Annotated in this window: 54 protein-coding genes, 3 tRNA genes and 1 pseudogene (1 of these 58 running past the window's edge); 31 read left to right on the forward strand and 27 right to left on the reverse strand. The window is 50.4% G+C overall.

What is annotated here, in order from left to right:
- The 5 genes and pseudogenes from tnpA to N512_RS0107110 form a co-directional block, all read right to left on the reverse strand.
- Positions 1–190 (reverse strand): annotated as a pseudogene (tnpA, locus tag N512_RS24020) (IS200/IS605 family transposase); the annotation flags it as partial.
- A 189-nt stretch (positions 191–379) separates the two neighbouring features.
- Positions 380–3082 carry a bifunctional acetate--CoA ligase family protein/GNAT family N-acetyltransferase gene (locus N512_RS0107095; RefSeq protein ID WP_028779864.1) on the reverse strand — a complete coding sequence of 901 codons (2703 nt, stop codon included), beginning with the start codon at positions 3080–3082 and terminating at the stop codon, positions 380–382.
- Between the two features lie 222 nt (positions 3083–3304).
- Positions 3305–3381, reverse strand: a tRNA-Val gene (locus N512_RS0107100).
- Between the two features lie 36 nt (positions 3382–3417).
- Positions 3418–3494: transfer RNA gene (locus N512_RS0107105), tRNA-Val, on the reverse strand.
- Positions 3495–3632: 138 nt separating this feature from the next.
- Positions 3633–5009, reverse strand: a complete 1377-nt coding sequence (locus tag N512_RS0107110; protein WP_028779865.1) for an MATE family efflux transporter — start codon at positions 5007–5009, stop codon at positions 3633–3635.
- Between the two features lie 33 nt (positions 5010–5042).
- Here N512_RS0107110 and N512_RS0107115 point away from each other — a divergent pair, with 33 nt between their 5' ends.
- Positions 5043–5657: a riboflavin synthase gene (locus tag N512_RS0107115; RefSeq protein ID WP_028779866.1), complete on the forward strand. Its 615-nt coding sequence runs from the start codon at positions 5043–5045 to the stop codon at positions 5655–5657.
- 64 nt (positions 5658–5721) lie between these two features.
- Here the strand turns inward: N512_RS0107115 and N512_RS0107120 are convergent, their stop codons facing one another.
- A complete protein-coding gene (locus N512_RS0107120; protein WP_025009725.1) occupies positions 5722–5922 on the reverse strand; it encodes a CPXCG motif-containing cysteine-rich protein in 201 nt (66 codons plus the stop codon).
- A gap of 271 nt (positions 5923–6193) precedes the next feature.
- Between N512_RS0107120 and thrS the strand changes: the two genes are divergently transcribed.
- From thrS to rplT, 4 genes are all read left to right on the forward strand, one after another.
- A complete protein-coding gene (thrS, locus tag N512_RS0107125) occupies positions 6194–8122 on the forward strand; it encodes a threonine--tRNA ligase (protein WP_028779867.1) in 1929 nt (642 codons plus the stop codon).
- Between the two features lie 3 nt (positions 8123–8125).
- On the forward strand, positions 8126–8668 hold the full coding sequence (gene infC / locus N512_RS22450; RefSeq protein ID WP_037436578.1) for a translation initiation factor IF-3: 543 nt from the start codon (positions 8126–8128) through the stop codon (positions 8666–8668).
- Positions 8669–8752: 84 nt separating this feature from the next.
- The gene (gene rpmI / locus N512_RS0107135; RefSeq protein WP_025009728.1) at positions 8753–8947 is read left to right on the forward strand and encodes a 50S ribosomal protein L35; all 195 of its coding nucleotides are present in this window, start codon (positions 8753–8755) and stop codon (positions 8945–8947) included.
- 17 nt (positions 8948–8964) lie between these two features.
- Entirely contained in the window at positions 8965–9324 is a 360-nt protein-coding gene (rplT, locus tag N512_RS0107140) for a 50S ribosomal protein L20 (RefSeq protein ID WP_025009729.1), read from the forward strand.
- A 141-nt stretch (positions 9325–9465) separates the two neighbouring features.
- Here the strand turns inward: rplT and trxB are convergent, their stop codons facing one another.
- Entirely contained in the window at positions 9466–10419 is a 954-nt protein-coding gene (gene trxB, locus N512_RS0107145; RefSeq protein WP_028779868.1) for a thioredoxin-disulfide reductase, read from the reverse strand.
- Positions 10420–10561: 142 nt separating this feature from the next.
- A complete protein-coding gene (gene ald / locus N512_RS0107150) occupies positions 10562–11677 on the reverse strand; it encodes an alanine dehydrogenase (protein WP_025009730.1) in 1116 nt (371 codons plus the stop codon).
- A 180-nt stretch (positions 11678–11857) separates the two neighbouring features.
- Between ald and lrp the strand changes: the two genes are divergently transcribed.
- The 7 genes from lrp (at position 11858) to N512_RS24765 (ending at position 18953) form a co-directional block, all read left to right on the forward strand.
- Positions 11858–12361 (forward strand): leucine-responsive transcriptional regulator Lrp, encoded by a 504-nt coding sequence (lrp, locus tag N512_RS0107155; RefSeq protein ID WP_025009731.1) that lies wholly within the window; start codon positions 11858–11860, stop codon positions 12359–12361.
- 210 nt (positions 12362–12571) lie between these two features.
- The gene (locus tag N512_RS0107160) at positions 12572–15178 is read left to right on the forward strand and encodes a DNA translocase FtsK (protein ID WP_028779869.1); all 2607 of its coding nucleotides are present in this window, start codon (positions 12572–12574) and stop codon (positions 15176–15178) included.
- Between the two features lie 18 nt (positions 15179–15196).
- Entirely contained in the window at positions 15197–15811 is a 615-nt protein-coding gene (gene lolA / locus N512_RS0107165; protein ID WP_028779870.1) for an outer membrane lipoprotein chaperone LolA, read from the forward strand.
- Positions 15812–15813: 2 nt separating this feature from the next.
- A complete protein-coding gene (locus tag N512_RS0107170; RefSeq protein WP_028779871.1) occupies positions 15814–17145 on the forward strand; it encodes a replication-associated recombination protein A in 1332 nt (443 codons plus the stop codon).
- Positions 17138–17512, forward strand: a complete 375-nt coding sequence (crcB, locus tag N512_RS0107175) for a fluoride efflux transporter CrcB (protein ID WP_025009735.1) — start codon at positions 17138–17140, stop codon at positions 17510–17512. Before N512_RS0107170 ends, crcB begins: the two co-directional genes overlap by 8 nt.
- Before the next feature lie 18 nt (positions 17513–17530).
- Positions 17531–18817: a serine--tRNA ligase gene (gene serS, locus N512_RS0107180; RefSeq protein WP_028779872.1), complete on the forward strand. Its 1287-nt coding sequence runs from the start codon at positions 17531–17533 to the stop codon at positions 18815–18817.
- Between the two features lie 13 nt (positions 18818–18830).
- Positions 18831–18953, forward strand: a complete 123-nt coding sequence (locus N512_RS24765; RefSeq protein ID WP_025009737.1) for a hypothetical protein — start codon at positions 18831–18833, stop codon at positions 18951–18953.
- 61 nt (positions 18954–19014) lie between these two features.
- Here the strand turns inward: N512_RS24765 and N512_RS0107190 are convergent, their stop codons facing one another.
- The 6 genes from N512_RS0107190 to punR all read right to left on the reverse strand — a co-directional run bounded on the left by N512_RS0107190 (position 19015) and on the right by punR (position 22141).
- A complete protein-coding gene (locus tag N512_RS0107190) occupies positions 19015–19353 on the reverse strand; it encodes a TusE/DsrC/DsvC family sulfur relay protein (RefSeq protein WP_025009738.1) in 339 nt (112 codons plus the stop codon).
- Positions 19347–19628 (reverse strand): sulfurtransferase complex subunit TusB, encoded by a 282-nt coding sequence (tusB, locus tag N512_RS0107195; protein WP_025009739.1) that lies wholly within the window; start codon positions 19626–19628, stop codon positions 19347–19349. Before tusB ends, N512_RS0107190 begins: the two co-directional genes overlap by 7 nt.
- Positions 19628–19984: a sulfurtransferase complex subunit TusC gene (tusC, locus tag N512_RS0107200; protein WP_028779873.1), complete on the reverse strand. Its 357-nt coding sequence runs from the start codon at positions 19982–19984 to the stop codon at positions 19628–19630. The genes tusB and tusC overlap by 1 nt, the downstream gene beginning before the upstream one ends.
- Positions 19984–20373, reverse strand: a complete 390-nt coding sequence (gene tusD, locus N512_RS0107205; protein WP_028779874.1) for a sulfurtransferase complex subunit TusD — start codon at positions 20371–20373, stop codon at positions 19984–19986. Before tusD ends, tusC begins: the two co-directional genes overlap by 1 nt.
- Before the next feature lie 58 nt (positions 20374–20431).
- Entirely contained in the window at positions 20432–21091 is a 660-nt protein-coding gene (locus N512_RS0107210) for a Bax inhibitor-1/YccA family protein (RefSeq protein ID WP_025009742.1), read from the reverse strand.
- A gap of 147 nt (positions 21092–21238) precedes the next feature.
- Positions 21239–22141: a DNA-binding transcriptional activator PunR gene (gene punR, locus N512_RS0107215; protein WP_028779875.1), complete on the reverse strand. Its 903-nt coding sequence runs from the start codon at positions 22139–22141 to the stop codon at positions 21239–21241.
- 128 nt (positions 22142–22269) lie between these two features.
- On the opposite strand from punR, the gene punC reads away from it, so the two are divergent.
- From punC to N512_RS0107230, 3 genes are all read left to right on the forward strand, one after another.
- Positions 22270–23511, forward strand: coding sequence for a purine nucleoside transporter PunC (gene punC, locus N512_RS0107220; protein WP_028779876.1), 1242 nt, complete (start codon positions 22270–22272; stop codon positions 23509–23511).
- An 81-nt stretch (positions 23512–23592) separates the two neighbouring features.
- A tRNA-Ser gene (locus N512_RS0107225) sits at positions 23593–23683 on the forward strand.
- 449 nt (positions 23684–24132) lie between these two features.
- Positions 24133–25809 carry an Hsp70 family protein gene (locus N512_RS0107230; protein ID WP_028779877.1) on the forward strand — a complete coding sequence of 559 codons (1677 nt, stop codon included), beginning with the start codon at positions 24133–24135 and terminating at the stop codon, positions 25807–25809.
- On the opposite strand, the gene N512_RS0107235 is transcribed toward N512_RS0107230, so the two are convergent.
- The 7 genes from N512_RS0107235 to N512_RS0107265 form a co-directional block, all read right to left on the reverse strand.
- Positions 25803–28733 carry a J domain-containing protein gene (locus tag N512_RS0107235; RefSeq protein ID WP_028779878.1) on the reverse strand — a complete coding sequence of 977 codons (2931 nt, stop codon included), beginning with the start codon at positions 28731–28733 and terminating at the stop codon, positions 25803–25805. The genes N512_RS0107230 and N512_RS0107235 overlap by 7 nt on opposite strands.
- Before the next feature lie 5 nt (positions 28734–28738).
- Complete coding sequence (locus N512_RS0107240; protein ID WP_028779879.1) at positions 28739–29479, reverse strand: DUF1266 domain-containing protein; 741 nt, start codon at positions 29477–29479, stop codon at positions 28739–28741.
- A 178-nt stretch (positions 29480–29657) separates the two neighbouring features.
- Positions 29658–31295: a PepSY-associated TM helix domain-containing protein gene (locus N512_RS0107245; protein WP_028779880.1), complete on the reverse strand. Its 1638-nt coding sequence runs from the start codon at positions 31293–31295 to the stop codon at positions 29658–29660.
- The gene (locus N512_RS0107250; protein WP_028779881.1) at positions 31296–31583 is read right to left on the reverse strand and encodes a hypothetical protein; all 288 of its coding nucleotides are present in this window, start codon (positions 31581–31583) and stop codon (positions 31296–31298) included. It lies immediately after the preceding gene.
- A complete protein-coding gene (locus N512_RS0107255; RefSeq protein ID WP_028779882.1) occupies positions 31580–31837 on the reverse strand; it encodes a hypothetical protein in 258 nt (85 codons plus the stop codon). The genes N512_RS0107250 and N512_RS0107255 overlap by 4 nt, the downstream gene beginning before the upstream one ends.
- A gap of 476 nt (positions 31838–32313) precedes the next feature.
- Positions 32314–34338, reverse strand: a complete 2025-nt coding sequence (locus N512_RS0107260) for a DUF4857 domain-containing protein (RefSeq protein ID WP_028779883.1) — start codon at positions 34336–34338, stop codon at positions 32314–32316.
- An 11-nt stretch (positions 34339–34349) separates the two neighbouring features.
- Entirely contained in the window at positions 34350–35237 is an 888-nt protein-coding gene (locus N512_RS0107265) for an ABC transporter ATP-binding protein (protein WP_028779884.1), read from the reverse strand.
- A gap of 143 nt (positions 35238–35380) precedes the next feature.
- Between N512_RS0107265 and N512_RS23730 the strand changes: the two genes are divergently transcribed.
- The 3 genes from N512_RS23730 to N512_RS0107280 are packed head-to-tail and all read left to right on the forward strand — an operon-like array spanning position 35381 to position 37173.
- Positions 35381–35986, forward strand: coding sequence for a MotA/TolQ/ExbB proton channel family protein (locus N512_RS23730; RefSeq protein ID WP_028779885.1), 606 nt, complete (start codon positions 35381–35383; stop codon positions 35984–35986).
- The gene (locus N512_RS0107275) at positions 35979–36401 is read left to right on the forward strand and encodes an ExbD/TolR family protein (protein ID WP_028779886.1); all 423 of its coding nucleotides are present in this window, start codon (positions 35979–35981) and stop codon (positions 36399–36401) included. Before N512_RS23730 ends, N512_RS0107275 begins: the two co-directional genes overlap by 8 nt.
- 1 nt (position 36402) lies before the next feature.
- A complete protein-coding gene (locus N512_RS0107280) occupies positions 36403–37173 on the forward strand; it encodes an energy transducer TonB (RefSeq protein ID WP_028779887.1) in 771 nt (256 codons plus the stop codon).
- Positions 37174–37178: 5 nt separating this feature from the next.
- Here the strand turns inward: N512_RS0107280 and N512_RS0107285 are convergent, their stop codons facing one another.
- Positions 37179–39710, reverse strand: a complete 2532-nt coding sequence (locus N512_RS0107285; RefSeq protein WP_197021438.1) for a TonB-dependent receptor plug domain-containing protein — start codon at positions 39708–39710, stop codon at positions 37179–37181.
- 552 nt (positions 39711–40262) lie between these two features.
- Between N512_RS0107285 and N512_RS0107290 the strand changes: the two genes are divergently transcribed.
- Positions 40263–40577: a cupin domain-containing protein gene (locus N512_RS0107290; protein WP_028779889.1), complete on the forward strand. Its 315-nt coding sequence runs from the start codon at positions 40263–40265 to the stop codon at positions 40575–40577.
- 253 nt (positions 40578–40830) lie between these two features.
- Here N512_RS0107290 and N512_RS0107295 read toward each other — a convergent pair whose 3' ends face one another.
- On the reverse strand, positions 40831–42108 hold the full coding sequence (locus N512_RS0107295) for a tyrosine-type recombinase/integrase (protein WP_037474447.1): 1278 nt from the start codon (positions 42106–42108) through the stop codon (positions 40831–40833).
- 505 nt (positions 42109–42613) lie between these two features.
- Between N512_RS0107295 and N512_RS0107305 the strand changes: the two genes are divergently transcribed.
- Positions 42614–44191, forward strand: a complete 1578-nt coding sequence (locus N512_RS0107305; protein WP_028779892.1) for a DUF3369 domain-containing protein — start codon at positions 42614–42616, stop codon at positions 44189–44191.
- A gap of 132 nt (positions 44192–44323) precedes the next feature.
- Here the strand turns inward: N512_RS0107305 and N512_RS0107310 are convergent, their stop codons facing one another.
- On the reverse strand, positions 44324–44785 hold the full coding sequence (locus N512_RS0107310) for a hypothetical protein (protein WP_028779893.1): 462 nt from the start codon (positions 44783–44785) through the stop codon (positions 44324–44326).
- Positions 44786–45050: 265 nt separating this feature from the next.
- Here N512_RS0107310 and ccoN point away from each other — a divergent pair, with 265 nt between their 5' ends.
- From ccoN to ttcA, 11 genes are all read left to right on the forward strand, one after another.
- A complete protein-coding gene (ccoN, locus tag N512_RS0107315) occupies positions 45051–46487 on the forward strand; it encodes a cytochrome-c oxidase, cbb3-type subunit I (protein WP_028779894.1) in 1437 nt (478 codons plus the stop codon).
- Between the two features lie 12 nt (positions 46488–46499).
- Positions 46500–47105 carry a cytochrome-c oxidase, cbb3-type subunit II gene (gene ccoO / locus N512_RS0107320; RefSeq protein ID WP_025010382.1) on the forward strand — a complete coding sequence of 202 codons (606 nt, stop codon included), beginning with the start codon at positions 46500–46502 and terminating at the stop codon, positions 47103–47105.
- Positions 47106–47115: 10 nt separating this feature from the next.
- Entirely contained in the window at positions 47116–47292 is a 177-nt protein-coding gene (locus N512_RS0107325) for a CcoQ/FixQ family Cbb3-type cytochrome c oxidase assembly chaperone (RefSeq protein WP_025010383.1), read from the forward strand.
- A gap of 5 nt (positions 47293–47297) precedes the next feature.
- On the forward strand, positions 47298–48278 hold the full coding sequence (gene ccoP, locus N512_RS0107330) for a cytochrome-c oxidase, cbb3-type subunit III (RefSeq protein ID WP_028779895.1): 981 nt from the start codon (positions 47298–47300) through the stop codon (positions 48276–48278).
- Positions 48279–48382: 104 nt separating this feature from the next.
- Positions 48383–48862 (forward strand): FixH family protein, encoded by a 480-nt coding sequence (locus N512_RS0107335; RefSeq protein ID WP_025010384.1) that lies wholly within the window; start codon positions 48383–48385, stop codon positions 48860–48862.
- An 8-nt stretch (positions 48863–48870) separates the two neighbouring features.
- Positions 48871–51267, forward strand: a complete 2397-nt coding sequence (locus tag N512_RS0107340; RefSeq protein WP_028779896.1) for a heavy metal translocating P-type ATPase — start codon at positions 48871–48873, stop codon at positions 51265–51267.
- The gene (gene ccoS, locus N512_RS0107345; RefSeq protein WP_028779897.1) at positions 51264–51491 is read left to right on the forward strand and encodes a cbb3-type cytochrome oxidase assembly protein CcoS; all 228 of its coding nucleotides are present in this window, start codon (positions 51264–51266) and stop codon (positions 51489–51491) included. The genes N512_RS0107340 and ccoS overlap by 4 nt, the downstream gene beginning before the upstream one ends.
- Complete coding sequence (locus N512_RS0107350) at positions 51481–52173, forward strand: sulfite exporter TauE/SafE family protein (protein ID WP_028779898.1); 693 nt, start codon at positions 51481–51483, stop codon at positions 52171–52173. Before ccoS ends, N512_RS0107350 begins: the two co-directional genes overlap by 11 nt.
- Before the next feature lie 55 nt (positions 52174–52228).
- Complete coding sequence (etrA, locus tag N512_RS0107355) at positions 52229–52981, forward strand: electron transport transcriptional regulator EtrA (protein WP_025010389.1); 753 nt, start codon at positions 52229–52231, stop codon at positions 52979–52981.
- An 89-nt stretch (positions 52982–53070) separates the two neighbouring features.
- Positions 53071–53997 carry a universal stress protein UspE gene (gene uspE, locus N512_RS0107360; protein ID WP_025010390.1) on the forward strand — a complete coding sequence of 309 codons (927 nt, stop codon included), beginning with the start codon at positions 53071–53073 and terminating at the stop codon, positions 53995–53997.
- 78 nt (positions 53998–54075) lie between these two features.
- Positions 54076–55038, forward strand: coding sequence for a tRNA 2-thiocytidine(32) synthetase TtcA (gene ttcA, locus N512_RS0107365; protein ID WP_028779899.1), 963 nt, complete (start codon positions 54076–54078; stop codon positions 55036–55038).
- A gap of 90 nt (positions 55039–55128) precedes the next feature.
- On the opposite strand, the gene N512_RS0107370 is transcribed toward ttcA, so the two are convergent.
- The 3 genes from N512_RS0107370 to N512_RS0107380 all read right to left on the reverse strand — a co-directional run.
- The gene (locus tag N512_RS0107370) at positions 55129–55566 is read right to left on the reverse strand and encodes a GNAT family N-acetyltransferase (protein ID WP_028779900.1); all 438 of its coding nucleotides are present in this window, start codon (positions 55564–55566) and stop codon (positions 55129–55131) included.
- Between the two features lie 168 nt (positions 55567–55734).
- Positions 55735–56364, reverse strand: coding sequence for a DUF2987 domain-containing protein (locus tag N512_RS0107375; protein ID WP_028779901.1), 630 nt, complete (start codon positions 56362–56364; stop codon positions 55735–55737).
- Positions 56342–57023, reverse strand: partial view of a glucosaminidase domain-containing protein gene (locus tag N512_RS0107380; protein WP_028779902.1) — the 3' portion only. Its footprint extends 146 nt past the window's final position; only the last 682 of its 828 coding nucleotides appear in the window; the start codon falls outside the window, past its right edge; it ends in the stop codon at positions 56342–56344. Before N512_RS0107380 ends, N512_RS0107375 begins: the two co-directional genes overlap by 23 nt.

A 57023-nucleotide genomic window follows, 5' to 3' on the forward strand; every position in this document is an offset into this window, starting at 1 on the left:
TAAGTGAACATGGTCTATCTGGATATTTAGCTCTACTATCCGACACCTCTTCATGCCGCTATAGATATAAATTCCGACAAACCTCCTGCCCAACTCGGCCCTTCAAGATCCTGTGTCTATACTTTGGCTTCCATACAATGTGATACTGACAGCGATAGAAGACGTGCGATGCACTTTCATATCGGCTCATACTGCTTACTCCTTGATTTGCTGGTAACAAACCGACTCAGTATGCAGCATGGGCACTCTTCGGGCTGAGCCCCGACTTGACGATCACCACCTCCATAGGAGGTGGTTTTGGGGTGACAATCAAAAGAACCCGGCATTGGCCGGGTTCTTGGTTTTGAGGTGCGATTGTTCACCTTCAATAGGGAGGTGCTTATGTGTCCTTGCCGGCCAGTTCCATGTGCATCTTGATCAGGTGTTCTTCCATATCAAAGGTGACAGTAAAGCCAAGACTCTTGGCGAGACTGGCCATATTGCGGTTCTCGAACATGGTGAAGCCGGTTAACACCTGGGTGCCCGTGGTGCGGTAGTAGTTGATAAGCTTCTCCAGCAATAACTTACCAATACCGATCCCCTGATGGGAACTGCGAACCGCCATGGCAAATTCCGCTTCTGTGTTATCCGGATCGATAGAGGCTCGCACTGCACCCAAGGTTTCCTCTTCGCCATTTTCATCTCTTATGGTGGCGATAAACGCCATCTCACGGGCGTAATCTATTTGGGTCAGTACCGCCATTTCTTCGTGGGTCATACGCGAGCGCACCCCGAAATAGCGCTTGTATCTGTCTTCATCTGTCAGCGAGTTGTCAAAGTCCAGATGCTTGGGTTCATCTTCCGGCAGTATCGGCCGCAACATCACCTCAAGGCCGTTACGCAGTTTGGCTTTCTCTTCCAGCTCTTTGGGGTAGGGTTGAATCGCCAGTCGTCCGGCGTTATCCGTAACTTCCGGGTTCAGGCGCAGATTGACATCCAAGAGGGTAATTTTCTCGCCCGCAGCCAATACAGGATTAAGATCCAGGCTCTCGATTTCGGGGCAATCGATAATGAGCTGCGAAATCTGGGTCAACATCAGGCACAAGGCTCGCATATCCAAGCCTTGGGGCAAGTGACGATCGCGGATCTTTTGAGTCTTGAGCGCCTGGATCACCATATAACGTGCCAGTGCCATATTCAGTGGCGGCAAGGCGACAGCCGCATCCCGGGTGGGTTCCCACTCGGAGCCACCTTCACCGAGCATGATGGCTGGGCCGAACACTGGGTCGTTGATTACCGCGACTCTGAGCTCCTGTGCGCCGGCGGTCAGCGCCATCTTTTGCACTATCATGCCTTCCACCGAGGCTGCAGGGTTGGAGGCGTGCACCCGTTCGACAATGGCCGCCGCGGCCTGATTGACCTCGTTAGCCGATGTCAGATTCAGCATTACCCCGTGAACGTCCGATTTATGCAAAATATCCGGTGATTGCACTTTCAATGCCACGGGATAACCCGCCTTATCGGCAATGGCCACGGCTTCGGCCGCATCCCTGGCAAACCAGGTATCTATGGTATCCAAGCCATAGGCGTTGAGTATGTTGCGGGCATCATGGGTTTCCAGTACCCGTTTGCCCTTGGCTATGGCTTGCTGCAACAGATTTCTGGCGGTAGTGCTGTCTGTTGGGATAGTGTCAGGTATAGATTGCGGCACTTCCTGCAGCAGTTTTTGGTTACGGCGATACTCCACCATATGCATAAAGGCGCGCACGGCGCCCTCGGGTGTGCGGTAAGTTGGGATCCCCGCCTTGGAAAAGTGCTTTCGAGCCCGATAAGCGGCATCTTCACCGCTCCAGTTGGTTAAGATGCTCACCCGGTTACGTTTTGGGTGCTGTTTGACAGTTTCAATCAAGGCATCGGCTATGGTGACACTTTCGCCAAGGGCCGAAGGAGAGTGCAGTACTAGGATGGCGTCCAGCTCATCACTGTCCATTAATACCGACAGCGCCTGGCTGTAACGCTCGGCACCGGCATCACCTATGATGTCCACCGGGTTTTGCCCGGACCAGGTAGAGGGCAACAGCTGCGAGAGTTTCTCCACAGTGGTGTCGGACAACTGTGCTAGCTTGCCACCCTTGAGCACCAATTCATCCACCGCCAGCACGGCGGGACCGCCGCCATTTGATAAAATACACAGGCGCTCGCCATTGAGCGGGTTGAGGTGAGCCAGACTCTCGAGCGCTGCAAATAGCTCAACCAAGTCGGTGACCCGCAGCATACCGGCGCGGCGAAAGGCGGCCTCGTATACGGCATCATTACCGGCAATGCCACCTGTGTGCAGTTTGGCGGCATTGCCACCTTCGGCGCTTCGGCCGGATTTGATCACCAAAATAGGCTTATGCCGGGCTGCGGCTCTGGCTGCCGACAGGAAGTGGCGCTTCTCATTGACCGAATCTATGTAAAGCATGATGGCGCTGGTGCGGGAATCGCGGCCGAGAAAATCCAGCAGCTCATCGAAGTCTATGTCTGTGGCATCACCGAGGGAAATAAATGAGGAGAAGCCGATCCCTTTGTTGTTGGCCCAGTCGAGTACTGTGGTGCAGATGGCTGCAGACTGGGATACAAAGGCTATTTTGCCGGGCAGGGCACCGGCATGGGCCAGGCTGGCATTGAGTCCCTGGGGCGGCAACATCATCCCCAAACTGTTGGGGCCGAGGATCCGCATGCCGTAACGTCTGGCGTTGGCTTGAGTCTGTTCAAGCAGATTTTCGCCTTGTTCGTTTAATTCATCGGCCATACCGGAGGCCATGATGATCGCCACTTTGCAGCCAAATTGTGCCAGGGTTTCCACTATCGCAGCTACGCTGGAGGCGCGGGTACAGATGATGGCCAGGTCAGGTTTGATCGGCAAAGATTCGATATTGGGATAGGCCAACACGCCCATAACCGCGTTATACTTGGGCGTTACCGGCATAATTGGCCCGGCAAAGCCCCCCGAGAGCAGGTTTTTCATTACCACATTGCCCGCACGCTTGTCGCGATTGGACGCGCCAATGACGGCGATGGACCCAGGTTTGAACAGCGTGTGCAGAGTACGTTGGCTCATGAATTTCCCTGTCGGCAAAGGATCTTGTCTATGCTCCATGATTCCATGGCCGGTGAAAGTAAGCAATATGCAAAAAGTCGGGCTTGAATTATAAAAATATTATTCAGTAGAGGGGCTTACTCATACTGGGGAATACAGAGATGGTTACAACAGAAAATGGCAGCTCGAATAGAATAAGAGGGAAATTTTAAGCATAAAAAAACCTGCTTGAAGCAGGTTGCTTGGTACACCCGAGTGGACTCGAACCACCGACCCCTACCATGTCAAGGTAGTGCTCTAACCAGCTGAGCTACGGGTGTATTGCATGATTTTCATTTTTGGCACTCTGAAGAGAGTGGTACACCCGAGTGGACTCGAACCACCGACCCCTACCATGTCAAGGTAGTGCTCTAACCAGCTGAGCTACGGGTGTATTGCGTTTTTCAGGCTGCCGCCCTCGAACGAGCGCTATATTAAGGGCGAGCAGCCGCCAGTTGCAAGTAAAAAAACACAAATTTTTATTGAGTGGCGAATTGCTGCACAACTTGCTGTAGCTTTGATCGCATTCGGCTTAATTTGTGCTCACGTCAGAGATAACCGCGAACTGTTTGCCACTTTTCTGGATATATCTCAGACGGATAGCAAAGAGTATCGCGGCTACGGTCAAGCCGGCGATAAGCCCAATCCAGAATCCGTGTGCTCCCATGGCGGGTACCAGAAAATCGGTATACGCTAATACATAACCCAGGGTCATCCCCACAGCCCAATAAGCAAACAAGGTGATGAAAAAGGCGCTGCGGGTATCCTTGTAGCCACGAAGGGCACCGGCCGCAACCACTTGTACCGAATCTGACAACTGATATAGAGCAGCCATCAGCATCAGACTGCCTGCCAGAGTGACCACTTCTGGGTTGTCATTATAGAGCAGGGCAATCTCATACCTGAATACCACAGTCGCCACCGCGGTTAGCATGGCCAGAGAAAAGGCGATAGCCAATCCCACCTTGGTCACCAGTGCCGACACATCACTCTGACCCCGGCCTAGGTAATAACCGACCCGAATAGAAACGGCTATGCCGATGGAGAGTGGCAACATAAATACAATCGAGGAGAAATTCAGCGCAATTTGGTGCCCGGCCACGACAGTGGCACCGAGAGGCGCCAGTAACAAGGCGATCACCGCAAACAGACTAACTTCAAAGAACAGCGCCATGGCAATAGGCATGCCCAGCTTGGTCATCTCCATAATGGTGTGCAAATGGGGTTTGTGAAACGCCTTGAAGGGAGCCAACTCGCTAAAGCGTTTATGCCACTGCATATAGATGGCCATGGCCAGGAGCATGGCCCAAAACACCAAAGCGGTAGCGACACCACAGCCGGCGCCGCCCATGGCGGGCATGCCAAAGTGACCATTGATAAAGATATAGTTGGCCGGGATATTCACCGCCAGGCCGACAAAACCTATGATCATGGTCGGCAGCGTATAGGAGATCCCTTCGCTGCAGCCCCTGAGCACTTGATAGAGCACAAAGGCCGGCGCCCCCCAGAGAATGCCGTCAAGATAACCTATGGTCAGGCGCTTGAGCTCAGGCTCCAGTTCCATCCAATCCAAAATATGTGGCGCAGATGCCAGAAACAGCATCACACCCAAGGCGCCGGTTATGGCAATATAGGCAGCCTGAAAGGCAAGCGGTTGAATCGCCTTTTGGTTGTTTGCACCGTGATGATGGGCAAACATGGGAGTAAATGCCAGCAATAGGCCTTGAACGAACAGAATGGCCGGTAGCCAGAGACTGGTTCCGACAGCGACGGCTGCCATGTCGACAGCACTGACTCTGCCGGCCATCAGGGTATCGATAAACCCCATCATTGTCTGGGTAAGTTGTGCAATAAGCACAGGCAAAGCCAGTTGAACTAAGCGTTTGGCCTGAAAGCCGGTGTGATTCATGAAAGCAGCCCTAACAACTAAGCGAGTGAGAAAATGTTTACAGGTATTGTTCAAGCCAAGTGTGAAATCTTGGCGATCGAGAAAAAGCCCGGGCTAAATACCCTCGAAGTCGCTCTGCCTCCCGCCTTGCGCGAGGGATTGGAAATAGGAGCGAGTGTTGCCAACAACGGTGTTTGCCTGACGGTAACCCAGCTTGCTGATGATAGGGCGTTTTTCGACGTAATGGAAGAGACTCTGGCGGTGACTAATCTGGTCGGACTAAGGGTTGGTGACAAGGTTAACATAGAGAGGTCACTCAAGTTTGGTACCGAGCTTGGGGGTCACATTCTTTCCGGCCATGTGCATACCCAGGCGCAGTTGGTGCATCTGGATATCAGTGACAGCCATTACAATATGCAGCTGGAAGTGGCCGAAGAGTGGTTGAAGTACATCTTCTATAAGGGCTTTATCGGTATCAATGGATGTAGCCTCACCGTTGGCGAGGTCAAAGGCAATCGCTTTATGCTGCATCTCATTCCTGAGACTCTCAGACTGACCAATCTGCAGGACTATCGGGAAGGGGATTGGCTGAATATCGAAATTGACAGTCAGACCCAAACGATAGTGGATACGGTCGAGCGCGTACTAGCTCAACGACACCTGGCTTAATTGTCGCCGATACACTTCATTCGCGGCCGCACTCGTCCTATATAAGCAGCCTGAAACGGGGTTTTCAGTAGAGCTGTTCGTCATCGCCATCGACGTACAGCTCTATCATGTGCCTCTGGTCATTGATGTGCATCCGCATATGGATAGGGTTGCAACATACCCGGCAATCATTATAGAACTCCTGATCGCCGCCGCTGGCGTCGAGCTCCACCTTTTGATGGTGGCCGCAATGGGGGCAGCAGATAGTCTGACTCTTGAGTTGCATGGTTTCCTCCTTTGTCCGGTAGCGCTATGCCCTTTGGACGATAGAACCTCATATCACAACACAGTTCAAGTATAGCCCCAGGCTGTGAGCAAAAGCTTGTCCCTTGAGTGTTTTTGGGTTGCGCAGGCAAGGGCTTATCCCGTAAAATTGCCAGCCTGCCCGGCGGAGACCTTAAGGCTCCTGTACTGCCTTAACCCAAGGGCTAAACACTCTTTTTTAATTGATAACCAAGTGGCCCTACGTGTGGGTCACCACTGGACAAGGAATTTTCATGCCTGTAATTACACTTCCCGATGGGAGCAAACGCGAGTTTGCCAACCCAGTCTCTACACTCGATGTTGCTGCTGATATTGGTCCCGGTCTGGCGAAAGCCTGTATTGCCGGACGAGTCAACGGCGAGTTAAAAGATGCCTGTGATCTGATCGAAACAGATGCAGAACTGTCGATCATCACGGCCAAAGATGAAGAAGGGCTGGAAATCCTTCGTCACTCTTGCGCACACTTGTTGGGTCATGCGATCAAACAGCTGTGGCCTGAAACCAAGATGGCGATTGGTCCTGTTATCGATAACGGCTTCTACTATGACATCGACCTGGAACATAAACTGACCCAGGAAGATCTGGAGAAGCTGGAAAAACGCATGCTGGAACTGGCCAAGACCAACTATGACGTGGTCAAGCGTGTGGTCAGCTGGCAGGAAGCTCGTTATACTTTCGAGTCTCGCGGCGAGCCTTACAAGATGGCGATCCTGGATGAGAACATCAGCCGTGATGCCACTCCGGCGCTGTATCACCACGAAGAATACACAGATATGTGTCGCGGGCCCCATGTGCCCAACATGCGTTTCTGTCATTTCTTTAAGCTGATGAATGTTGCCGGTGCCTACTGGCGTGGTAACTCAGACAACAAGATGTTGCAGCGTATCTATGGTACTGCCTGGGCCGACAAGAAAGCGCTCAAGACTCACTTGACCCGTCTGGAAGAAGCGGCCAAGCGTGATCACCGTAAAATCGGCAAGCAGCTGGATCTGTACCACATGCAGGAAGAAGCCCCTGGTATGGTGTTCTGGCACAACGACGGCTGGAGCGTATTCCTTGAGCTTGAGCGTTTTATTCGCCAGAAGCTGAGCCAGTACGACTATCAGGAAGTGAAAGGTCCACTGATGATGGACCGCGTGTTGTGGGAACGTTCCGGTCACTGGGATAAATACGCCGAGGCGATGTTTACAACCAGCAGTGAGAACCGCGAATACGCCATCAAGCCGATGAACTGCCCCGGCCACGTACAGATTTTCAATCAGGGCCTCAAGTCCTATCGCGATCTGCCGCTGCGGATGGCCGAGTTCGGCTGTTGTCACCGTAACGAGCCTTCGGGCGCCTTGCACGGTCTGATGCGGGTTCGTGGTTTTACCCAGGACGATGCGCACGTATTCTGTACTGAAGAGCAGGTGCAATCCGAAGTCAGCAAGTGTATCAAGATGGTGTACGACACCTATTCCACTTTCGGCTTCAGCAATATCGTAGTTAAGCTTTCTACCCGTCCAGAGAAGCGTATCGGTGACGATGCCATGTGGGACAGGGCAGAAGAAGCTCTGAAACAAGCGCTGCGCAGCAACGATATCGAATTTGAAATACTGCCAGGTGAAGGTGCCTTCTACGGCCCTAAAATCGAATTCACTCTGCATGACTGCCTGGATCGCGCCTGGCAGTGCGGTACAGTGCAGCTCGATTACGCCTTACCGGGGCGCCTGGGCGCGACTTATGTCGCCGAAGACAACAGCCGTCAGACTCCTGTGATGATCCACCGTGCGATTTTGGGCTCTTTGGAGCGATTCCTCGGTATCCTCATCGAAGAGTTCGCGGGCCGCTTCCCAACCTGGCTGGCTCCTATGCAGGTTGTTGTTATGAACATAACAGACAAACAAGCTGATTATGTTGAAGAAGTAGTCGAATTCTTCAAGGAACAGGGCATACGCGCCTCTAAAGACTTGAGGAATGAAAAAATAGGCTTTAAAATACGCGAGCACACTTTGAGGCGGGTTCCTTATTTGCTGGTCATAGGTGATCAGGAGATGGAAAATCGGGAAGTCGCTGTGCGTACCCGAGACGGGGTGGACTTAGGCAAGATGCGAATCGATGATTTCGCCGCTAAGGTCAAGCAACAAATTTCACTCCGTAGTCTTGAATTGTTGGAGGATTAGGTCATAAAGATCAAAAAATCAGCAGGCCGTCAGGCGGCCCCGAATAGAATCAATGAAGAAATTACCGGCGTACCAGAGGTACGTTTGAATGGCGTGGATGGTGAAGCCATTGGTATCGTCAGCATCAAAGAGGCTCAGGAAGTAGCCGATGAGGCAGGTCTGGATCTGGTTGAGATCAGTCCTAATGCTGAGCCGCCTGTATGCCGTATCATGGACTACGGTAAATATCTGTTCGACAAGGCAAAAGCCCAGAAAGAACAGAAGAAGAAGCAGAAACAGATCCAGGTGAAGGAAGTTAAATTCCGCCCTGGTACTGATGAAAACGACTATCAGGTAAAACTACGCAACCTGATTCGTTTTCTGGAAGATGGAGACAAAGCGAAAGTTACGCTGCGTTTCCGCGGACGCGAAATGGCACACCAGAACCTGGGTATGGATCTTCTGAACCGTATCAAGGGCGATCTGGAAGAGTATGCGGTTGTTGAATCTTTCCCGAAAATGGAAGGTCGACAAGCCATCATGGTGCTGGCGCCCAAGAAGAAATAGCAGGGCAATCCTGAAAAGTAGCAAAGGTCTACGGGCCTTTGCTCGCCTTGCGTTTTATTAATGTCCCAATGCGGAGTTTTAGTAATGCCTAAAATGAAAACCGACAAGGGTGTAGCGAAGCGTTTTAAGAAAACCGCCAATGGTTTCAAGCGTAAGCAAGCCCATCTGCGTCACATCCTGACCAAGAAGAGCACCAAGCGTAAGCGTCATCTGCGCGCCAAGTGTTTAGTTGCCAAAGCTGACGTGCCTATGATCGCACGCCAACTGCCATACGCTTAATTAGGAGGAATTGAAAAATGCCAAGAGTTAAGCGTGGTGTAACTGCACGAGCTCGTCACAAGAAAGTTCTTAAACTTGCCAAAGGTTACTACGGTGCCCGTTCACGTACTTTCCGTGTAGCGGTACAGGCCGTAACCAAAGCAGGTCAATATGCTTACCGTGACCGTCGCCAGAAGAAACGTCAATTCCGTCAACTGTGGATTGCACGTATCAATGCGGCTTCTCGTCAGAATGGTCTTTCATACAGCCGTTTCATCAACGGTCTGAAAAAGGCGTCTATCGAAATCGATCGTAAGATTTTGGCAGACATCGCTGTATTCGACAAAGTAGTGTTTGCTACTCTGGTAGAAAAAGCGAAGGAAGCACTGGCAAACTAATCTCTCAGGAGATAAGTTGTAGTTGCTGTTAAAAAGGGACCTAAGGTCCCTTTTTTCATACCTGTGATTTGCCTATGTTTTAATGCCTCAGACAAAAAAGCCAGTCATCAATGACTGGCTTTTTCAGTATATCGGCAGAGCTTATTTCTGGGCATCCAGGAAGCGCTCGGCATCCAGAGCCGCCATACAACCGGTTCCGGCTGAGGTGATGGCCTGACGGTAGTGCTGATCCATCACATCGCCGGCGGCGAATACGCCTTTGACGCTGGTCTGGGTGGCATTGCCGTTGAGGCCGCTTTCGACCTTGATATAACCGCCATTCATCTCCAACTGGCCTTCGAAAATACCTGTGTTGGGGCTGTGGCCAATGGCGACAAACACCCCGGCCACTTCCAAATCGGAAATACTGCCGTCTTTGGTGCTCTTCATCTTGAGTCCGGTCACGCCCATGGCATCGCCGGTCACTTCATCCAATGTCTTGTCCAGGTGCAGAATTATGTTGCCGTTTTCGACTTTGTCCATCAGACGATCGATAAGAATCTTCTCAGAGCGGAAGGTATCGCGGCGATGGATCAGGTGTACTTCGGCAGCTATGTTGGAAAGATAGAGTGCTTCTTCAACAGCCGTGTTACCACCACCGATGACAGCCACTTTCTGATTGCGATAGAAGAAACCGTCACAGGTGGCACAAGCAGATACACCACGACCCTTGAAGGCTTCTTCAGATGGCAGACCAAGGTACTTGGCGGATGCGCCTGTGGCTATGATCAGCGCATCACAGGTGTACTCACCGTTGTCACCTTTCAAGGTGAAAGGGCGCTGTTGCAGGTCCACTTCATTGATATGGTCGAAGATAATTTCGGTATCGAATTTCTCGGCATGCTTTTGCATCCGTTCCATAAGCGCAGGACCTGTCAGGCCTTCGGCATCGCCGGGCCAGTTTTCGACTTCGGTCGTAGTGGTTAACTGGCCACCCTGCTGGATACCTGTGATCATCACAGGCTTGAGATTGGCGCGGGCAGCATAAACGGCTGCGGTATAGCCTGCGGGGCCTGATCCCAGGATCAAAAGATTACAATGTTTGGCTTGGCTCATTTTATTCTCCGTGCCTTGGCAAATTGCAGCGATTGTAGGTAATTTACCCCTAAGGGTAAAGCGCCAGGAATAGAATCTTCAAGATTGACTTAATCGAAAAAAAGGAGCCCAGAGGCTCCTTTAAAGCGATTAGTTGATTTGCTTACTGTAACAGTTCGCTGGCAGCGGTATAAGCCATATTGTGGGCTTCTGCGACTTCTTTACAGGTGATCTTACCGTGCATCACGTTAAGACCATTCAGCAAGTGCTTGTCAGACAAGAGCGCGTCGCGGTAACCCAGACGGGCCAGCTTGAGAATGTAGGGTAGGGTAGCGTTGTTCAGGGCAAAGGTGGAAGTACGTGCCACGGCGCCCGGCATATTGGCTACACAGTAATGCACTACATCATCGACGATATAGGTAGGATCCTGGTGAGTTGTGGCATGAGAGGTTTCCACACAGCCCCCCTGATCTATGGCGACATCCACTATGGCGGCCCCAGGCTTCATCTTCTTGATGTGCTCACGGGTAACCAGCTTGGGCGCTGCCGCGCCGGGGATCAACACGCCACCTATGACCAGATCGGCCTGCAATACATGCTTTTCAATGGCATCGGCCGTCGAGTAGATAGCCTTGACCTTGGAGCCGAACTGAACATTCAAACGACGCAGCGCGTCGATGGAGCGATCAAGCACCACTACATCGGCACCCATGCCCACCGCCATTTGCGCCGCATTGGTACCTACCATGCCGCCGCCGATAATCACAACTTTAGCCGGTTCAACTCCGGGGACACCACCGAGCAACATGCCCAGACCGCCCATGGATTTTTCCAGCGCCATGGCACCGGCTTGGATGGACATGCGTCCGGCCACTTCTGACATGGGGGCCAGCAAAGGCAAGCCACCACGGTCATCGGTAACAGTTTCATAAGCGATACAAACAGCGCCGCTGTTGACCAGTTCTTCAGTTTGGGGCAGATCGGGGGCAAGGTGCAGATAGGTAAAGAGGATCTGGTCATGGCGCAGCATGGCACGTTCTACGGCCTGTGGCTCTTTGACTTTGACTATCATCTCAGCCTTGGCAAAAACCTCGGCGGCCGTGTCCAGAATAGACGCCCCGGCATCGATATAGTCCTGATCGGTAAACCCAATCCCATTACCAGCATTCGTTTCGATAAAAACCTGATGACCATGCATAGTCAATTCGCGTACGCTGGAAGGTACCATACCCACACGATACTCATGGTTTTTGATTTCCTTTGGAACACCAATTATCATTTTCGAGCCTCAATATACTAAAAAACCCACTTTTAATGGGCATAATTGTTATTTTATAGTGACCTGAACGTGATCAATTCAGGAAAGTCTAGTATAGTATTGCCCGGGCAGATTATGCTGCTAAACTTCCGACATACGCAAAATTAAATGTTGTTTTAGTGATAAAACAAGGTTAAAAATATGGTAAATAATAAAAAGAGTCCTGTAAAAGACTTGGATCGTATCGATCGTAACATTCTTAATGAACTGCAAATTGACGGTCGCATTTCCAACGTTGAGCTTTCCAAACGTGTTGGTTTGAGTCCAACTCCCTGCCTTGAACGCGTCAAGCGTCTCGAAAAACAAGGTTACATTAACGGCTATACCGCACTGGTTAACCCGCACTTTTTGGGCGCATCCTTGTTGGTATTTGTCGAGATCACCCTCAACCGGGATACTCCGGAAGTCTTCGATAAGTTTAATCGCGCCGTGCAGCTTTTGGATGATATTCAGGAGTGCCACCTGGTATCGGGCGATTTCGATTATCTGCTGAAGACACGGGTATCCGATATGTCTGCCTATCGTAAATTGCTGGGCGAAACCTTGCTGAAGCTGCCTTCAGTGTCCGACACCCGTACCTACGTGGTGATGGAAGAGGTGAAGCAGACCAGCAAAGTGGCCATCAGTATTTCTGCTGAAGCCTAAACCTCGATTGTTAATGAGGGTAAAAGGGAGCCACAATGGCTCCTTTTTTGATCTAGGTTGTTTACTTTTTATCCCAGGCGGCGAGGCAGCGTAAAAAAATGCCGCTATCCACTTGCTTTTAGAGGCTTTCGAAGGCTTATTCGCTGCACATTCAGGTTGATTCTGGTATCTTAAATCCATCTGTTTTTCGTTTGCTTATGGAAATCGCATTTGTCTCAGGGAAATAGCATCAGAACCCTCAGCGGCCTGCAACGTCTGCTGGAAGGGGGGCTTATTCTGTGCTGCATGGTCGCCATCTATATATTGTTGGCGCTGGGCAGCTTTCATCCCGGTGATCCGGGCTGGAGTCAGTCTAACTATCAAGGGGAGATCGAAAATGTCACCGGTGCCGTAGGTGCCTGGCTGGCCGATGTCCTGTTCTATTTCTTTGGCTATACCGCCTATCTTATTCCGATCATCATTGCCGGAACCGGTTGGTTGATCTTCAGGCGTGCCCACAGACTGCTGGAAGTGGATTACTTCTCGGTCGGCTTGCGCCTGATTGGCTTTCTGTTGATGGTGCTGAGTCTGGCAGCCTTGGCCAGTATGAATGCCGGCGATATCTATGAATTTTCTGCCGGTGGTGTGGCCGGGGATGTAATAGCTCAGGCTATGCTGCCTTACTTCAACCAGTTGGGTACCACACTGCTGCTGCTTTGCTTTGTCGGCGCGGGTTTTACCCTGCTAACGGGAATAAGCTGGCTTACCATAGTCGAGCTCACCGGCTTGGCAACTATCTGGTGTTTTCGCAAGCTCAAGCAGTTGCCTGCACGTCTGTCAGGCCCGAAAGAAACCGAAGATACCCGCGGTTTTATGTCGGTAGTGGACAAGTTCCGTCGCGAGCGCGATGAAGTTGAACCGGAAGAAGTGCTCGAGGAGGATGACGATGAAGAGGTTATTGAAGCCCCCGTTAAGAAACCCGGGCTGCTGAGTCGTTTCCGTAAAAAGGATAAGCAAGTTCAAGAGAGTGAAGCGGCGATTGCCGATGACAAAGCCGACATAGAGCCTAAGCGTCAGGGCAGGGTAGAGCCGGTGCTTTCTGCAGGTGTTGCCGGAAGTGCGACTGCCAAGGCTGCGGGCATTTCTTCGGACAATGCCGAAGACACGCCACCTTGGCAAGATGAAGCAGAAGGAAGCGAGACTATCGACTTTGATAAGCGGGTCTCAACCGGTGCCATCAGCCATAAAGAGCGGCAATTGAAGGCCCAGAAGGCCAGAGTCGAAAACGGCATTATCATTTTGCCCGGTGAAGAGGGCACTTCCAAAGAACGTAAGCAACCTATGGATCCCTTGCCGAGCATCTCGCTGTTGGATGTGCCTAATCGCAAGAAAAACCCTATCAGTGAAGAAGAGCTGGATCAGGTAGCGCGTTTGGTGGAAAGCAAACTTGCAGACTTCAACATTACCGCGCAAGTGGTTGGTGTCTATCCAGGTCCTGTGATTACCCGCTTTGAGCTGGACTTGGCCCCTGGGGTCAAGGCTTCAAAAATCTCTAACCTATCCAAAGATTTGGCGCGTTCGCTGCTGGCTGAAAGCGTGCGGGTGGTTGAGGTTATTCCGGGTAAGGCCTATGTGGGGCTGGAACTGCCCAACAAGTTCCGCGAAACCGTATTCATGCGGGATGTGCTCGATTGTCAGGCGTTCAAGGACAGTAAATCCAATCTCACCATGGTGCTGGGACAAGACATTGCGGGCGATCCGGTCGTGGTGGATTTGGCCAAGATGCCTCACCTTTTGGTGGCAGGTACCACAGGCTCGGGTAAGTCGGTTGGGGTTAACGTGATGATCACCAGTCTGCTGTATAAGTCCGGCCCCGAAGATGTGCGCTTTATTATGATAGATCCCAAGATGCTGGAGCTTTCTGTCTATGAAGGTATTCCGCACCTCTTGTGTGAAGTGGTCACGGATATGAAAGAGGCCGCCAATGCACTGCGTTGGTGTGTTGGCGAGATGGAGCGGCGTTACAAACTGATGTCGGCGCTCGGGGTACGTAACCTCAAGGGCTTCAACGCCAAAATCGCCGAGGCCAAGGCTGCCGGCGAGCCGATTTACGATCCTATGTGGAAGTCCAATGAAAGCATGGAAGATACGGCGCCTGAGCTCGACAAGTTGCCCTCTATCGTGGTTGTAGTGGACGAATTTGCCGACATGATGATGATAGTCGGCAAGAAGGTGGAAGAGCTGATTGCCCGTATCGCCCAGAAAGCCCGCGCCGCCGGTATTCACCTTATTCTGGCAACCCAGCGCCCGTCTGTGGATGTGATAACAGGCCTTATCAAGGCCAACATCCCCACTCGAATCGCTTTCCAGGTTTCTTCCCGTATCGACTCGCGCACCATTTTGGATCAGCAGGGCGCCGAAACCTTGCTGGGGATGGGCGATATGCTCTATCTGCCCCCGGGTACCGGCGTGCCTAACCGGGTTCACGGCGCCTTTGTGGACGATCACGAAGTGCATGCCGTAGTTGCCGATTGGCATGCCCGCGGTAAGCCTCAGTATATTGATGAAATACTTCAGGGTGCCAGCGACGGCGAGCAGGTGTTGCTGCCCGGTGAAGCACCAGAAGGCGGCGATGATGAGCTGGATGCACTCTACGATGAGGCCGTTGCTTTTGTTACCGAAACCCGCCGCGGCTCTATCTCCAGTGTGCAGCGTAAGTTCAAGATAGGCTATAACCGTGCCGCCCGCATCATAGAGCAGATGGAGCTTCAAGGGGTGGTCAGTGCCCAGGGGCATAATGGTAACCGCGAAGTATTGGCTCCACCACCGCCAAGATAAGACAGATTTGAGGTATAGATGAATAAAAGCATTATGTTTCTTGCTCTGGCCGTCAGCCTACCTGTAATGGCCGATGATGCCGGTGTGCTCAGAGAAAAGCTGGATGCTATCGCCGGCTTGAAAGCCGACTTCCAACAGCAAGTCACAGATATCAATGGCAAGCTTATTCAGCAAGGCAGTGGCGAGCTCGCCTTGGCGCAGCCGAATCAGTTTTACTGGCATCTGCAGCAGCCGGATGAATCTGTGATAGTCGCAGATGGCAAAGATGTTTGGATTTATAACCCGTTCGCCGAGGAAGTGAGCGTACTGGCGCTGGAAAATGCTATTGCCGCTTCGCCCATGACGCTTTTGGTGCGCCGCGACGAGGCCAGTTGGGCTCGCTATAACATCACTCTGGACAAAGAGTGTTTCCAGATAGCACCCAAAACAGAAGAGGCCGGAGTACAACAGGTCAGCGTCTGTTTCAACGATGACACTTTGACCCAACTGGCACTGAAAGACACTCAGGGTAATCTCAGTCAGTTCAAACTGAGTGGACAAAAGCCGCTGACAGATAGCGACAAGACACTGTTCCAATTTGAGGTTCCCGAAGGCGTTTCCATTGACGATCAGCGCCCGGGGCAGGAAGGTTAATCTTGTCCAGCCTGAGCTTTGATTTTGCCCCCGACTTTCGGCCCCTGGCTGCAAGAATGCGCCCGGCGACGCTGGAGCAGTACGTCGGCCAGCAGCATCTGTTGGGACCTGGGCAACCGCTGAGACTGGCACTGGAGGCCGGCAAGGCTCATTCCATGATGTTCTGGGGGCCGCCGGGAACCGGCAAGACTACGCTTGCTGAACTGATAGCTCATTATGCCAACGCCCATGTGGAGCGAATATCTGCGGTCACATCCGGGGTGAAAGAGATCCGCTCGGCGATAGAACATGCCAAAAATGTGGCGCAATCGCGTGGCCAGCGCACCTTGCTGTTTGTCGATGAGGTGCACAGATTCAACAAGAGCCAGCAGGATGCCTTTCTGCCTTTTATTGAAGATGGCACAGTGATTTTTATCGGCGCCACCACAGAAAACCCTTCGTTTGAAATCAATAACGCCTTGCTCTCCAGAGTGCGGGTATATCTGATTAAGCGTCTCGATGAAGCCGAGATTGCAACCATAGTGACCCAGGCCCTCACTGATGAAGAGCGTGGCCTTGGCAAACGCCGATTACAGATGCCGCCGGAGCTGATGGCCAAGTTGGCGACACTCGCCGATGGCGATGCCCGCAAGGTTCTCAACCTGGTGGAGCTGATGAGTGACATGCTGCCGGATGGCGGTAGTTTTACCGAAGCCATGCTGGTGCAGGTGGCCGGTGAGCAGTTGGCAGGGTTCGATAAGAATGGCGATCAGTATTACGACCTGATCTCAGCCGTGCACAAATCGATTCGCGGCTCGGCGCCGGATGCGGCGCTCTATTGGTTTTGTCGCATGCTGGAAGGGGGCTGCGATCCCCTGTATGTCGCAAGACGCCTGTTGGCGATAGCCTCTGAAGATGTGGGGAATGCCGACCCTACAGCGATGACAGTCGCCCTCAACGCCTGGGACTGTTTTCACCGGGTCGGTCCGGCAGAGGGCGAGCGCGCCATAGCGCAGGCGATTGTTTATCTGGCCTCGGCGCCCAAGAGCAATGCAGTGTACACAGCCTTTAAGGCGGCCAGACAACTGGCCCGGGAAACCGGCCAGCAGCCTGTACCCATGCACTTGAGAAACGCGCCGACCGAGCTGATGAAATCCATCGGCGCAGGTGAGGGCTATCGTTATGCCCACGATGAGGCCAATGCCTACGCCGCCGGCGAATGTTATTTCCCCGAAGCCTTGGCTGATAGCCGTTTTTATTATCCGACCGAGCGGGGGTTTGAGAAACGGATCCGCGATAAGTTGGCGCAGCTTTGCCAACTCGACAGTCAAAGTGAGAACAAAAGGTATGATTAATCTGACCGTTGTTGCCCTTGGTGGTGCAACCGGCGCAGTTTTGCGCTACCTGATATCGATATTTGTGCTCCAGCTATTTGGCAGTGGTTTTCCTTTTGGTACACTGGCTGTTAATGTACTTGGCTCATTTCTGATGGGGATGATCTATGCACTGGGGGAACTCAGTCATATCAGCCCTGAGATCAAGGCGCTGGTCGGTGTCGGATTTCTTGGTGCACTGACAACCTTCTCGACTTTCTCAAATGAAACCTTACTGCTGATTCAGGGAGGTGAGTTGCTAAAGGCATTTCTGAATGTGGCGTTGAACCTGGGGCTGTGCCTGGCCATGGTTTACCTGGGACAACAGCTGATTTTTTCACGTGTATAACTGATAAGACAAGTAGACATGTTAGATCCAAAATATCTGCGTAATGAACTCGCAACAACTGCGGAGCGTTTGGCGACCCGCGGTTTTATCCTCGATGTAGACAGGCTGACCAAGCTGGAAGAAAAGCGCAAGTCGCTGCAGGTGGAAACCGAAGAGCTGCAGGCCAGTCGCAATGCCATCTCCAAGTCCATAGGTCAAGCCAAGTCCCGCGGTGAGGACGTTGCCCCTATCATGGCGCAGGTAGGTGATCTCGGCAGCCAGTTGGACAGCAAAAAGCAGGAGCTGAGTGCACTGCTTGAAGAGCTGGACGCTATTGCCATGAGCATTCCCAACTTGCCGGATGAATCTGCTCCCGTGGGCGCAGACGAAAACGACAACGTGGAAATCCGTCGCTGGGGCACGCCAAGAGAGTTTGACTTTCCGGTAAGAGATCATGTGGATCTCGGTGAACAGCTCAAAGGACTGGATTTCAAGAGTGCCGTAAAGGTAACGGGTTCACGCTTCATCTTTATGCAGGGCCAAATTGCCCGTATGCACCGCGCTCTGGCGCAGTTCATGCTGGACTTGCATACCCAGGAGCACGGCTACACGGAATGTTATGTGCCTTTATTGGTCAACGAAGCCAGTCTCAAGGGCACAGGCCAACTGCCCAAGTTTGGTGAAGATCTGTTTCACACCAAACCGGCCACAGAGGAAGGTCAGGGGCTTAGCCTGATCCCAACCGCAGAAGTGCCGCTGACCAACCTGGCCCGCGATACCATACTGGATGAAGCCGAGCTGCCAATCAAGTTGACTGCTCACACACCATGCTTCCGCAGTGAAGCCGGTTCTTACGGTAAAGATACTCGCGGCCTTATACGCCAACACCAGTTCGACAAGGTCGAAATGGTGCAGTTGGTGAAGCCGCAGGATTCGGAAGCTGCATTGGAAGAGTTGGTCAGTCACGCTGAAAATGTACTGAAGAAGCTGGGTCTGCCGCACAGAACTATCGTCCTGTGTACCGGTGATATGGGCTTTGGTGCCGCCAAGACCTACGACGTTGAAGTCTGGGTTCCGGCTCAGAATACCTACCGTGAGATCTCTTCCTGCTCCAACGTGCGTGACTTCCAGGCGCGGCGCATGCAGGCCCGTTATCGCGCCAAAGACGACAACAAGCCCAAGCTTATCCACACTCTGAATGGCTCAGGACTGGCGGTTGGTCGTACTCTGGTAGCCATTTTGGAAAACTACCAAAATGCCGATGGCAGTGTCACAGTACCTGAAGCCCTGCGCAGCTATATGGGTGGCATTGAAAAAATAGGTTGATGGGTGAGGTCATATGGATAAAGGTCAGCGCTACCTGCGCTGGCTTGCCTACGTGGCCGTCATCGCAGTTTTTTCTGCCCTGTTTTTAGCCACGCTCGGCAAGGCAGCCATGCTGGTATATGAGAATTTAAAATAGTTATTCAAATAGTAAGAAGCCCCGAGAACCGGGGCTTTTTTGTGTGCAGAATCGAGTCGCTTTAAATACACTTGGCCGGTTTGGGCAGCCCGGCAATCTTGGTTGCCTGCTTGGCCGGCCCCATCGGGAACAGGGTGTAGAGGTACTTGGAGTTACCTTTCTCCGGCCCCAGTGCCTGGCCGATTGCCTTAACCAAAACCCGAATAGCCGGGCTGGTCTTGTATTCAAGATAAAAGTTCCGCACAAAGTTAACCACTTCCCAGTGGGCATCGGTCAGCTCTATCTCTTCGCCTGCGGCGATGACAGGCGCCAGCTCGGGCGTCCAATCGGAAACCTGCTTCAAGTACCCTTGAGGATCGGTCGCTATCTGCTTGTCATTGAATTGAATGAAATCTACCACGAAATAACCTTTGTATGAGCCAATGTCAGCGCTACCAGCGCCGGATAATCCAACTGTTCATAATTACCAAGAAAGTCCTCGAGCCCGCGGGCCTTGACGTCATCGGCCACCAGCACCACTTTAAAAGGGGACAGTGCCATGGCCCATTGACGTTTCAGCAGGGCGCTTACTGCATCGCCTGCCAGCAGAAACACGTCTGTCTTGCCGGCATATCTCAGTGCGCAGGACAGCGCAGTGTCGCGCGCCGCCGATGTTTGTATTTGGTGTAATATCATCAGAAAACCATAACCTCGTCGGCATCCAGCAGGGCCTGGCGGATCTGCTCGTTATCACAAATGGTGGCAGGAATAACCAGTTCGGTGCGGCCAAGTCCCAGCTCCTGCAACGATTGTTTGCAGACCAGTACCGTGTCTATGTCATAGAGGGGCAGCGCACCTAAGGTGGCGATATAATCCTTGCAGCCGATAAGCTCAGGTTGCTGTTGCTTAAGCAGCGTAAGCACGCCTTCATCGGTAAATATTAGGCTCACCTCTTGCTCGAAACTGGCGCTCAGCAGCGCCAGATCCAGGCCTTCGCGGCCGGAAGCCGACCCATGCGGTGCTCGGCGAAAAATAATGGCTAATTTCTTCATTAAAAACTCACCAGACGATCACTCTTTTCAAGCCCGGTGACCAACTCGCCAAGCCCCCCCATGGTAAATCCAGCGGCGAGATTGGCACTCGCTTTGGCGTTATCCTTGGCATCCTGTGCTGAAAGCACACCGCGGCGCAGGGCGGCAGAGATGCAATTCACCAGATTAAGCTGCCACTCCTTTGCCAGCTGCTGCCAGGCGGCAGTTAAGTCCAATTCGTCGGACGCCGGCGCGCATAGCGCATTGGACTGGCTCACGCCGTCCTGATAGAAGAATACGCAGTGAACCTCATGGCCTGCTTGCAGGGCGGCCCGGGTATATTTGAGTGCATGGAAGCCGGCCGCCGGGCCGTAGACACTGCCATTCACCATAATAATAAGTTTGCTCATACCAAAAAAAATGACCCTGAATTAGGGCCATTTTAACCTATTTTCCGTCCCGAGGGGATCAGTCATCACCACCGGCACCCATAAGGTGCAGCAGGCTGATAAACAGGTTGAGAAAATCCAGGTACAAGGCAATGGTGGCGCGAATATAGTTGGTCTCACCACCATTGACGATGCGGCTGGTGTCAAACAGGATAAAGCCTGTCATCAACAGGGCGATACCTGCGTTTACCGCCATGAATACCGCGCCGTTACCGACAAAGATATTGATCACCGCAGCGGCTATGACGACCACCAGACCGGCAATCAAAAAACCACGCATAAAGGAAAAATCTTTCTTGGTGGTAACGGCATACGCCGACAGGGCGACGAAGATGGCTGATGTCAGACCAAAGGCCTGAATAATCAGCTCAGGACCGTTACTCATACCGGCGTAATGATTGAGGATATAACCCAGAGACGCACCTTCCATACCGGTAAAGGCGAACACCCAAAAGATCCCGGCGGCGGATTCCGCTTTTCTCAGGGTGACGAACAGCAGCACCAAGCCACCGATGGAAAGTCCCAGTGACATCATGGGGCCTATCCCCATCGCCATGGCGATGGCGGCACATACGGCTGAAAAACCTATGGTCATTGCCAGCAGCATGTAGGTGTTTCTGAGCATTTTATTCACTTCCATAGTGGAAGTTTGGCTCGAATAAAGGGTTTGCTGAGTCATTTGCTTCTCCGAAGGTTGACTGACATAGCCCGGGTTTGGCGACCCGGCTAGTTTCCATGTTAGAGCAGTTTAAACCGTATATGGTTCCGCTGCAGGTTTCCTGTTATAGATTGTGCCATTAAACACTGAATCTTTTATGAATTAAAGTCAGGCGAGCCACTCTCTGTGCAGTTTTTCGGTATCGCCCAGATAATCCAGTACCCATTTGAGCGCCGGCGACATCTTGTTGGCATTCCACGCCAGGCAGCAGGAGCTTGCAGCCAGAGGAGTGGCCAGCTGTTTTTCCACCAGGGCACCGGCGCGAATAAAGGGGCTGGCCAGGTGCACCGGCATATAACCTATCCCCAAGCCTTCACGGAAGCAGTTGATGGCGCGGATCCAATCCGGCACCACCAAGCGGCGCTGATTGTCCAGTAACCAGGTGTGGCGCTTGGGGATCTCTCTTGAAGTATCGTCCAGGCAAATAGAAGGGAAGGGCCTGAGCTCTTCATCTTCCAGTGGCCGGTCGATAGCGGCCAAAGGGTGGGACTTGCTCACCAGAAATGCCCACTCGATATCGCCCATGTCTCTATGATGGTAAGCGCCGCCGACCGGAATGGCAGTGGTAGCACCTATGGCAACATCGCTGCGACCGGTAGACAAGGCCTCCCAGACACCGTTGAACACCTCAATGCGGATAATTAGCTCCACATCGGTGAAGTGACGATAGAAGTCGGCAATCAGCACACTGATCCTGTCTGCCCTGACGATATTGTCCAAAGCGATGGACAGAGTCGGTTGCCAACCATTGGCCACCCGCTGTGTTTCCCGTTTCAGGTCGTCCAGTTGCTTGAGCATAATCCTGGCTTCCTTGACAAAGTGAGCCCCGGCGGGCGTCAAACTGACGCTGCGGTGATGACGCTCAAACAGCACAACCCCTAGCTCTTCCTCAATCTGCTTAATGGCATAACTCACGGCGGAGGGCACCTTGTGCAACTTGTTGGCTGCGGCGGTGAAACTGCCAAGGTGAGAAACAATATCGATAAGTTGCAACGATTGTTCAGAAAGCATGGCGATTCCTTGCTGTGAGATTATTTGAAAGCATAGGTCAAAAATAAACGTTTCACCTCGATTGAGCAAGGCTTTAGACTGCTCCGGCATTCATATTACTTTTGTCTTAAGTTGTAATCAGGTTGTATATGACTCTTAAATATTTCATGTTTTTATGCTATCTCGCGCTCCTGAGCATGTTGGCTTTCATCGCGACCGACATGTATCTCCCAGCATTCAAAGCAATTGAAAGCTCGCTTGGCGCCAGCTCATCTCAGGTGGCCATGTCCTTGACCTCTTTCCTGGCCGGATTGGCCTTGGGGCAACTGCTTTACGGCCCTCTGGTGCAGCGTTTCGGTAAACGCAATTCACTGCTAGGTGGCTTGGCGCTGTTTGCCCTGGCGACAGTCAGTATAGGTTTCAGTGACAATATCATCATGCTCAACTGTGCCCGTTTCTTCCAGGCGATTGGCGTTTGCAGTGCTGCCGTCATTTGGCAGGCTTTGGTGGTAGAGCAGTATGATGCCAAAGATTCGCAGCGCATCTTCTCCAACATCATGCCCTTGGTGGCCTTGTCACCGGCATTGGCGCCTATTCTCGGCGCCAAGGTGCTTGGGCATCTGGGCTGGGAAGCGATTTTTTTCATTTTGGCGGCGACGGCAACGGCATTGATGGCGCTGACTATGGTGTTGGTTAAGCCGGCAAATGAAGGCACGGCCAAAGCTGAAGAAAAAGTGGCCTACAAGACCTTTTTCAACAACACAGGTTATTTGGGCAATGTGTTCATCTATGGTGCTTGCTCAGGGGCTTTCTTTGCCTATCTGACACTCTGGCCGATAGTGATGGAACAGCACGGTTATGAAGCAGACGCCATAGGTTTAAGCTTTATTCCGCAAACCATCATGTTTATTGTCGGTGGCTATGCCAGTAAGTTGCTTATCCGCAGGGTAGGCAGCGAGATGACGCTTAAACTGTTGCTGGCCCTGTTTGGTTTGTGTGTGTTGGCGATTGCCTTGGCGACTTTGGTATTCAAGGCGCAAACCATCTATCCATTGCTTATTGCATTTTCTGTGCTGGCCGCGGCCAATGGTGCCATTTATCCGATAGTGGTTAACAGTGCGCTGCAGCATTTCAGTCAGTGCGCCTCCAAAGCGGCCGGGCTGCAAAACTTTTTACAGATAACCTTGGCATTCGGAGCATCAAGTCTGGTTGCTGTGTGGGCCACAGCAGGGGAAACTGCTATTGCCTGGGGGATCCTGGGTTGTAGTGTGCTGGTATTTGCTGGCTACAAACTGCGTCAGTTTGCCGGCTGGTCGCAGGTGAGGGCAGGTTTTACCAAGCCGGATCCCGCGCGTTTGGCGCTGCGTGCAGAAGAAACGCCCAAAGACTGAGTGCAGATTGAGCAAATAGATAAGGCCGTGACATTTTCTGCTTTACAGTCTCATATCCTCACTATAGTATTTGCAGCGTTCGGAGGGGTGGCAGAGTGGTTGAATGCACCGGTCTTGAAAACCGGCATGGGTTTATAGCCCATCCAGGGTTCAAATCCCTGCTCCTCCGCCATATTCAGAGAAGCCCGCTTGTGCAAACAGGCGGGCTTTTTCGTATCTTAGTTTTGATGATTGCTATTAGCCTGGTATCGGTTAGCGGATAGCCGGGTTTATAGCGCCGTCATGCAGGGTTCAAGTCCCCGCTCCTTTTCCATATTCAAAGAGAACAGCTTTTGTAAACTGGCGGGCTTTTTCATGTCTGCTCTCCATATCTATTCAAGTTGGTCGTATTCAGAAGACCGTTAGACTTATCGCGGTTCTCAGCCTTATTCTTGGTTTCCCCCAAAGAACTCTATGGTATTACCTTGGTTATCTGCATCTGAGACAGGTAGATCAATAATCCTTCGTCTTTGTTGGTTTTTCGGTATTTAACTTGTTGCTTTGTAGAACTTTAGGCATAGTGTGGGCGCTGGAAATTCCCCCGGCGAAGATGGATAAGCAGGAAAAGGAAGGAGTTAGCTGATGGATAAGCCTGAAGTACCCGCAATCGGCATAGATTTGGGCACCACCAACAGCGCCATTGCGCTTTGGCGCGACGGTAAGGTGCAGATGATCCCCAATGCCTTGGGAGAGGATTTAACCCCATCGGTCGTCAGTATCGATGAGGATATGCACTTATTGGTTGGCCGTCCGGCCGCCGAACGTTTAATAACTCATCCACGTAATACTGCCGCCATCTTCAAACGTTTTTTGGGCAGTGAGAAACGCTATCGCCTCGGAGGTCAGGAGTTCAGCCCCACTGAGCTTTGCGCCATCATACTCAGTACCCTCAAGGCCGATGCCGAAGCCTATCTTGGGCACGCCATTAAGCAAGTGGTGATTTCTGTACCGGCTTACTTCAATGATCAGCAGCGCAAACAAGTGCATACGGCTGCGGAACTGGCCGAGCTGGAAGCGGTACGCCTTATCAATGAACCCACAGCCGCCGCCATGGCTTACAGCTTACACGAGTCCCATAGCCGACGTTTCCTGGTGTTTGATATAGGTGGTGGTACCTTCGATGTCACCATTGTCGAGTTTCAGGATGGCATCATAGAAGTTCGCGCTTCGGCCGGTGATAACCGTCTCGGTGGTGAAGACTTCACTCAAGACCTGCTCGATGGCGTGTTGCAAAAGCTGCAGCTGGAGCGTGAAAGCCAATCTCTCAAGTACCTCAGTCAGCTCTATTACGCCTGTGAAAATGCCAAGCGTCACAGTAATGGCCAGGGAGCCCGGGTCTGTTTGAGTGGCGAGCAGGATATCAACCTCGAGTTCGACGGCCATGAGCTGGAAAAGATCTGGCAACAGACGCTGAACCGGCTGCGAAAACCGCTGAGCCAGGCACTTGCCGATGCCAGATTACAGCCTGAAGAGATAGATGAACTCATTCTGGTGGGTGGTGCCAGCCGTCAGCATCATGTAAAGCAGGTCGCTACCAGGTTACTGGGCCGCTTTGGCCGCCAGGAGCTGGATCCCGACCGGGTGGTGGCCATGGGCGCAGCCATTCAGGCCGCCTGTCGTTTGCGCGATGAAGCGGTAGAGGAGCTGATCCTCACCGATGTTTGTCCCTTCAGTCTGGGGATCCGGGTAGAGAGCAATGGCCAGTCCGGGGTGTTTAGCCCCATCATAGAACGCAACACTGTGGTGCCGGTATCGCTGGAGCAACGCTATTACGCCAGTCATGAAGAGCAGAGCCAGGTGTGTATCGCCATCTATCAGGGAGAGAGCCTTTGGGTTGCCAATAATCTGCACATTGACGATCTCGATATCGATATTCCGACCGGACAAGGGTTGCAATCGGTGGATGTCAGATTCAGCTACGATATCAACGGTATGCTTGAAGTGGATGTCACCATCACCAGCACAGGAGAGGTACACCAGAAAGTGATAGATCGCAGCCCGACCGGGGTATCTGAAGACGATAGACAAGCCAGCAGGCAAAGGCTTGCCAGATTGAAAGTGCATCCCCGCGAGCAATTACCCAACCTCAACCTGACGGCAAAGTTACATCGCATGTATGAGGAATGCCTGGGAGGCGAGCGGCGTCAGATAGAACACTGGTTGCTGAGTTTTGAACAGGCTCTGGCCTCCCAGGATGAACACTATATTCGTGATGTGCGCCAGGCAATTCAAAATGCACTGGCGCACTGGGATCAATAAACAATTTCCTCCAGGGTAATTCTTCTGGGTTCTTTAAAACTTTTCGGCCAGCCGTGACGCATTGAAGACGCGGCTTGTGTGCCTGCGGCAGCCAGCAGGTGGCCAAGAAGCAGTGGCAGCGCCCACCAGAAGCTGTTACCCACCAAGGCCAACCCTATGGCAAAGCAGCTCCACACCCCATAGTTGCGGGCGCCTTTCGATGTCTGGCGGGTACTGCAGATCCTGAATACCATAAACAGGTTAAAGGCCAGGAACACCAAGAGTTTTCCTTTATGAGCCTCGAGTTGCTGCACTATGGACATAGGGTCGAGCAGTGAAGTTGCATTGTCGGGATAAATAGGGAATACGAAAAAACCGTGCAGTGCTACCAGCAGTGCCCAGACAAAAAGGCGCTTGCCGCTGTGCAGATTAAAGCGTTGCGGCGCTTTCTCTCGGTCGTCACTGATGACCTGGTTGAGCTTATCTTCCAGCAGTTGGCACAATAGCTTGGCGGTGTTTTGTCTGTCACCGGCAAGTTTGGGTTGCGACTTGTGAAAGTCCTCTACCAAGGTGCCATTAAACCCTGAACGTGAGATGTCATTGGCCAGTAAGGCTATGCAGTAACAGGCTGGATAGACATAGTCTTTGGCTTCTTTTTTCGCCGCACAGGCATCAATGGCTTCCGGATGAATGCCCCGTTCCCAATCATCATTCAGCAGACCATAGGCCAGGGTATTGTCGTCGTAATAATACTCTTCGAAATTGATATTTTGCTCTTTCAGCTGTCCCTGAAGCTTCTCCAGTTGTGGCGTGGTGACATAGCGCCAGCTATTACTGGCGTTGGGGTGATATCTCAGTGCCGCCCAGAGTATCAGGGTATTGTGTATATCGTCAGTGGTTTCAACCCTGCGATTGATCAAGGCACCGAGTGCCGTCAGTTGCTCGGCATCAATCTGTTGCCAGAGCTCTTCATCGCTTAAGCTTGATTGCGCCAAGCGCTCAACCTGGTTGCGCAGCTCTATGCAAAACACAAACTGCTTGGGCCAACGCATGACGGCTTCGGCAATCAGCGGCGAGATGCTTTGCGGATCCGCACACATCTGCCAAGCCAAGGCAAAGGGAGTGTCCTTGATTGGCTGCGGCAACTGCGTCAGTGAAAGTGCCTGACGCATCGCCAAGCGATGGCTGATTTTGCTCCATGGCAATGAATAGTAGAACTCTGCCCACTCCAGGGCGATATCCGCTTGGGAACTTTGCTCCTTGGCGGCTTGCTCGCCGTTTTCGGCGTCCGATGAATGCTCAAATGCCGACAGCAATGGCTGACGTACCCCCTCACGTTGCCAGATCAGCATGCCAAACAGGCTGGGATCTTCCGTCAGCTGTGACAGCCATTCTTCGGCTTCGGCTCTTTGACACAAGGCCTGTAGCCAGCTATCCGGCAGCAGGGGATGACGCTGGCCAACTTGCAGCCACTCCTCTGGCGTGGGTTGGCTGAAGGCCTGGGCATCGGGCGCAGGCATAGTAAACCAGTTGGGCTGGCCATAACCTGCCGCCAGTGCTTCAAACACGGCATGCTTGGGTCTATTGGCGAGGATCTCTGTTGCAATGCCGCAAAGTAACTCGCCGAGATAATGCCAACCGGCTTCCACGCGTTCGCAAGCCGGCAATTGAGCGAACTGTTCAATCTGTTGCCAACTGCCCAGCTGACATGCCCAGAACAATCTCGCCAACGCGCCTTCATAACCGGGCAAGGACTTCAGCGGCAATATGGTGTGGGGCATAGTGCCTTCGTTGAATACAGTCTTGTACAGCAGTTGCTCGATGAAATCCGTCTCTTGGGGTTCATCAAACCAGCACTCTTCAAAGGCGGCCGATATTCGCCAGTTCCCGCCTTGCTGACAGGCCAATGCCTTAAACCAAAGTGCCAAACGCGGCGTGCTCGGCAGATACCATTTTTCCAGATGTTCGGCCAATAGCTGAGGCAGCTCGGCTTGCTTGAGCTCATCGGCGAGTTTGAGTGCTAAGGATTCCTTACCGCAGCGGCGGCTGATCTCGGCCAGCAGCACCAAATCTTCGCCCCAGAGTTCGCCTTGCTGCAACACAAAGTCACATAACTCAAGCAACTGTTCCACGGGCCAATTCAGGTTTAACGCCCTGATAACCCTGAGTTGGACAATCGCAAGCGCAGGGTGCAGCACGCCGCAGACATGACCGCTAAAGAACAACATGCGGATCTGGGAGAAATCACAGTCAAGCAGTGCATTTTGCAATGGTTGGTAGTAGCTTTGGATGGCGATTTGAGTCGCATTATCCTGCGTCGCCAACCAGTCCAGCGGCGCAGGGCTCGGCCGCGAAATCCACCAATCGAAAAAAGCCGCCCTTTGTTGCTGCGCCTTATCGCCCCGCTCGAGTGAGCTCCACTCCAGTGCATGCCACAAATGACTGATAATTTGTCCGGGCAGCCAGCGCCAATTGAGTATCTCCGCCTGAACCCACTGCGACAGCTGGGCTTGGCAGGAAAGAGAGCTTTGGCCGACACGCTCGGCCCACTGATACCAGTGTTCATTGTCAAAGCGCAGGCGCTCATTGGCCAACATGCTCATAAGCTGCTGGAACGGACTCTCCGGGGTTTCAACCTGAGCTTTGGCAGCTGTTTGCTGGGTTTCCGGCGGCTGGGCCCGGTAGCTGTAATCTTGCGGCTTAGACTCTTGTTGCGTCAATGGTTGTGCTTTGGCCGCTGCGGGCGAGGGCGTATTCAGCTCCAGTGGTTTGGGCTGGGTTGCCGGGCGGGCGGCAGCCAAGGCTTGTTCGTAGGCGCTGCGCAGTGCTCTGAAGCCTTCAGGGTTATCCTCCGGGTGACAGTCGCGGAGCTGGGTGCGGTAAGCCTGCTTGATGGCTGTTTCATCTTGGGTGGCGGTGATACCGAGTATTTGCCAGATATCCATGGCGACTAATCCTGTGTTTGGTTGAGAAGATCGAGCAGGCTTTGCGGGGCGCTAAGTTGCGGCAATTCCATGTCCCAGTCGCATTGATGAATGGGGTTATCCTTGTCACTGATAGCGCGGCGATAGTCTATCCGTTGTCGTCTTGCTATCCAGCCATTGAGTAATGCCTCTGCGGCCTCTTCTGTGTCCGGCTCGTTGATTAAAAACATCCATATCGCACGCCCGGCAAACCAGGCTTGGGTATATTGCTCCCAAGAGCGGTAAAAATAGCGGCTCTTGGCGGCGATAAAGCTGTGGAGAAAATCGAACTCTTCCTGGCTGACCCAACCGAAGCGCAATCCTTCCCGGGTGAGATAAGAGGCGCGCCCGAAATCATAGGCACGGGTGCCGCCGAAGCCGAGGATGGAATAAGTCGCGGCGACATAGCGCATTTCGGCCTGCCTACGCGGGGATTGTTCGAAATCAATAAGATATCGCCAGTTCAAGCTGGTACCACAGGCATATTGACTGTAATCACTGGCCAGATAATGACCATGGGTGCCGTCGTTAACCAGACTGGCAATCTGCTGATGCAGGGATAATCTATCGGTAATACCCCAGTCTTCTTCCAGTGTATTGGGTTCTTCGAGCCCGGCATGCAGGGAAGTAGGGTTAAGATAACCTCTGGCCTGGGTTTGGAAACTGATCTGTGGCGAGGTGAGTGTAAGCCACCAGATCTGATGGAGAGACAACGTATTGGTGGACATTCCAGCTCCTTGGTTTTCTTCCATAAAAATCAGCGGCTACTATAAAAGCCGTTGGCAGATTAAGCAATAATGGCGCCGGGCAATGGCGATTCTGTTGTGCAACTTGTGAGCTCGATGGCATGACTTGCAAAGCAAAGCCCCGCGAACGGGGCTTTGTGGAATGATTCAAACTAACAGCTTAAGACTGAACGCTGGTTTGCAGCGCAGCAATAGGCTGTTTTTGCGGCATGGCCCAGATACTGTCAGCCGGCCCCTGGGTCGCTCGTTTAAAGGTTTTGAGCGCGCCAAAGGCAAAGATGGCGGCAAAACCGAATGCGGTGAGATCCACCGCCCAGGTGCCTGGGGTCTCCGGTGCCCAAATTCCAAGACCGGGTGCCAGCAACGCCAGGATGGATGTCAGCGGCATTGCCAGACAGACCAGCGCCGATAGCGCTTGCAGTGTTACCGCGGCTCTGGCAGCGCCACGCCAGAAAGCATAAGCCAGGGCGATAAGGAAACTGGCGTAGTAGCTCCACAGATACAGATGATTGATATTTTCTACATGAGCATATCCCCATTTACCCAGCAACATGGCCAGCGCAACGCCTAACATTGAACCCAAGCAAATTCCTACAGTAGCGGCTCCAAGGATCCTGACTCTTCTCGGTTGCTCTGGAATGGCCTCCCCCTTGCGCTGTTTGCTGCGGCGCTTTTCCAGCCATAGCAGATTACCGCTGTAAAACAGCATGGCACCACTCATTCCGAGGAAAAAATAGAGCCAGCGACCGGGATAGCCGCCGTAGGAGCCAAAGTGAAGTCCAAAGAATACCGAAACCATCCGGCCCCAAACGCCTTCTTCCCCCGGAGTAAAGGTGCTGTTGCCCACCTCAAGGGTGTAGGGGTTCATATAAAGGAAGTCTCCTATCGGGCCGCGCATCAACGCTTCTTCGTTATACATGGCCATCCGGACCATGGGAGCCGGAGTATCCATGCCCATATAGGTCAAACTGAGTGCCTGATAACCGGGCGCGAAGCTTTCGGCCCGAGCAACCAGTTCGGTTACCGGGGGCAGGGTGCTCAGTGAGCGCACTTCGCCCTTGGGCGCTTCGCGGTTGAACATCGGCTTATCGCCATAAACAAACTGCCCCAAGGCGCCGTACAATTGATCGTGAAAGACAAACACCACCACGGTCAAACTGATAATGATATGAAATGGCAGTGCTGTGATGCCAAGCAGGTTGTGGCTGTCGAGCCAAAAACGATTGGGGCCTTTCTTGCGCCTTAAGGCAAACAGCGTTTTCACCAGAGTTGGCAGCAGGAAGATCACCCCGGAAACCAACGCCAGAAAATAGAGAATGCCGGCAACCCCCATAAAATAAGCTCCGAGCTGCTCGTGTCCCATATCGCCAGGAATACCGCCGGTGCGGTGCAGCTCATCTATCAAGCGTGCCAGTTGACTCTTGGGTTCCTTATGGGAGATGAGCTCACCTTGATTGTTTAAACTGGCATGCCAAAGCTCATCGCCCAGACCCCATTGCCGCTCACTGCCGGAGGCGTACCAACTCAAAGGCGAATGCTTGTCACTGGCAAGATGAAGGCTGAAGCCCTTACTTAACTCAGGGTGTTTCGCTCTGGCTTCGCTGAGTAGTTGGTCCATCTGTTCCAGTTTCACCTGTGGCAAAATGGTTTGCGGCGGTGATGACCAGGCGGCAATCTCTTCCTTGAACATGGTCAGGGCGCCGGCATAAAAACCGATAAACAGTAAAATCCCGGCGAGTATGCCCACCCAGGTATGAAGTGTTTGATAAATTCTGAGAATATCGCTGCGGATCTGCATTTACTTAACCCACCATAGCAGCAGCCATGCAAGCACGTTGGCCGCCATTAGCCAGAAAATGGCGCGGCGGGCACTGTAGAACAAATAGCTGAAGCTGAAGAATGAAAGCCAGAGTGGCGCTATCAGCCACATATTGAATTGCACCTTATCTTTGGCATCTATTCCACCAGGCCCCACCCAGGCAAAGATACCACTGAGAGCCACTGCCAGGGCAAAGCCCAGCAAGGCGCCGGCAAGGGTTTTTCCCAGCCAGTCAGGGCGGATTTTATCTTTCTTAATGGTTGTCATCTGTTGTCTCCCTTGAGCAGGGAAATAAAGGGCAGGGAGCCCAGCAGCATGGAAAGCAGCATGAGCCAAAAAAACAACGCGGCCGAGGCCGTCAACAGTAAACCCCAGCCGAGCAGAGTCAGCAGCAGTAATAAAGTGCCCAGCAGTTTGGCCTGCCAGGGCAAAGGTTTGGCAAGCAATGCCTGGTGTTTACTGCCTAAATAGATAAGCAGTGAACCCAGGGTCATCGTCAGGATCAACAGGAGGTACCACATGAGTTGCGATGTCCGAAGAATTGGTTTGATAAAGAATCGCAACATAGCACAAGTATCAGCTCTATTAAATGATATTTATTCCCATTTACAATTGGGGCCAACTTAAATACAAGTTACTGATATCAATGATTAACTCTATTCAAACCTATGAGGAGTTTATGTGTTACTTCACATAAATCTGAGGAAATGAGACCGGGGATGTAATCCAAGTGTGATCCCGGAAAGGAGGCAAATTTACAATGTAAAGAAACATTTCATTCTTGATTGACAGCCGTTTTTTTAAAGACGGTGTAAACCTTTCTATAGGAAACATTAACTATGCAACCCTCAGGGAGTATCTAATAGCTGATCCGAATCGGGGAACGGGGAAGCTGTGACCATGAAATGCTAAACTTTGCTCAATTATTTGTTTGGCGATAGCTCTGAACGCTCAAACAGGACTGAGTTCCCTTCCAGGGATCTACTATTTGGAACAGTTATTTAGCATTAGTAATCAACACTCTTTTTCTGATATTTATCAACCAAAATACAGTTAATCCAATTGGACCAAATACACAAACGAGGATAATGTCTTCTATGTACAAATGAGAACCCATTAATCGCCAGCGCCAAAGCATAAGTATCAAACTAACTGTTATACCTAGTGCGCAGAAGATTGGGTAATGTTGCCAACGAGTTTCCAAGTGTAGTTTAACCCAATTGCTGTGACTTGTTGACTGAGTAATCCACACAGGGAATAGCGTCGACGTCAATTTTAAAGCGTAATTTACGTTAGTTATATCATTACTTTCCATGGGCAGTCTGAAAATGTTTCCGGTGTCTTGGCCCGCCATTGTTAGGCGCTGCCCAACTAGTAGTCTATTAATATAAGGTAACCTTAGGTTTTTACTGACTACGGTGATCCCAAGCAGATCAGACATCAAATCAACGCTTGTATCATCAACCTGATATTCTTCAATGTTAATTGCTATTAGTTTCGGTGTATTTTCTTGAGTAATGGCAAATAGTTGTTCATCGGTTGTGGCATAGGCCATAAAGCGTTGGAATCGATCTTCATTAATAATTAGCCCGCGAAGACGTCCTGGGATAGTTAGCCCTAAGTTTCGTATCCAAGGTCGACCATTAAGCATTTTCATTTGAAAAATATTATTCTTTGCGTCAGCGATGATAAAGCCGTTATCGATACGTTTATGACGAATTGAACTGTTGTTGTTCAGCATTTTAATTGGCATTTGTGCCCCAGCATTCAACATTGCTTTTGTAAAGAGTTTTCCTTTATCATGATCCAATTTTCCATCAATAGGTCGGTAAAATTCTAAAGCATTACGATCTTTATTCAAACGCATGAGGTCCGGGGGGAGAGTATAACGACTTCCTTTGGGATTTGTTTCGATGAGACGATGGATCGAGATCTCTAAGCTATTCCAGAATTCTGGGGAAAACTGATTTTTACTCCAACCATTCCATGCTTGTTCAACTGTTAAACTTAGCCCTCCGATGAGTTTGGGCCATAAATGCCACTTGGCCAAGTCTTGACCATAGAAGAAAGGTAAAGCCTGTTTGTACGTCTCTTCGTTAAGTTTATGCCCTGATTGATCTTGATAGACCCTAGTTTGAGTGCTATTCGGAGAGTGTGCCTTCTCGGGTGGAATGGTGGTTATTATAAAATCATTATTGACTTGACTATAGTACAGTTTCTGTTGGGAAGTCGCTGGCATTACTATTTGCCAGTATAGCCTGGGTACTAGGTAAGCTAATGCAATAGATACTATTCCTGCTGCCATTACACGGTAAATTCGGTCGCTAACATGCTGTTTAGCCTTATACTTAAAATCTAAGTAAGTGTAAACAGCTAAACCTAAGCATAAGAATACTAAACCTAGGTAAGCTGGGAAACTTGGCAGATTGAGTTGATATCCTGGGATCACAGTAACATCAAAAATGAAATAACTACTCACAATAGCGAAAAATCGGAGGGAAATACTCGTAGTGGCAAAAAACGCGACAGTGGTAGCATAAATCCCTAAAGCACGGAACAGCCAAGTGCAGAAACTCAACAGCTGATCAGTAATTTGTTCAGCAGGCATATGGTAGTTAAGGTAAATAAACCATTGGGCTATAATGGCGATGACAAATAAGCTGAGGATACTGACGGTACCAGTTATTAAAATGATGCCTATGATCCGTTCTGGTGCTACAGGCAAATGAAATGAAAGTCGCAACCTTCTCTGCTGGGCTTCCGGCCAGGTCTGAGCAAATCCTATAACAATTGCTGCAAACGCGAGTATTTCGAAGTTTGTAAACAATAATATTTGGTCGCGGGAAATAGTCATATCAGCAATAATAGTTGCTAAACCGAAATAGCCATCTGAACGATATATACTATGAAGTAACAACCAGCAGCCAATGCAACCATAACCAACCATTAACAACGCTATTAATAGAGAAACGCGTAGTTTTATCCATTCTTTGTACAATAACGCTTTGGTTTCGGTGTCCATGTTGACTAGCCTTAGTATTTACCTGTTATGCCAATAAAAGCATCTTCTAGATTCAACGATAAGAGCGTTAGTTGAGAATGTGGAACGCCCGCTGCCTTTAGTTTTGCTTTAAGGTTTTCTGGTTTAATGAACCCATATACTGTGGTATAAGAGCCAAGATGTTCGATTGTGCAGATTTCCTGATCTGAGCTCATAGTTTCTGCTGCAGGGCTGCGTTCAAAACGATAACCAAAGAAACTCTGCATAAACTGATTCTTACAGCCCTTTGCGACGACTTTGCCCTGCTTGAGTATTACCATTTGATCTATAACGGGATCTAGCTCTTGCACGACATGGGAGGTGAGTAGCACAGTAGCTTTGTAGGTACTTACATAATCCTGTAGATAATCTATAAATAGCCTTCGATAACCTACATCCAAACCCATAGAATAGTCATCCAATATCATTAACTTTGGACTCTGAGCCAAAAGAAGACCTAATACAATTTGGGAGCGCTGACCACAAGACATGTTGCATAGTTTTCTGGTGTGGGGTACTGGAAGTTTACTTACTAACTCAAAAAATACCGTACGATTCCAGTGGGGATAGAATGCAGAATAGTAACGTTCCAATTCTGTGATGGACATAAAGTCATACTGGTTAAAGCCTTCATGAAGAAGACCTATCTTACGACGAGTCTGTTCTTTCAGCGAGTAACTTGGGTCCCCCAACACCTGACATTCTCCGCCGCTGGGGCAGAGAAACCCCATCAGTATGTTGATGATAGTACTCTTTCCAGCGCCATTTTTGCCTAAGAGCCCAAAAACACTGCCTTGTTCAACATTAAAGGACACTTCCTTCAATGCATCTTTGTCACCATAGTTATGCCAAAGATCTTGGCACGTGATCAGCGGTGTCATAAATCAGCCTTGTGGAGTCTAAAAGGTTGATGTACGATTTCACAAATGATAATCATTTGCAAGTGGGTTTACTTTGATCCCAGGAGAAGACATAAAAATGGTTTTAGTGGGATGGGATTGAGAGTACCGATGAAGAGAGAAAAATGTTAACTGATGTTTGGAGTATAGGAACGGCAATTCCTTTATTGCTATGTTCTATCGCTGGTCTGGCGTTGGTAGCAGAACGTACCTGTTATTTCATAAGAAATAAGGGGATCCCCGCATCGGTTCAGTTAGAGGTAAATCAGGCCATACAAGCACGTAGGCTTGATGATGCGTTGTGCTTAGTACTGAAGATTAAACCTTTTTATCTTAAGGCCCTGGAAGTCATGGTGTTGGAAAAAGACTGTCCTAAATCCCATAGAGATGAAGCAGTGGCAATTGCCATGCATTACGTGTCCCATGGGTTTAAACGCAGAATGTCTGGCATTTTAACCATTGCTTCCCTTGCTCCTATGTTAGGGCTGCTGGGAACCATTATTGGTTTGATGCGCTCTTTTAAAGACATCGGAATCCATGACGGCCCTGTTGAACCATCCATCGTCGCCGATGGACTATGGCAAGCTTTATCAACCACGGCAGCGGGATTGATTATCGCCGTTTTTTGCGTGTTGGCCCATGCTTTATTGGCATCGCGAGCTCGACAATTATTATCAGACTGCAATTACTTGCTAAATAAGCTTTCCCATGAGTATGAACACTATGATTGATATGGAAGAGGATCGCGTCTTGGAGGCAATACAACCTGATAGCATGACGGCGATGATTGATGTTGTTTTCTCGCTTCTTGCTTTTATGATGTTGATAATCAACACACCTCTTGTAAGCATGCCGATGGATTTGCCACAAACCAATAGAAATCAAACACAAAAGCATGTTTTGAAACAACAAATGATGATCTTGACAGTATTAGGTGATAGTAACAGCTATCGCTTGAATGAAAGTGGCGTTCTTGATCAGGAACAACTGAGGCAAAAGCTTAGAGCAATCCAAGCCAAAGATGAATTTAAGATCATTATCAATACCAACAAATCCACTGAAGTACAACGTATGATTGATGCATTCAGCATTTTAGCTGAATTGAGCCTCAACAATGTCGAAGTGGCCATTAAAGATAGTCACTAAAATGAACACTCTTGGGAGTTTAAAAAGTTTTGCACTAGTGTCGTTATTACTCCATATGGTAATAGGAGGGCTTGCTTGGTACTACGAGCAGCAGGCTGAGTCTAGTTATGTGGCAAGCCAACAGGTGTTAAAAAATATGAGTATAGGACTCAAAGCAGCCAGTGTAGGTATAAAGATGACACAGAATACTATGCAAACATCTTCTTTTGAGTTCACAGAAGCTGATAAACAACCCAACATTAAACCAGAACCTAAAATTAGCTCTAACAGTGAGACATTGAAAAGCAAATCGGATGAGATAAAACAGCAGCCTAAACTTAGGCCGGTAGCTAGGATTGCTCCAAGTCATAAGATGGTTAATCAATCTAAGGCATCATCTCCAGAAGTTACCAAGATGGTGGGTGAACAAGGTATAGACGGCAGCACAATAAGCCAAAATAAAGCTTCGGAAACTGGACAAGATGAAAGAGGTAAGGGGACATTCCAGGCTAAACTTTACGATGCGTTAATTAGAAAGCACTTACTCGCTAAACAACGATATCCTAAGTCATTGAAGATGAAACGCTTGGAAGGTAAGGTGACAGTGTCTTTCTTGATTAATCGCCAAGGAAAAATCTTGCAGTCCTCAATCGTAAAAATGGCTCGCCATTCAGGGTTTAACAAGGCTACACGTTATATGTTGAACCAAGCAGAACCTTTCCCCCCCGCCCCCCTTGAGTCTAATTGGTATAGCCGTTCATATCAGATCGAAATTAGCTACGCTATCCAATAGCGTAGCTAATAAGTGTATGTCAAATACAGCCAATAACTGCGCCCCAATTGATAAGGATCAGGATCGGTTGGGTTAGTATCGGTATAAGGAAAGTCATTTAATAAGTTTGATATACGCAAGTCCACGGATGCTTGATGCTTTTTTGTGCTGATTAACTTATAACTGAGATTGAGATCGACGGAGGTAAACGCCTTTCGGGTAATCTTGTCGTATATATCATATTTATTGCCGTCAATGTCGATCTTCTCCTCAGTGTTAGCTAACGTATCGTACTGGCCACGGTATTGAACCGCAGCGTAGGTAAGCAGGCGATTATCCAGCCAGTCGGCTGACCAAGAGATAGAAGCTCGCAAAGGGGCCGCGTAATTTTGTCGCTCACTAATCTTGTCAATTTCACTGAGTGAGACCAAATGACCTTCATAGTATACCAGAATGCTATTTCGTTCATCTGGATCAAATGTATCACCATAATCAATAATACCATTTAAAGTTTTTGTCTTTGACCAAGTCACGTTAGCATTAAACCTATGGTTATTATAATGACCACTCCATTCCAGTGATAATCCGCGATAATCTGTTTTTCCTTCATTGGTCAGATGATAATTAGAATAAACGCCGTCATCGGCTTTATCTGCTTGTGTCACAAAGCTATCACGATTATTTCTCAGAACCCCTTTGAGGCGGAAGTTCCCATTTAAATGAGTGGATAGCGTGAGTGCCGCAGTCAACTCATTACTATACGGTGTATTCAAATTCGATGTTGAATACTGACGGCCGAGGCTGGGGTGAGTAGGATACCAACCGTGTTCATTTGTTGTTGAATCAATAATCACCTTGCCGTTGTCATCGAGCTTGCGTTCGTATATTTCAATACCAGGAATTTGTTCTTTAATGGCATAACTGAGCGTATTATTGGCGTAGTAACGATTGGCACCGATGGTTAAGTAGGTATCTTTCAAAAACTCCCAAGCAACGGTAAACCTGGGAGAAATGTTGTGGTTATTCAAAAAATCCTCGTGCTCGTAGCGCAATCCACCGCGTAAGTTTACCGGACCCAGTTGGCGTTGGTACTCCAGCCAGAGTGATTGGCTATTTACAGCAGCTTTTGCATCGTATGCTGCATAGCGAAGAGCTTTAGTAAGTATAATGTCGTTTTCAATACAGGCACTATCGCCTTGTGGACAAGTGAGATTATCCCAACCATTTTCAACCCTAGTTATCCCCTTCGAGTAAGCAGAGCCATCTTGCGATCGTGCCTTATTGGCTTTAACACTGCGTAACTCAAGGCCAAAACTTAAATCACCCGACCACTGTGGTTGGGTCCCTTTGAACGTCGCGATATACTCGGTTTGTTTCTGAGCCAAGTCACCAAAGCCACCTTCAGCACAATCCGATAGATTGCACCAATCGACATACTCTGCATCGCTGTCCCAATAGTAATAGTAAGGTGAGGCCTTTCGCCCGGTGTCAGATATGCTATAGGAAAACTTGGCTTGCCAATCCAGCTCGCCATTTAGGCCATCTAACTGAAAGTAAGCAGCCAAACCATCGGAAGCTGAATCTACTTGGTTGTTTATACCACGAGGGTCGCGGAAACCACTGGTGTAAGGACTATATATCACTTGGGCTTCAGCGCTTATGGTATCAGAAAGGGTATAAATCCCTTTGAGTAAAAAGTTCTCTGACAGGTCTGAGTTGGTAAACTTATCTCCTCCGTAGTCTTCTGATAATTCGTAGTCGACAGTGGCGTCTGAGCGGCTGTACGAGGCTAACACTGCTAATTTATCGGTCAGAGGCAGATCCAGGGTTAACGCTGAGTTATACTTGCGAAACGAAGGTGGCGGGTTATCCTGGGCGTCGATTTTATCACGCAAACGAGTTTTATACTCTTGCATAGAATCATTTTGGTAACCCGAAGTGAAATTGACACTGAATCTATCTTTCGGTTTTCGAAGCTTATAATCTACAACTCCGCCTGTGAAGCCACCATATTCGGCAGCTATATTCGAGTCATAAATTTCAACACTATCAACTAGAGAAGGATCAACATAAAGCGTTTGGGGCGTGGCTCCGGCCACCTCATTGAAGTGCGCTGGATTATCCTCAGTTATATCCATCATAGAGTTGGCGCCGACGCCTTCGATCATTATACTATTATCGTAAAAGTTGCCGCCCGATATGGAGAAATCAGAAGGACGAATAGATTGAATGCTTTCCTGAGAAGCTGTACTTCGTTTTACATCCATCTGTACAAAAGGCAATGTTTTGAGTAACTCACTTGTGTCAGAGCCTCCTGGTTTTGATCCTTCCACCGACTTTTGATTAATAACGCTCATACCAGAATCAACCGGATCGTAACTTTCGTAAGCAGGTGCAGAGCGCTTTGTTACTTCGGGAGCTTTTTCTATTATGTCTATTTTTCCAAGATCAACAGGCGTGTCTTGACATAGGGCGGGGAAGGGGACAAGCATCACGTTGCTGCTAAGACATATTATAAAGTACTTCATATAGTTGTGTGACATATAATAGGGTTTCATTCTCCTCTCCCATCTATATTTTCTATTGCAATAATCATTTCTAAACTTTTTTATTAAACCCTCCATCCTTAACATTATTGGTAATAATCAATACGATATAAAGAATACCCCTTGCTACATTGCCTAACAATACTATTTACAATCACAATTGATTGTTATTTGCATTTAAAGAGGCCTGGTGGCACGATTAAGGAAGTGTGGATAAGCCTCAAGTAGTAGATCGTGGAATCGTGACTTGAGCCATGGATGAACAATAGAAAGAGCCTCTTGCCCACGATGAGTTTTGTTCCATCCTCTTGGATAAACTGCTTGCTATCATTGGGCCGCTATATCTTATAAGTTGGGAATGATTGAAAGTATTACAGGTGCGAGGACGCAAACGAGTCATTTAAACAGAGGTATCTCAACAACCGGTCACACCTTTAGAGTGGAGAATCTCATCAAGAGATTGGTACTAATCTCGGGGAAAGGTCATCAGATTAAACGGTAATTCGTAAATACAAAGACCATCTAGCGGCGATTACCATAGTCGTAAAGAAAAAGAGTATAAACATGTTTGAATACACTTATTATGAAGACTTAGCTGATAGCGTCGATATTCCAAAGGCCGGCATCACCAGCCGACCACTGCATAAAAGTGACAGATTACGTGCAGTCATTTTTGCTTTTGCTGAGGGTGAAGAAATGGGGGAACACACTGCAGCAGTGGCCACTATTGCTCAGATCATTGAAGGTGAATGCACTTTTACCTTAGAAAATGAAGTGAAAGAGATGAAAGCAGGCGCTTGGGTTCTTATGGACGCCTATCTACCTCATAGGATTGTATCTCACACGCCACTAAAACTGATACTGTATCTTGCTGTGTGAGCCCAAATAGGCTCTCTAATCAAGACGACTGTCGCGGCATAGAGATACAGATCTCATGTAAGACATTGATGTAGCTAGGGCAAGCAAACGCACATGTACGTAAACCATATAAGATTTGATTTAACATAATATACATTGTGCGCATTTGTATGTGCAGCTGTTTGAAATCTGCAGAGTTATTACCGGTAATCCCCAGGTTTAAGGTAACTTCCTCCGTGATTCACCTTAAACCTCTAGCAATAGCTTTCTTGGATTAACTCTCAATTCCTTGCAGTCTATCCAATGGCTTGGCGGATGCACTCTGGTGCCTTTCTTCCTGGCTGGTGTGCAGATACTGTGACGTGGTGTCTATGCTTTCATGACCGGCGTCCGCCTGCACATGGGATAAAGGCCGACCATTGAGATTGATGTCATGAGTGATCCCTGTATGGCGAATACTGTGCGCAGTCAGCTGTCGCATTTCATTGGCTTCACGGATAAAACCATCCTTCTCGGCATCATCGGCGGCGCAGTTGATCAGAAACTGAATTTCATCCCGCAATTGACGTATGCCGAGGTTGGCATTGAGCACGCCACTTTCCCGACCTCGGCCGGCGGCGCGATGCCGTATAAACAGCGGCGTGGTTTCATTGGATTGTGGATAGTCACTCAATCCCAAATGGCGCCGGTAACTTTGCAGTGATTGCAGCAACGCTTTGGATACCGCCACGTTTCTGGCCTTGCCGCCTTTACTCCTGGGAATATGAAAATACCAGATGCCGCTGTGATTATGGCGCTTGAATTGACTCATGGTTGGCGCATAACCGGCACGAGCGGCAATTTCCGAGATCCGCAGATAACAGCCGTACATCAGGTTAATCAAGAACAGACTGCGTTGATGTTGTGCCGGCTCGGCTTCAGCCAGGCGCTGCACGCAAGCAACAAGATAAGACCATTGCAGCTCACTGAAAACCTTGAGTTGCTCTTCGGCAGGATCCAACCTGAACTTACTCTTATTGGCAAAGCGACTGTGATTGAGCCAGAGCTGCGCCGGGTTGCGCTCACAATACTCTTCGCTCATAAGATAAGTATAAAATGATGAAAGTATGGCTATTTTTGTCTTCAAGGCATTATCGCTCAGGCTGTATGGCAAGGGTTTGCCGAGCGCCTTGCGACCAATAAACGGCCGCCAGTTGGGATTGGGTTCCCGACTCTGATTGAACTTATCCGTCTTGAATTGCGGGACGTTGAAATAACCCACTAACTCTGTTGGTGGCGCCTGGCAATAAGCCACGTAACGTCCCATTTCCCGTCGGCCCACATTGGCAGCAGATATGCCTGCGACATCGAAACACCAGTGAAAAAAGGTCGTCAACTCGCTGCGGTACGCCTTGTAGTTGTTTTCACTGTCTCTTTGTTCGTAAAGCCAGTCTGTTGCATGCTCAAGCAAGAGGCCTGCATCGGCCACTTTACCCAGGCTTAATTGGGTAATATAGCTGTTGACCACAGGGTTACCCTGCAAAAGCAAGTCTGCGCTGTCAAACAGCGGCATGGCAGATAACGCTTGATTGTTTCCCAAGGTAAAACCTATTCTATAGCAATGATTACTATAGATTTTACTCTTTTTTGACTGATGCCGATAATGTTATTTATCGGCACCAATCCCAGTCTCACATTGGCTGCACTGACGATCGCAATGGACTCTTTGCTTACAGCACCAAAGGCACAATTGCCAAACCTGCTTTTTGGATTGGCTGTCGAGACAACGAAAATCCGCCGCACATAATTCGCCCTTGTGGATCAACTCAGCCAGTTTGCCGACGGGTATCGCCATGCAGACTTCCTGATCGGTTTTATACGATATTGTTTTGCTTTTGGTTTCCATTCTGCCACCCACTTAATGAGAATAGTTCTCAATATAGTAGATCCTGGCGCTGCTGAAAATCCCCCTATACCGGCCGTTGTCAAATTTGTGAGCTATTGCTAGCCCTTCTCGATGCTTGGACTACACTTTTGAAAGGTAAATCAAAACTATTCAATTGATTGGAGTCCAACAGATGCTGATCGACATGGCCAAGAAAGGCCCGCTATTTGGCTCAAAGAAAGCTTCAACAACGACAGATACCCTGCCCCCCTGGAAAGTTCTGGTGGTGGATGATGAGCCTGATGTGCACACAGTCACTAAACTTGCCCTCTCCCGCTTCAAACTCGACGGCCGCGGGTTGAGCTTTATCAACGCTTATAGCGGCGAACAGGCCAAAGAGCTACTGCAAGGTGAAGAAGATGTCGCCGTCGCCTTTATTGATGTGGTGATGGAAAGCGATCATGCCGGGCTTGAGTTGGTGCGGTGGATCCGTGAAAACCAACAAAATAAAGCCATCAGGCTGATTTTGCGTACCGGTCAACCCGGGCAGGCGCCGGAAGAGGATGTGATAGTTAACTATGACATCAATGACTATAAAGCCAAGGCCGAGTTGGACTCCCGTAAGCTGACAACCAGTGTCTACTCTGCCCTGCGCTCTTTCAGGGACATTACCGAAATTGAGCAGGCGCGGCAGATGCAGCTCAATCATCGCCAGGGACTGGAGCGGGTTTTGGAGGCCACTTCCGGCCTGTTTGAATTGCGAACCCTGCACAAATTTGCTGATGGTTTGCTGACTCAGGTGGCCAACTTGCTTGAGCTCAAAGACGCCACCACCATACTCGGCTGCAATGCCATGGATGCGGTGACAGAGCCAGGTAACGGCAACAAAATTCAGATATTGGCCGCCACAGGTGAGTTTACCAACCACCATGAGAAACCCTTGCCTTCTCATATTCAGTCGCTGATGGAAGAAGCCTTGAAAGAGCAGCGTTGTCTTTATCGGGATGATTGCTTTGTGGGCTACTTTCCGGCTAAAAATAACTGGGTCAACCTGCTTTATATGGATTCGGTCAGCCAGTTGACCGATCTGGATAAACAGCTTATCGACATTTTTGCCATCAATGTCGGGGTGGCGTTCGAAAACCTGCTGCTGAATCAGGAAGTGGAAGATACTCAGTCGGAGCTTATTTTACGTCTCGGTGATGTGGTGGAGAGCCGCTCCAAGGAAGCGGCCAATCATGTTAAGCGTATGGCCGAGTATTGCCATGAACTGGCGCTGCTTGCCGGCCTGCCGGAAACACAGGCCGACCTGCTCAAGCGCGCTGCGCCCATGCATGACATAGGGAAAATAGCCATTCCCGACAATGTGCTGCTCAAACCGGGGAAACTGGACGATATTGAGTGGGATGTGATGCGGCAACACCCGATAATCGGCCATCAGATCCTGGCTAATTCAGAGCGGCCCATTTTAAAAGCCGCCGGCACAATCGCCCTACAACACCATGAGAAGTACGATGGCAGTGGCTATCCCAGAGGCCTCTCGGGTAAAGAGATACATCCCTTCGCCAGAATCGTTGCCATTGCCGATGTGTTCGATGCCCTGTCACACGCCCGCTGCTATAAGCCGGCCTGGCCGCTCGATGAGGTACTGAGCGAGATGCAGTCCTGCAGCGGCAGCCATTTTGACCCGGACTTTCTAAGGCTGTTTATTGATAACATAGATATCTTTATCAAAATAAAAAACAATTGGCGCGATGACGCCGAGCCTTAAGCTGTTTGCACACAGGGGGAATGGTTCTGCATAGCGAAAATTGAGATGCGAGCCATTTGAGCAGGCTCGCGGTATACGAGATTTTTAGTCTTGCAGTGGTTTTCAGGCAAAATGTCCGATTTCAACTTATGGCTATTTCTGCTTATGGCTGTCGGCGAGAAAGTCGAACCAAGTTGAGTACTGCTCTGTGCCCTGCTGCCAACTGACAAACACCCGCCATACCATATAACCACTGCTGCAGGAGCCAAAAATCAGTTGGCCCTCGAATGTTTCCCCTTCGGTGGCAGACGGCGTCATAGGAATGACTCCCATAAACATATCCCTGCCTTCGACACGAAGTTTGAGATTGGATACCGGGCGATTAAAGCCAAGCTGCCAGTGAATAGGCTTTTCGCTGGGGGCAAAGCTTGGGTTCAGCATCAGGGAGATCTGTTGCTCACCCAATTTTTTAACACAATCGGCAACGGAAAAATCACATAAAGCGGGATCTGCGACAGTTTGGGTCGCCCGGGGAGTTTGAGCCTGGTCACAACCCAGGAGCAAAAGCAGGCTGAAAACGACGCCAAATAGCTTGGGGAGAGTCGCACTATGCATAAAATTTCACCTTATGCTGCAAGATGTTAACATTCTATGGCCAAGTTTGATCTGGATCAACAATGTGTCCGGCAGATTGGTATCTTTTTTGACGTAGCTCAAGTATCATTGCATCGCCTGACGTTTTGTCGCAAATATGCAGGCTAAGCCATTGACACAAGAGTGTGACTCTCATAGGGGACGCCTTCACTCGAGTCATTTTATAACAGGTAAAGGCCTGTCCTTTACTGAACAACAAGTAAAAGTAATAAGCAGTGGAAGCAATATGATGAACCATTCCCAGCCAACAGGCGCTGATTACAATTACACCGTTGTCCGCCAATTTGCCTTAACCACAGTTTTGTGGGGCATTATTGGTATGTCATTAGGTGTACTTATCGCGGCTCAGTTAATCTGGCCACAGCTGAACTTTGAGACTCCTTGGTTAACTTTCAGTCGTTTAAGACCGTTACATACCAATGCTGTGATCTTTGCGTTCGGCACATCAGCCCTTTTCGCCACATCCTATTATGTCGTTCAACGCACCTGTCAGACCCGTCTGTTTGCACCTAAACTGGCTGCATTCACCTTCTGGGGATGGCAAGCCATCATTCTCTCGGCCGTAATCACTCTGCCGCTGGGTATCACCAGCAGTAAAGAATACGCCGAACTGGAATGGCCTATTGATATCGCCATCGCCGTAGTCTGGATCGCTTATGCGACCGTGTTCTTCGGTACCATTATCAAACGAACCACTTCCCACATCTATGTGGCCAACTGGTTCTTTGGCGCCTTCATTATCACAGTCGCCGTGCTGCACATAGTGAACTCCATGGCTGTTCCCGTCAGCCTGTGGAAGTCTTATTCACTGTATAGCGGTGCTGTCGATGCCATGGTGCAATGGTGGTACGGTCATAACGCGGTAGGCTTCCTGCTGACTGCCGGTTTCCTCGGAATGATGTATTACTTCGTTCCCAAGCAAGCCGGGCGTCCCGTTTACTCTTATCGTCTGTCGATTGTCCACTTCTGGGCACTGATTGCCCTGTATATCTGGGCTGGTCCTCACCATCTGCATTACACTGCCCTGCCCGACTGGACTCAGTCTCTGGGTATGGTGATGTCACTGATCCTGTTCGCTCCTTCATGGGGCGGTATGATCAACGGTATCATGACCCTGTCCGGTGCCTGGCATAAACTGCGTACCGATCCGGTTCTGCGCTTCCTAGTGGTGTCTCTGTCCTTCTACGGTATGTCTACCTTCGAAGGTCCTATGATGGCTATCAAGACAGTAAACGCTCTGTCTCACTACACCGACTGGACCATTGGTCACGTTCACTCTGGTGCACTTGGCTGGGTTGCCATGGTGTCTATCGGTTCTCTGTACCACCTGATCCCAGTGCTGTTTGGTCATGGCCGCATGTACTCCACCAAGCTGGTGAACCTGCACTTCTGGCTGGCGACTATTGGTACCGTACTTTATATCGTTGCCATGTGGATCTCCGGTGTAATGCAAGGTTTGATGTGGCGCGCAGTGAACGCAGACGGCACCCTGACTTACAGCTTTGTTGAAAGTCTGGAAGCCTCTTATCCGTTCTACTTCGTCCGCTTCCTGGGTGGTTGTTTCTTCGTAACGGGTATGCTGATCATGGCTTACAACGTGCTGCGCACTGTTTATGCCCCTAAAGACTCTCTGCCTGCCATCGCAGAAGCCAAAGCCGCATAAGGAGCAGTAACGATGAAATTCAATCATGAAATAGTTGAGAAGAACGTCGGCCTGCTGGGTATCTTCACTGTGATTGCCATCAGTATTGGTGGCCTGGTGCAGATCACGCCGCTTATCTTCCAAAAAGATACCACTGAGCCGGTTGCCGGTCTCAAGCCTTACACAGCCCTGCAGCTGGAAGGCCGTGATATCTATATCCGTGAAGGATGTAACAACTGTCACAGCCAGATGATCCGTCCGCTGCGTGCCGAAACCGAGCGTTACGGTCACTACTCGGTTGCCGGTGAGTCGGTTTGGGATCACCCCTTCCTGTGGGGTTCCAAGCGTACCGGTCCCGACTTGGCCCGTGTGGGTGGTCGTTACAGTGACAAATGGCATGAAGTTCACCTGATCGATCCCCGTGCCGTTGTTCCTCAGTCCAACATGCCTGCCTTCCCTTGGCTTGCTGAAAACACCCTTACAGGTGAATACACAGCCAAGAAAATGGAAGTGATGCGTGGTTTTGGTGTGCCATACGAAGATAAAGATATCGAAGGCGCCCAAAAAGCCGTTGAAGGCAAGACAGAACTGCAGGCGCTGATAGCCTATCTGCAGTCGTTGGGACACGCACTGAAATAAGGAGGCAAATATGGACTACGGCACAATGCAAGGGATTATTACGTTGGTTTTGATCCTGGTTTTTGTCGGGATATTTGCTTGGGCATATAGCTCGCGTCGTCAAAAGCAATTCGACGAAGCAGCTAATCTGGTGTTTTCCGATGAGGAACAACACCAGAATGCGAAGGACTCAGGAGAACACAAATAATGTTAATGAGTAACTTCTGGAGTATCTGGATCACCGTACTCAGCTTACTGGTGATCGCAGGATGTTTTATTCTGCTACGGCTCTGCTCCAAAAACACCACGCCGGAGATTAAAGAAGGCGACCTGATGGACCACAGCTATGATGGTATTCAGGAGATCAACAACCCACTGCCTAAGTGGTGGAGCTATCTCTTTTATATCACCATCGTCTTTGGTCTGCTCTACCTGGTGCTCTACCCTGGCCTGGGTAACTACAAAGGCCTGCTTGGCTGGAGCAGTTCCAACCAGAGCATAGGTACCGAAAAAGGCATCAAGGGCGACTCCGCCAAGGCGATTGCTGATGCAACAGAAGAAGGCCGTTGGGTTCAGTACGATCAGGAAGTGAAGCTAGCCGATGAAAAGTACGGCCCTATCTTCGAAGCTTACAAAGCAACGCCACTGGCCGAGCTGGTCAAGAACGAAGAAGCCCTGAAAGTCGGTGGCCGTCTGTTCCTGCAGAACTGTGCCCAGTGTCACGGCTCAGCTGGTCGCGGTGGCAAAGGCTTCCCCAACCTGACCGACGGTGACTGGTTGTACGGCGGCGAGCTGGAAACTATCAAGACCACCATAATGAACGGTCGTCACGGTATGATGCCGCCTAAAGGTGGTCTGCCTATCGATGACAGCGAAATTGCTGGTCTGGCTGAATACGTAGTGAGCCTGTCCGGTCGTGAACATGATGCCGCGTTGGCCGCCAAGGGCCAAGGTTCATTCATGAAGGGCTGTTTTGCCTGTCACGGTATGGACGCCAAAGGTAACAAGCTGATGGGCGCCCCTAACCTGACCGACAATGTCTGGCTTTACGGCGGCAGCCGTGGCGTGATCATGGAATCCATCAAGAACGGCCGCAGTGGTGTTATGCCGGCGTGGAAAGACGTTCTCGGTGAAGAGAAAGTTCACGTTATTGCAGCTTACGTATATAGCTTGTCACATCAGGCTGAGAAGTAAGTTCGTATGACTTTTCAAAGGCCTCGATAATTTCGGGGCCTTTGTTTTTAAAAAACCGCTTTCGCGATAGAATAGCCGCCCAAATAGAATAGTAGGTAAACAGTATGAGCGCTCCACAAGCCTGGTATAAGCAGTTCTGGCCTTGGTTTCTTATCGTTTTGCCCATGTGTGCCGTTATAGCCAGTTTTGCCACTCTGCGTATTGCCCTCACCAACTCCGATTCCCTGGTTGCCGATGACTACTACAAAAACGGCAAGGCAATTAACCAGGACATCCACAAAATTCAATATGCCCGTCAATTGGGAATGCAATTTTCCCTTGAATGGCACAATGGCGAACTTCTGATAACCCAGCACGGCGGCCCAGAGTATCTGGCGGCACTGAACCTGGAGTTTTACCACCCTACTCTGGCAGAAAAGGATTTTACCCAAATGCTGACTGCCGATGCCTCCAAGGTGTATCGCTATATTCCCAATGAGTCGCTAGATGGCGCCTGGGTTGTACGAGTCGAAGGATTTGACCGTAAATGGCGTTTGCAGCAAAGACTGCAGATAGAAGCGGATAAAACCTACTGGCTCAATTGAGTGCCGTCATGACACATACAGTCTGTTTTCATTGTGGGGAGCCTGTCACCACGGGCATGCAGTTCAGTACAGTGATTGATGGTCAGGCTCAGCCCATGTGTTGCCTTGGATGTCAGGCGGTGGCCCAGGCCATCATGGATGCCGGGCTGACCAATTACTATAAATTTCGCTCCGAACCCGGCAGCAGGCAAAACGCCCTGGTGCCGGATGAGCTCAAGACCTTCAGTGCCTACGACCTTCCCGAAGTGCAACAGGACTTTGTGCACGATCAGGGCAATCAAACCTCGGTCTCGCTATCGATTGACGGCATTACCTGTGCCGCCTGCGCCTGGCTCATCGAGCACAAAGTCAAGCAGTTGCCCGGCATAGTCTCAGTTCAGGTCAACTCTACCACTCAAAGAGCCCTCATCAGTTGGCGCACGGCCGACATCAAACTGTCTGAAATACTCAATCAAATCGGCCGCATCGGCTATCAGGCGGCGCCTTACCAGCTGGATGATCAGGAAGTTCAGAGTAAAAAGAACAGCCGTAAGTTTCTACTGAGGCTTGGTTTGGCGGGCTTTGCCACCATGCAGGTGATGATGTTCGCCCTGGCGCTGTACGCCGGTTACTTTACCGGGCTTGAGGTGGAATATCGCGACTATTTCCGCTGGGTGAGCATGATGTTTGCCGCACCTGTGGTGTTCTACTCGGCGCAGCCTTTCTATTTCAGTGCCCTGCGGGCCCTGCTCGCCGGCAGGCTCAATATGGACGTGTCTGTCTCCATCGCCATCTGCGGCGCCTATATCGCCAGCTGTATCGCGACAGTGCAAGGCACAGGCGAAGTCTATTTCGAGTCTGTGTCCATGTTTACCTTTTTCCTGCTGCTTGGGCGCTATTTTGAGCAGGCGGCGCGGCAAAAAGCCTCAGTCAGTTCGAGTAACCTGCATAAGTTGGTGCCCTTGACCGCCCAACGTATCGGGGATGATGGCAGCAGCGAAGAGATCCCCGCCAAGCGCTTGCAAATAGGCGATCTGGTGCTTGTGCGCCCAGGGGAAGTGATCCCCGCCGACGGCCTGGTAGAGCAAGGCCATTCCGCCGTCAACGAGGCCATGCTCACCGGTGAGCAGATGCCACAGAGCAAACTACCGGGAGCTCAGGTTTATGCCGGTACCATCAACCAGGATCAACCGCTTAAAGTACGGGTGAACGCCATAGGCCAGGACCAACTGGTGGCAGAGATCATCCGTTTGCAAGAACTGGCCTCCAATAATAAGCCAGCCGTCGCCATGACGGCCGACAAGCTGTCGCGCTATTTCTCCGGCACCATACTCAGCATCGCAGCCATCACTTATCTGGTATGGCACCAGTTCTCGCCAGAAGACGCTTTCTGGGTCACTCTATCTGTGTTGGTGGCTACCTGCCCCTGTGCGCTGGCCTTAGCAACTCCGACGGCTGTGACCTGCGCCACAGCGCTGTTCACCCGCCTGGGGGTGATTACCCGTAAAGCGGGAGTGTTTGAAAAGCTGCCGCAAATTGATGCCGTGGTCTTTGACAAGACAGGTACCCTCACCTGTGGCAATCTGACCTTGCTGGAAACCCGCATCACCAAAGGCCGTGAGGCTGAGTATAGCGAGTTGCAGGTGCAACAAGTGGCGGCAGCGCTTGAAGCCGGTTCACTGCACCCGATAGCCCTGGCCTTTAGCCCTTATGCCGGCACACTCGAAGCCAACGAGGTGCATCATCAGGTGGCTCGCGGCATCAGCGGCAAGATCAACGGTCGCGACTTTAAGATAGGCAACGGCGAGTTTGTAGGAATCGAGCTCGCCCCCAGTGAACAGCAACAAGTGTTCCTCGCCGATGAGCAAGGCTTGGTGGCCAGTTTTATTTTGCAGGACAGGCTGAGGGAAGACGCCAAGGATACGGTCGAGGCACTCAAGGCAAACAATATCCGTCTGGCGATTGCCAGCGGTGATACCCGGCCCCATGTGGAATCCCTGGCTCGGCAAGTGGGCATAGCGGAAGTGCATGCAGACATGAGCCCGGCAGATAAACTCGATTATGTACGCCGTTTGCAACAGCAACATAAGGTGGCCATGTTCGGCGATGGCATCAATGATGCCCCCGTGCTTGCCGGCGCCGATCTCTCTATCGCCATGGGCAGTGGCACTGCGCTGGCGAAAAACAGCGCCGATCTGATTTTGCTTGGCGATCATCTATGGCGTTTTACCCAAGCCATAGCGGTTGCCCGTAAAGCCAATCGTATCATTCGCCAAAATCTTGCCTGGGCTTTGGGATATAACCTTCTTATACTGCCTCTGGCCGTAACAGGCCATGTCGCACCATATATCGCCGCCATCGGCATGTCGGCCAGTTCGCTGATCGTTGTCAGCAACAGCCTCAGACTTCTCAGGGTCCGCTTATGAGTATTATCTACGTACTAATCCCCATCGCCATGCTGTTTGTGCTGATAGCTGTTGGTGTCTTCTTCTGGGCGGTAAAATCGGATCAATTTGACGATCTCGAGCGCCACAGTGTGTCGATTCTGTTTGATGAGGAACCTGTGGACAACAAGGCGCAACAGGAGCAATCTCAAACGGCTGAAACTGAAGTCACTCAAGCGCCTCAGGATAGAGGCAATGGAATATAACCTCACCGGCGCCTTTTTGGTGGGCCTGATGGGAGCCGGACACTGCTTTGGTATGTGCGGCGGTTTGGTTGGCGCCTTTTCCAGCCAGCTTCCCGCTGCCCGTCGAGGCCAGAATCCGTTGGCGCAACAACTCTCGTTTCTGCTTCCCTATAACCTTGGTCGTATTCTCAGTTACAGCCTGGCCGGCGCTTTGGTGGGCGGTTCTGCCGCCGGGCTTGGCATGCTGTTTGATATCGATATCTACCTCTTGGTGCTCAGGCTCATTGCCGGTGTGATGATGATCGCCATGGGCCTCTACATTGCCCGCATCTGGGCCGGTTTGGTGCAGATTGAGCGTCTTGGTCAAGGATTGTGGCGTTTACTTAAGCCATTGTCCCAAAAAGTGTTACCTGTAACTCATCCCGGGCAAGCTTTGGTGGCCGGCATGGTTTGGGGCTGGCTGCCCTGTGGCCTGGTATACAGCACTCTCACCTGGGCAGTGGCCAGCGGCAGTGCCGGCCAGGGCGCGCTAATCATGCTTTGTTTCGGTTTGGGAACATTACCTGCCTTGCTCAGCGCCGGAGTAGCCGCCAAGGCGCTGGCCGACTGGGCTCAAAAGCGCGCCGTGCGTTTAATTGCCGGTTTACTCCTGGTTGGCTTCGGGATCCAAACACTCTATATCGCCCTGGCTCAGCTTGACTAGCCGGGGTCGGTGAATTGGTTTAACATGGGAAGAGTCGCTTTACTTGAGAAAGACTATGACAATAGACAATAACAAGCATCGTCGCCCTGCTGCCGGGGGCTGTACCATTCATTGTCATGATTGCAGCATGGGGACCTTATGTATTCCCTTTACGCTCAACACCAATGAGTTGGATCAGCTTGACAATATTATCGAGCGCAAGAAACCCATTCAGAAGGGTGAACAGTTGTTCAAGTCCGGAGATCCGCTGAAATCTCTGTATGCTATCCGCTCCGGAACGATTAAAAGCTATACCATCACAGAACAGGGCGATGAGCAGATCACCGGCTTCCACCTGGCCGGTGATGTCATAGGCTTTGACGGTATCCATGCCCAATCACACCAGAGTTTTGCCCAGGCCCTGGAAACCTCTATGGTGTGTGAAATCCCCTTCAATACTTTGGACGAACTCTCCGGCACCATGCCCAAACTCAGACAGCAGATCATGCGCCTGATGAGTAATGAAATCATGAGTGACCAAGGGATGATCCTGCTGCTAAGCAAAAAGAATGCCGAAGAGCGCCTGGCGGCCTTCATCAGTAACCTAGCGGCCCGCTTCGGTAGCCGCGGCTTCTCCCCCAGGGAATTTCGCCTCACCATGACCCGTGGTGATATAGGCAACTATCTCGGTCTCACAGTGGAAACCATAAGTCGTTTACTGGGACGTTTCCAAAAGGCCGGACTGATTGAAGTAAAAGGAAAATATATCACTATACTGGATCTTGAAGAGCTCGACAGGCTGGCTGGAGCCGCCCGGATAGCAAGATAGCAAGCGATTCAATATATTGATCTCAAGCAATACAAATCACAGCCAATATCGCATGATATAGGTATATCCTGCGGAATAAGGAAAAAGCCATGAGGGATTATCAAAAGCTATTGGTCGTAGTCGACCCTACATCGGAAAAACAGCCTGCCCTTGCCCGCGCGGTGGAACTCGCCACTCGCAGCAAGGCCAAGATCACCGTCTTTCTGTCTATCTTTGATTTCTCCTATGAAATGACCTCTATTCTTTCCAATCAGGAACGTGAGGCCATGCGTCAGGGGGTTATCAATCAACGTAAAGCCTGGATTGCCGATCTGCTCAAGCCGCATCAGCAAGCCGGACTCGAGATGGACAGCGAAGTACTGTGGCATAACCGCCCGTTTGAGAGCATCATCAACTTTGCCATTCAGGGAGAGTACGACCTGATAGTCAAAGGCACCCATGAGCACGACAAACTCAAGGCCGTTATTTTCACCCCCACTGACTGGCACTTGTTGCGTAAGGCTCCAGTGCCTGTATTGCTGGTAAAACAGCATGACTGGCCGGTGAAAGGCAAAATTCTCTGCGCCGTCAACGTTGCCTCTGAAGATGAGGAGCATCAATCCCTGAACGGCAAGATCATTGAACATGCCCAGGAACTGGCGGCCAAGTTTGATGCCGAGGTGCACCTTGTCAACGGTTATCCCGGAACTCCGGTCAACCTGGCGATTGAACTGCCGGACTTTGATGCCCACACCTACAACGAAACCATTCGTATGCAGCATGAGCAGCGAGTCAATTATCTGGCCAACAGTTACGGGGTCGATACCGCCCACTGCCACGTGAAAGAAGGTTTACCTGAGGATGTTATCCCTGAGCTGGCGGAGCAACTGGACGCTGAGCTGGTCGTTCTCGGTACTGTGGGTCGTACCGGTTTCTCTGCCGCGCTTATCGGCAACACGGCAGAACATGTGATAGATTCGGTCAACTGCGATCTGCTGGCGGTAAAACCCGACGGTTATAAGTCGCCTCTGGCCTGAGTCGCCCCTTTACCCAACCGGCTTTAGCTGGAATAATACGCGCCCTGAACCATAGTGTTACTGGGCGCTTATTTTTTTATGTCTGAAGTTATGCAAGAGCTGGATAAGAAACAAATCACTCGTCTCAACAAACTGCAAAAGCGTTTACGCCGCGAAGTCGGCAGTGCCATTGCCGATTACAACATGATTGAAGAAGGCGATCGCGTAATGTGCTGCCTCTCCGGCGGCAAAGACAGCTATGCCATGCTGGACATTTTGTTGAATCTGCAGCAGCGGGCACCTGTGCAGTTTGAAATTGTCGCCGTCAATCTGGATCAGAAGCAGCCCGGCTTCCCGGAAGAAGTGCTGCCGGCCTATCTGGATAGTTTAGGCGTGGCCTACCATATTCTAGAAAAAGACACTTATTCGATAGTCAAAGATAAGATCCCAGAAGGCAAGACCACCTGCTCGCTTTGTTCCAGGCTGCGCCGCGGTACCCTTTATGGGTTTGCCCAGCGAATAGGTGCCAGCAAGATAGCGCTGGGCCATCACAGAGACGACATCATAGAAACCCTGTTCCTCAACATGTTCTATGGTGGCAAGATGAAGGCCATGCCACCCAAGTTGCTATCGGATGACGGTGCCAATATGGTGATCCGTCCCCTCGCCTATTGCCGAGAAAAAGACATTGCCGAATACGCCAAGCTGAAAGCCTTCCCTATCATTCCTTGTAACCTTTGCGGCTCCCAGGAAAACCTCAAGCGCGCCGAGGTCAAAAATATGCTCAAACTGTGGGACAAACAGTTTCCTGGGCGCATCGAAACCATCTTTACTGCGATGCAAAATACCGCGCCGTCCCAGGGTGTTGACCGCACAGTGTTCGACTTTTTGGCATTGGAGCGCAATCCGGATGCTCCTGCCAGCGGGGAAGTTGCCGAAGCCGATTTGCCCGCCTTTGACTTTATGGATGTCAGCAACAGCGGTCATATCGATCTCGACAGTGCCGCCAAACATGCAGATCAGAGCCAACGTATCGAAGTGGTTGGCATCTATCAGCCTTGATACAACTATTCCGAACAAGCACCTGGTGCTTGTTCGGAAATGCTCTGTTTACTGCCGCTTACTTCATCAAAACTAAAGCCACTATCAAAACTAAAGCCACTTTTGCATAAACAGCAAACGCTTGCCATTGACCTCAGTAGCATCGAATTCACAATAGCCCAGCTTTTGATAGATATGGCGGCCAACCTGATTAACAGCAAATACATCGAGCCAGATACGTGAAGCGTTTAACTCATTAAGGCAATACTCTTCCATCAATTGCATCGCTCTTTGACCTAAACCTTGACCCTTATGGGCGACAACAATTCTTCTGAACTCTATCTCCTTCGGCTTATCCTCGACCAAAATCATAAAACCCGCGAGTAACTCATTTTGATAAATCGAAAGATAGTGGACAGTATCCTTCGTCATTTCGGCCAGATGCTTTTCCGCCGGATAAGGCATGATAAAGCCGGCCGTGTTTTGCAACTGTTCCATTGCCACGAATTGGCCAATCTCAGTAGCGATAGCCTGCTTTAATTCAATCATTTTACTTCCGATCTCAAAATGCTAACCGCATTATTCTATATGTTGCAGGAGAGGCGATATATCGGTTTCATGTTGAACCTGTGCTTCATACGACATAAAAAAGCCCCGCAATGCGAGGCTCTGCTTTGTTTGACCATAAACCCAGCGGGTTTAGCGGTTACTCGTTTGTCATTTGCCTGGCGCGACCCAAGGGCTGATCACTTTGGGGGTAGCGTCAAACTTCAGAGTCTCAAGTAACGCGATTTCCTCGTTACTGAGTTCATAGCGCTTATCCAGCGCCTGGTGGCGGCCATCGAACCAAGCACCATTTTCACTGCCGCTAAACTCTATGCTCAAACCCGAGATAGGCTTGGCGAAGTACTTCATGGGAAAGCCTTGCATCTGCTTCAGCGCTTCATTCATTTGACTGCTGATGTTTCTCAGCTCGTCGCCGCTGTATTCTTGCTTGGGATTACGTACTCTGAGCTGCATCCCAATGCCACAGCCTTGCCCTTCACCTGCAATCTCAAGATTAATCAAGGCCCTGGCATTCTTGAGTTTTTCATCAAAGGGAATGAATAGCCGTTGGCCAGCATCGAAGGTCAGCGGAAAGCGCTCCGTCTCTGTACTGATACTGCCGGCTTTCACCTGACAGCTCTGGGTTTCAGGCACTGTAAACGCCAGATCTATGAGTTGATAATTCCCCTTATTCATCACTTTCATCCGTGCGTAAAAGTCGGCGTAGTTCAAAGATACCTGGCTCGCCATCAAAGAGGGTGACAGCAACAAGAGTGCACTAAACAGCAGTTTTTTCGACATGGTTATCCACCAAATATTCTTCGTTGTGACGCAGCATATCGAGCAATTCGTCTATGTAGGCTTCCTGACGCTCCGAGTAGTTGACCAAACCATAGACCAGCTTTTCAGCGGTCAGCGGTTCTTGCTGGCTACGGAGATCGGCGCGAATGGAGCGAAACAGAGAATAGGCTGCATTGGAATTAAGATTGCGCATATAGGAAGCCACGGAATCATCGACCGATTTAAATACCGCAACCTCATGGGACATACCCTCGGTGCGTGACTGCGGCACCAAGCCGCAGCCTTTCTTGAAACACCATTGGCCAAAGAAATTGAGTCCTTCGCGGGCAAAGCGTGAGCTGCCCCAGCCGGTCTCATTGGCCGCCTGGATAAGTACCATAGATTCGGGGATCACATCGACCCGACGCAGCAATTTATTGATGCTGTCGCTATCGATAGCGCGCATGGCATATTGATACTTTTCCGCCAAGCGTTGAATACGATATTGCTCGGCATCATTGAGCTGATGCTGGTTTTGCAGATGTTTTTGCACCTGCTCGAGGAATTTACGTTCCTCGGCGATAATCCGGTTTTGTTTTTGCACCGCCGGACGCAGGAAGTCAAAAAACGCCTGTTTCTTGTCGCTGACAACACTGATACTGCTGAAATCGGGGATCAAG

The sequence above is a fragment of the Shewanella sp. 38A_GOM-205m genome (genome assembly GCF_000518445.1).
GTDB lineage: Bacteria > Pseudomonadota > Gammaproteobacteria > Enterobacterales > Shewanellaceae > Shewanella > Shewanella algae.

Bases quoted from the DNA above. Each gene is read 5' to 3' on its own strand.
- N512_RS0107095 (WP_028779864.1), bottom strand. From the start codon at position 3,082: ATGAGCCAACGTACTCTGCACACGCTGTTCAAACCTGGGTCCATCGCC.
- N512_RS0107110 (WP_028779865.1), bottom strand. From the start codon at position 5,009: ATGAATCACACCGGCTTTCAGGCCAAACGCTTAGTTCAACTGGCTTTG.
- N512_RS0107115 (WP_028779866.1), top strand. From the start codon at position 5,043: ATGTTTACAGGTATTGTTCAAGCCAAGTGTGAAATCTTGGCGATCGAG.
- N512_RS0107120 (WP_025009725.1), bottom strand. From the start codon at position 5,922: ATGCAACTCAAGAGTCAGACTATCTGCTGCCCCCATTGCGGCCACCAT.
- thrS (WP_028779867.1), top strand. From the start codon at position 6,194: ATGCCTGTAATTACACTTCCCGATGGGAGCAAACGCGAGTTTGCCAAC.
- rpmI (WP_025009728.1), top strand. From the start codon at position 8,753: ATGCCTAAAATGAAAACCGACAAGGGTGTAGCGAAGCGTTTTAAGAAA.
- rplT (WP_025009729.1), top strand. From the start codon at position 8,965: ATGCCAAGAGTTAAGCGTGGTGTAACTGCACGAGCTCGTCACAAGAAA.
- trxB (WP_028779868.1), bottom strand. From the start codon at position 10,419: ATGAGCCAAGCCAAACATTGTAATCTTTTGATCCTGGGATCAGGCCCC.
- ald (WP_025009730.1), bottom strand. From the start codon at position 11,677: ATGATAATTGGTGTTCCAAAGGAAATCAAAAACCATGAGTATCGTGTG.
- lrp (WP_025009731.1), top strand. From the start codon at position 11,858: ATGGTAAATAATAAAAAGAGTCCTGTAAAAGACTTGGATCGTATCGAT.
- lolA (WP_028779870.1), top strand. From the start codon at position 15,197: ATGAATAAAAGCATTATGTTTCTTGCTCTGGCCGTCAGCCTACCTGTA.
- crcB (WP_025009735.1), top strand. From the start codon at position 17,138: ATGATTAATCTGACCGTTGTTGCCCTTGGTGGTGCAACCGGCGCAGTT.
- serS (WP_028779872.1), top strand. From the start codon at position 17,531: ATGTTAGATCCAAAATATCTGCGTAATGAACTCGCAACAACTGCGGAG.
- N512_RS24765 (WP_025009737.1), top strand. From the start codon at position 18,831: ATGGATAAAGGTCAGCGCTACCTGCGCTGGCTTGCCTACGTGGCCGTC.
- tusB (WP_025009739.1), bottom strand. From the start codon at position 19,628: ATGATATTACACCAAATACAAACATCGGCGGCGCGCGACACTGCGCTG.
- tusC (WP_028779873.1), bottom strand. From the start codon at position 19,984: ATGAAGAAATTAGCCATTATTTTTCGCCGAGCACCGCATGGGTCGGCT.
- tusD (WP_028779874.1), bottom strand. From the start codon at position 20,373: ATGAGCAAACTTATTATTATGGTGAATGGCAGTGTCTACGGCCCGGCG.
- N512_RS0107210 (WP_025009742.1), bottom strand. From the start codon at position 21,091: ATGACTCAGCAAACCCTTTATTCGAGCCAAACTTCCACTATGGAAGTG.
- punR (WP_028779875.1), bottom strand. From the start codon at position 22,141: ATGCTTTCTGAACAATCGTTGCAACTTATCGATATTGTTTCTCACCTT.
- punC (WP_028779876.1), top strand. From the start codon at position 22,270: ATGACTCTTAAATATTTCATGTTTTTATGCTATCTCGCGCTCCTGAGC.
- N512_RS0107230 (WP_028779877.1), top strand. From the start codon at position 24,133: ATGGATAAGCCTGAAGTACCCGCAATCGGCATAGATTTGGGCACCACC.
- N512_RS0107235 (WP_028779878.1), bottom strand. From the start codon at position 28,733: ATGGATATCTGGCAAATACTCGGTATCACCGCCACCCAAGATGAAACA.
- N512_RS0107240 (WP_028779879.1), bottom strand. From the start codon at position 29,479: ATGTCCACCAATACGTTGTCTCTCCATCAGATCTGGTGGCTTACACTC.
- N512_RS0107245 (WP_028779880.1), bottom strand. From the start codon at position 31,295: ATGCAGATCCGCAGCGATATTCTCAGAATTTATCAAACACTTCATACC.
- N512_RS0107250 (WP_028779881.1), bottom strand. From the start codon at position 31,583: ATGACAACCATTAAGAAAGATAAAATCCGCCCTGACTGGCTGGGAAAA.
- N512_RS0107255 (WP_028779882.1), bottom strand. From the start codon at position 31,837: ATGTGGTACCTCCTGTTGATCCTGACGATGACCCTGGGTTCACTGCTT.
- N512_RS0107260 (WP_028779883.1), bottom strand. From the start codon at position 34,338: ATGGACACCGAAACCAAAGCGTTATTGTACAAAGAATGGATAAAACTA.
- N512_RS0107265 (WP_028779884.1), bottom strand. From the start codon at position 35,237: ATGACACCGCTGATCACGTGCCAAGATCTTTGGCATAACTATGGTGAC.
- N512_RS23730 (WP_028779885.1), top strand. From the start codon at position 35,381: ATGTTAACTGATGTTTGGAGTATAGGAACGGCAATTCCTTTATTGCTA.
- N512_RS0107275 (WP_028779886.1), top strand. From the start codon at position 35,979: ATGATTGATATGGAAGAGGATCGCGTCTTGGAGGCAATACAACCTGAT.
- N512_RS0107280 (WP_028779887.1), top strand. From the start codon at position 36,403: ATGAACACTCTTGGGAGTTTAAAAAGTTTTGCACTAGTGTCGTTATTA.
- N512_RS0107285 (WP_197021438.1), bottom strand. From the start codon at position 39,710: ATGAAACCCTATTATATGTCACACAACTATATGAAGTACTTTATAATA.
- N512_RS0107290 (WP_028779889.1), top strand. From the start codon at position 40,263: ATGTTTGAATACACTTATTATGAAGACTTAGCTGATAGCGTCGATATT.
- N512_RS0107295 (WP_037474447.1), bottom strand. From the start codon at position 42,108: ATGCCGCTGTTTGACAGCGCAGACTTGCTTTTGCAGGGTAACCCTGTG.
- N512_RS0107305 (WP_028779892.1), top strand. From the start codon at position 42,614: ATGCTGATCGACATGGCCAAGAAAGGCCCGCTATTTGGCTCAAAGAAA.
- N512_RS0107310 (WP_028779893.1), bottom strand. From the start codon at position 44,785: ATGCATAGTGCGACTCTCCCCAAGCTATTTGGCGTCGTTTTCAGCCTG.
- ccoN (WP_028779894.1), top strand. From the start codon at position 45,051: ATGATGAACCATTCCCAGCCAACAGGCGCTGATTACAATTACACCGTT.
- ccoO (WP_025010382.1), top strand. From the start codon at position 46,500: ATGAAATTCAATCATGAAATAGTTGAGAAGAACGTCGGCCTGCTGGGT.
- N512_RS0107325 (WP_025010383.1), top strand. From the start codon at position 47,116: ATGGACTACGGCACAATGCAAGGGATTATTACGTTGGTTTTGATCCTG.
- ccoP (WP_028779895.1), top strand. From the start codon at position 47,298: ATGAGTAACTTCTGGAGTATCTGGATCACCGTACTCAGCTTACTGGTG.
- N512_RS0107335 (WP_025010384.1), top strand. From the start codon at position 48,383: ATGAGCGCTCCACAAGCCTGGTATAAGCAGTTCTGGCCTTGGTTTCTT.
- N512_RS0107340 (WP_028779896.1), top strand. From the start codon at position 48,871: ATGACACATACAGTCTGTTTTCATTGTGGGGAGCCTGTCACCACGGGC.
- ccoS (WP_028779897.1), top strand. From the start codon at position 51,264: ATGAGTATTATCTACGTACTAATCCCCATCGCCATGCTGTTTGTGCTG.
- N512_RS0107350 (WP_028779898.1), top strand. From the start codon at position 51,481: ATGGAATATAACCTCACCGGCGCCTTTTTGGTGGGCCTGATGGGAGCC.
- etrA (WP_025010389.1), top strand. From the start codon at position 52,229: ATGACAATAGACAATAACAAGCATCGTCGCCCTGCTGCCGGGGGCTGT.
- uspE (WP_025010390.1), top strand. From the start codon at position 53,071: ATGAGGGATTATCAAAAGCTATTGGTCGTAGTCGACCCTACATCGGAA.
- ttcA (WP_028779899.1), top strand. From the start codon at position 54,076: ATGTCTGAAGTTATGCAAGAGCTGGATAAGAAACAAATCACTCGTCTC.
- N512_RS0107370 (WP_028779900.1), bottom strand. From the start codon at position 55,566: ATGATTGAATTAAAGCAGGCTATCGCTACTGAGATTGGCCAATTCGTG.
- N512_RS0107375 (WP_028779901.1), bottom strand. From the start codon at position 56,364: ATGTCGAAAAAACTGCTGTTTAGTGCACTCTTGTTGCTGTCACCCTCT.